The sequence below is a fragment of the Spirochaetota bacterium genome, from assembly GCA_035477215.1.
Taxonomy (GTDB): Bacteria; Spirochaetota; UBA4802; order UBA4802; family UBA5368; genus MVZN01.
Map to the genome: position 1 here is coordinate 57,672 of DATIKU010000034.1, position 57,671 is coordinate 115,342.

The 57,671-nt window shown below is 56.3% G+C and carries 54 protein-coding genes, 3 tRNA genes and 1 pseudogene (2 of these 58 cut by a window edge); 39 read left to right on the plus strand and 19 right to left on the minus strand.

Annotation, left to right across the window (positions count from 1 at the left end):
- Positions 1-1,223, plus strand: partial view of a hypothetical protein gene (locus VLM75_07835; protein HSV96830.1) — the 3' portion only. It extends 103 nt beyond the left edge of the window; only the last 1,223 of its 1,326 coding nucleotides appear in the window; its start codon lies off the left edge, out of view; the stop codon is at positions 1,221-1,223.
- On the opposite strand, the gene nth is transcribed toward VLM75_07835, so the two are convergent.
- Positions 1,186-1,869, minus strand: coding sequence for an endonuclease III (gene nth, locus VLM75_07840; protein HSV96831.1), 684 nt, complete (start codon positions 1,867-1,869; stop codon positions 1,186-1,188). The genes VLM75_07835 and nth overlap by 38 nt on opposite strands.
- A gap of 48 nt (positions 1,870-1,917) precedes the next feature.
- Positions 1,918-3,357 carry an ATP-binding protein gene (locus VLM75_07845; GenBank protein HSV96832.1) on the minus strand — a complete coding sequence of 480 codons (1,440 nt, stop codon included), beginning with the start codon at positions 3,355-3,357 and terminating at the stop codon, positions 1,918-1,920.
- Between the two features lie 102 nt (positions 3,358-3,459).
- On the opposite strand from VLM75_07845, the gene VLM75_07850 reads away from it, so the two are divergent.
- Together VLM75_07850 and VLM75_07855 are read left to right on the plus strand one after the other, a co-directional pair.
- On the plus strand, positions 3,460-3,924 hold the full coding sequence (locus VLM75_07850) for a hypothetical protein (protein ID HSV96833.1): 465 nt from the start codon (positions 3,460-3,462) through the stop codon (positions 3,922-3,924).
- Positions 3,925-3,988: 64 nt separating this feature from the next.
- Positions 3,989-4,061, plus strand: a tRNA-Arg gene (locus tag VLM75_07855).
- A gap of 29 nt (positions 4,062-4,090) precedes the next feature.
- Here VLM75_07855 and VLM75_07860 read toward each other — a convergent pair.
- The 4 genes from VLM75_07860 to VLM75_07875 form a co-directional block, all read right to left on the minus strand.
- Positions 4,091-4,801, minus strand: coding sequence for a hypothetical protein (locus VLM75_07860; protein HSV96834.1), 711 nt, complete (start codon positions 4,799-4,801; stop codon positions 4,091-4,093).
- A 92-nt stretch (positions 4,802-4,893) separates the two neighbouring features.
- Positions 4,894-5,454, minus strand: coding sequence for a manganese efflux pump MntP family protein (locus VLM75_07865; GenBank protein HSV96835.1), 561 nt, complete (start codon positions 5,452-5,454; stop codon positions 4,894-4,896).
- Between the two features lie 28 nt (positions 5,455-5,482).
- Entirely contained in the window at positions 5,483-6,343 is an 861-nt protein-coding gene (locus VLM75_07870; GenBank protein ID HSV96836.1) for a J domain-containing protein, read from the minus strand.
- Between the two features lie 136 nt (positions 6,344-6,479).
- The gene (locus tag VLM75_07875) at positions 6,480-7,316 is read right to left on the minus strand and encodes a polysaccharide deacetylase family protein (GenBank protein ID HSV96837.1); all 837 of its coding nucleotides are present in this window, start codon (positions 7,314-7,316) and stop codon (positions 6,480-6,482) included.
- A gap of 165 nt (positions 7,317-7,481) precedes the next feature.
- Between VLM75_07875 and dapF the strand changes: the two genes are divergently transcribed.
- The gene (gene dapF, locus VLM75_07880) at positions 7,482-8,321 is read left to right on the plus strand and encodes a diaminopimelate epimerase (GenBank protein HSV96838.1); all 840 of its coding nucleotides are present in this window, start codon (positions 7,482-7,484) and stop codon (positions 8,319-8,321) included.
- Between the two features lies 1 nt (position 8,322).
- Here dapF and VLM75_07885 read toward each other — a convergent pair whose 3' ends face one another.
- From VLM75_07885 to VLM75_07895, 3 genes are all read right to left on the minus strand, one after another.
- Entirely contained in the window at positions 8,323-8,952 is a 630-nt protein-coding gene (locus VLM75_07885) for a hypothetical protein (GenBank protein ID HSV96839.1), read from the minus strand.
- A 63-nt stretch (positions 8,953-9,015) separates the two neighbouring features.
- Positions 9,016-10,203 carry an N-acetylmuramoyl-L-alanine amidase gene (locus tag VLM75_07890; protein HSV96840.1) on the minus strand — a complete coding sequence of 396 codons (1,188 nt, stop codon included), beginning with the start codon at positions 10,201-10,203 and terminating at the stop codon, positions 9,016-9,018.
- A complete protein-coding gene (locus VLM75_07895) occupies positions 10,187-10,777 on the minus strand; it encodes a CDP-alcohol phosphatidyltransferase family protein (GenBank protein ID HSV96841.1) in 591 nt (196 codons plus the stop codon). Before VLM75_07895 ends, VLM75_07890 begins: the two co-directional genes overlap by 17 nt.
- A gap of 279 nt (positions 10,778-11,056) precedes the next feature.
- Here VLM75_07895 and VLM75_07900 point away from each other — a divergent pair, with 279 nt between their 5' ends.
- From VLM75_07900 to VLM75_07965, 14 genes are all read left to right on the plus strand, one after another.
- Complete coding sequence (locus VLM75_07900; GenBank protein HSV96842.1) at positions 11,057-12,094, plus strand: PASTA domain-containing protein; 1,038 nt, start codon at positions 11,057-11,059, stop codon at positions 12,092-12,094.
- Positions 12,078-12,770: a ribulose-phosphate 3-epimerase gene (rpe, locus tag VLM75_07905; GenBank protein ID HSV96843.1), complete on the plus strand. Its 693-nt coding sequence runs from the start codon at positions 12,078-12,080 to the stop codon at positions 12,768-12,770. The genes VLM75_07900 and rpe overlap by 17 nt, the downstream gene beginning before the upstream one ends.
- A 248-nt stretch (positions 12,771-13,018) precedes the next feature.
- Complete coding sequence (gene rpsP / locus VLM75_07910; protein HSV96844.1) at positions 13,019-13,282, plus strand: 30S ribosomal protein S16; 264 nt, start codon at positions 13,019-13,021, stop codon at positions 13,280-13,282.
- Between the two features lie 15 nt (positions 13,283-13,297).
- Complete coding sequence (locus VLM75_07915; GenBank protein ID HSV96845.1) at positions 13,298-13,534, plus strand: KH domain-containing protein; 237 nt, start codon at positions 13,298-13,300, stop codon at positions 13,532-13,534.
- Entirely contained in the window at positions 13,531-14,055 is a 525-nt protein-coding gene (gene rimM / locus VLM75_07920) for a ribosome maturation factor RimM (protein ID HSV96846.1), read from the plus strand. The genes VLM75_07915 and rimM overlap by 4 nt, the downstream gene beginning before the upstream one ends.
- Positions 14,056-14,105: 50 nt before the next feature.
- Entirely contained in the window at positions 14,106-14,813 is a 708-nt protein-coding gene (trmD, locus tag VLM75_07925) for a tRNA (guanosine(37)-N1)-methyltransferase TrmD (GenBank protein ID HSV96847.1), read from the plus strand.
- Between the two features lie 5 nt (positions 14,814-14,818).
- Positions 14,819-15,241 (plus strand): 50S ribosomal protein L19, encoded by a 423-nt coding sequence (rplS, locus tag VLM75_07930; GenBank protein ID HSV96848.1) that lies wholly within the window; start codon positions 14,819-14,821, stop codon positions 15,239-15,241.
- A gap of 31 nt (positions 15,242-15,272) precedes the next feature.
- On the plus strand, positions 15,273-15,932 hold the full coding sequence (locus VLM75_07935) for a ribonuclease HII (protein HSV96849.1): 660 nt from the start codon (positions 15,273-15,275) through the stop codon (positions 15,930-15,932).
- Positions 15,919-17,001 carry a hypothetical protein gene (locus VLM75_07940; GenBank protein ID HSV96850.1) on the plus strand — a complete coding sequence of 361 codons (1,083 nt, stop codon included), beginning with the start codon at positions 15,919-15,921 and terminating at the stop codon, positions 16,999-17,001. The genes VLM75_07935 and VLM75_07940 overlap by 14 nt, the downstream gene beginning before the upstream one ends.
- Complete coding sequence (locus VLM75_07945; protein ID HSV96851.1) at positions 16,988-17,275, plus strand: EscU/YscU/HrcU family type III secretion system export apparatus switch protein; 288 nt, start codon at positions 16,988-16,990, stop codon at positions 17,273-17,275. The genes VLM75_07940 and VLM75_07945 overlap by 14 nt, the downstream gene beginning before the upstream one ends.
- A 24-nt stretch (positions 17,276-17,299) precedes the next feature.
- Positions 17,300-18,478 (plus strand): HD-GYP domain-containing protein, encoded by a 1,179-nt coding sequence (locus VLM75_07950; protein ID HSV96852.1) that lies wholly within the window; start codon positions 17,300-17,302, stop codon positions 18,476-18,478.
- Between the two features lie 8 nt (positions 18,479-18,486).
- Entirely contained in the window at positions 18,487-18,849 is a 363-nt protein-coding gene (locus VLM75_07955; GenBank protein HSV96853.1) for a YraN family protein, read from the plus strand.
- A gap of 121 nt (positions 18,850-18,970) precedes the next feature.
- Positions 18,971-19,135 carry a hypothetical protein gene (locus VLM75_07960; protein ID HSV96854.1) on the plus strand — a complete coding sequence of 55 codons (165 nt, stop codon included), beginning with the start codon at positions 18,971-18,973 and terminating at the stop codon, positions 19,133-19,135.
- Between the two features lie 45 nt (positions 19,136-19,180).
- The gene (locus VLM75_07965) at positions 19,181-20,344 is read left to right on the plus strand and encodes an AI-2E family transporter (GenBank protein HSV96855.1); all 1,164 of its coding nucleotides are present in this window, start codon (positions 19,181-19,183) and stop codon (positions 20,342-20,344) included.
- Here the strand turns inward: VLM75_07965 and VLM75_07970 are convergent.
- Together VLM75_07970 and VLM75_07975 are read right to left on the minus strand one after the other, a co-directional pair.
- Entirely contained in the window at positions 20,304-21,245 is a 942-nt protein-coding gene (locus VLM75_07970; GenBank protein HSV96856.1) for a diguanylate cyclase, read from the minus strand. The two genes, VLM75_07965 and VLM75_07970, sit on opposite strands and share 41 nt — an antisense overlap.
- On the minus strand, positions 21,226-21,933 hold the full coding sequence (locus VLM75_07975) for a DNA methyltransferase (GenBank protein HSV96857.1): 708 nt from the start codon (positions 21,931-21,933) through the stop codon (positions 21,226-21,228). The genes VLM75_07970 and VLM75_07975 overlap by 20 nt, the downstream gene beginning before the upstream one ends.
- Positions 21,934-22,186: 253 nt before the next feature.
- Between VLM75_07975 and fdnG the strand changes: the two genes are divergently transcribed.
- The 5 genes from fdnG (at position 22,187) to VLM75_08000 (ending at position 30,323) form a co-directional block, all read left to right on the plus strand.
- Positions 22,187-25,159, plus strand: coding sequence for a formate dehydrogenase-N subunit alpha (fdnG, locus tag VLM75_07980; protein ID HSV96858.1), 2,973 nt, complete (start codon positions 22,187-22,189; stop codon positions 25,157-25,159).
- A 3-nt stretch (positions 25,160-25,162) separates the two neighbouring features.
- Entirely contained in the window at positions 25,163-25,948 is a 786-nt protein-coding gene (locus VLM75_07985; protein ID HSV96859.1) for a 4Fe-4S dicluster domain-containing protein, read from the plus strand.
- A 177-nt stretch (positions 25,949-26,125) separates the two neighbouring features.
- Entirely contained in the window at positions 26,126-26,569 is a 444-nt protein-coding gene (locus VLM75_07990; protein HSV96860.1) for a hypothetical protein, read from the plus strand.
- Between the two features lie 6 nt (positions 26,570-26,575).
- Positions 26,576-27,808 carry an LL-diaminopimelate aminotransferase gene (locus VLM75_07995; protein ID HSV96861.1) on the plus strand — a complete coding sequence of 411 codons (1,233 nt, stop codon included), beginning with the start codon at positions 26,576-26,578 and terminating at the stop codon, positions 27,806-27,808.
- 241 nt (positions 27,809-28,049) lie between these two features.
- Positions 28,050-30,323, plus strand: a complete 2,274-nt coding sequence (locus tag VLM75_08000; protein ID HSV96862.1) for a penicillin acylase family protein — start codon at positions 28,050-28,052, stop codon at positions 30,321-30,323.
- Between the two features lie 6 nt (positions 30,324-30,329).
- Here VLM75_08000 and VLM75_08005 read toward each other — a convergent pair.
- Positions 30,330-30,402: transfer RNA gene (locus tag VLM75_08005), tRNA-Ala, on the minus strand.
- A gap of 241 nt (positions 30,403-30,643) precedes the next feature.
- Between VLM75_08005 and VLM75_08010 the strand changes: the two genes are divergently transcribed.
- Positions 30,644-33,784 (plus strand): 7TM diverse intracellular signaling domain-containing protein, encoded by a 3,141-nt coding sequence (locus VLM75_08010; protein HSV96863.1) that lies wholly within the window; start codon positions 30,644-30,646, stop codon positions 33,782-33,784.
- 41 nt (positions 33,785-33,825) lie between these two features.
- On the opposite strand, the gene VLM75_08015 is transcribed toward VLM75_08010, so the two are convergent.
- Genes VLM75_08015 through VLM75_08030 form a run of 4 tightly spaced genes read right to left on the minus strand, consistent with a single transcriptional unit; the run spans position 33,826 to position 37,536 of the window.
- Positions 33,826-34,449, minus strand: coding sequence for an indolepyruvate oxidoreductase subunit beta (locus VLM75_08015; protein HSV96864.1), 624 nt, complete (start codon positions 34,447-34,449; stop codon positions 33,826-33,828).
- Entirely contained in the window at positions 34,446-36,365 is a 1,920-nt protein-coding gene (locus VLM75_08020) for an indolepyruvate ferredoxin oxidoreductase subunit alpha (GenBank protein HSV96865.1), read from the minus strand. Before VLM75_08020 ends, VLM75_08015 begins: the two co-directional genes overlap by 4 nt.
- 2 nt (positions 36,366-36,367) lie before the next feature.
- Complete coding sequence (locus VLM75_08025; GenBank protein ID HSV96866.1) at positions 36,368-36,907, minus strand: hypothetical protein; 540 nt, start codon at positions 36,905-36,907, stop codon at positions 36,368-36,370.
- A complete protein-coding gene (locus VLM75_08030; GenBank protein HSV96867.1) occupies positions 36,892-37,536 on the minus strand; it encodes a methylenetetrahydrofolate reductase C-terminal domain-containing protein in 645 nt (214 codons plus the stop codon). The genes VLM75_08025 and VLM75_08030 overlap by 16 nt, the downstream gene beginning before the upstream one ends.
- Positions 37,537-37,748: 212 nt before the next feature.
- On the opposite strand from VLM75_08030, the pseudogene VLM75_08035 reads away from it, so the two are divergent.
- The 6 genes and pseudogenes from VLM75_08035 (at position 37,749) to VLM75_08060 (ending at position 44,700) form a co-directional block, all read left to right on the plus strand.
- Positions 37,749-38,560: pseudogene (locus tag VLM75_08035) on the plus strand (exodeoxyribonuclease III).
- 261 nt (positions 38,561-38,821) lie between these two features.
- Positions 38,822-40,801 carry an OmpA family protein gene (locus VLM75_08040; GenBank protein HSV96868.1) on the plus strand — a complete coding sequence of 660 codons (1,980 nt, stop codon included), beginning with the start codon at positions 38,822-38,824 and terminating at the stop codon, positions 40,799-40,801.
- A 22-nt stretch (positions 40,802-40,823) separates the two neighbouring features.
- Positions 40,824-41,525 carry a hypothetical protein gene (locus tag VLM75_08045; protein HSV96869.1) on the plus strand — a complete coding sequence of 234 codons (702 nt, stop codon included), beginning with the start codon at positions 40,824-40,826 and terminating at the stop codon, positions 41,523-41,525.
- A gap of 36 nt (positions 41,526-41,561) precedes the next feature.
- Entirely contained in the window at positions 41,562-42,878 is a 1,317-nt protein-coding gene (locus VLM75_08050; GenBank protein HSV96870.1) for a GMC family oxidoreductase N-terminal domain-containing protein, read from the plus strand.
- A gap of 113 nt (positions 42,879-42,991) precedes the next feature.
- Positions 42,992-43,501: a thiol peroxidase gene (tpx, locus tag VLM75_08055; GenBank protein HSV96871.1), complete on the plus strand. Its 510-nt coding sequence runs from the start codon at positions 42,992-42,994 to the stop codon at positions 43,499-43,501.
- A 101-nt stretch (positions 43,502-43,602) separates the two neighbouring features.
- Positions 43,603-44,700 carry a hypothetical protein gene (locus VLM75_08060; protein HSV96872.1) on the plus strand — a complete coding sequence of 366 codons (1,098 nt, stop codon included), beginning with the start codon at positions 43,603-43,605 and terminating at the stop codon, positions 44,698-44,700.
- On the opposite strand, the gene VLM75_08065 is transcribed toward VLM75_08060, so the two are convergent.
- The gene (locus tag VLM75_08065) at positions 44,701-45,327 is read right to left on the minus strand and encodes a TetR/AcrR family transcriptional regulator (GenBank protein HSV96873.1); all 627 of its coding nucleotides are present in this window, start codon (positions 45,325-45,327) and stop codon (positions 44,701-44,703) included. It lies immediately after the preceding gene.
- A gap of 231 nt (positions 45,328-45,558) precedes the next feature.
- On the opposite strand from VLM75_08065, the gene VLM75_08070 reads away from it, so the two are divergent.
- The 8 genes from VLM75_08070 (at position 45,559) to VLM75_08105 (ending at position 55,247) form a co-directional block, all read left to right on the plus strand.
- Complete coding sequence (locus VLM75_08070) at positions 45,559-45,933, plus strand: thioredoxin family protein (protein ID HSV96874.1); 375 nt, start codon at positions 45,559-45,561, stop codon at positions 45,931-45,933.
- Positions 45,934-46,097: 164 nt separating this feature from the next.
- Positions 46,098-47,804, plus strand: coding sequence for an acyl-CoA dehydrogenase (locus VLM75_08075; protein ID HSV96875.1), 1,707 nt, complete (start codon positions 46,098-46,100; stop codon positions 47,802-47,804).
- A gap of 381 nt (positions 47,805-48,185) precedes the next feature.
- A complete protein-coding gene (locus VLM75_08080; protein HSV96876.1) occupies positions 48,186-48,929 on the plus strand; it encodes a flagellar filament outer layer protein FlaA in 744 nt (247 codons plus the stop codon).
- A 35-nt stretch (positions 48,930-48,964) separates the two neighbouring features.
- Complete coding sequence (locus VLM75_08085) at positions 48,965-49,822, plus strand: flagellar filament outer layer protein FlaA (protein HSV96877.1); 858 nt, start codon at positions 48,965-48,967, stop codon at positions 49,820-49,822.
- A 428-nt stretch (positions 49,823-50,250) separates the two neighbouring features.
- Entirely contained in the window at positions 50,251-52,965 is a 2,715-nt protein-coding gene (gene greA, locus VLM75_08090; protein HSV96878.1) for a transcription elongation factor GreA, read from the plus strand.
- On the plus strand, positions 52,962-54,221 hold the full coding sequence (lysA, locus tag VLM75_08095; protein HSV96879.1) for a diaminopimelate decarboxylase: 1,260 nt from the start codon (positions 52,962-52,964) through the stop codon (positions 54,219-54,221). Before greA ends, lysA begins: the two co-directional genes overlap by 4 nt.
- A gap of 46 nt (positions 54,222-54,267) precedes the next feature.
- Positions 54,268-54,351: transfer RNA gene (locus tag VLM75_08100), tRNA-Leu, on the plus strand.
- A gap of 92 nt (positions 54,352-54,443) precedes the next feature.
- On the plus strand, positions 54,444-55,247 hold the full coding sequence (locus tag VLM75_08105) for a 50S ribosomal protein L11 methyltransferase (GenBank protein ID HSV96880.1): 804 nt from the start codon (positions 54,444-54,446) through the stop codon (positions 55,245-55,247).
- A gap of 15 nt (positions 55,248-55,262) precedes the next feature.
- Here the strand turns inward: VLM75_08105 and VLM75_08110 are convergent, their stop codons facing one another.
- Entirely contained in the window at positions 55,263-55,904 is a 642-nt protein-coding gene (locus tag VLM75_08110; GenBank protein HSV96881.1) for a thioredoxin family protein, read from the minus strand.
- A 21-nt stretch (positions 55,905-55,925) separates the two neighbouring features.
- Complete coding sequence (locus tag VLM75_08115; protein HSV96882.1) at positions 55,926-56,906, minus strand: FAD-dependent oxidoreductase; 981 nt, start codon at positions 56,904-56,906, stop codon at positions 55,926-55,928.
- Positions 56,907-57,193: 287 nt separating this feature from the next.
- Between VLM75_08115 and VLM75_08120 the strand changes: the two genes are divergently transcribed.
- On the plus strand, positions 57,194-57,671 hold the beginning of the coding sequence (locus tag VLM75_08120) for a glutamine amidotransferase family protein (GenBank protein HSV96883.1). The gene runs 587 nt beyond the window's last position; the window shows 478 of its 1,065 coding nt (coding positions 1-478); its start codon is at positions 57,194-57,196; the stop codon falls past the right edge of the window.

The window sequence follows — 57,671 nt, forward strand, 5'->3', positions numbered from 1 at the left end:
AGGGGATAACCCTCATCGTACGGATATACATCTACATCTTTTCCTTCTATCTGGTGTTCACCTTTTCCTCAATCAATATCGACCTGTTCGAAACCATGTACAGGGAGCGTTTCGGCCCGCCCGGCGAGCAAATACTCTTCCTGGAGGCGCGTGTTGTTCCCCTGCTCGTTATATATCTCATTATAATTGTTTTCACCCTTATCGCGGGAGTTAACCGCCCCGAGTGGCCATGGGCGCCCGTTATCGAGGTGCTCAACGGGCGCTATTCCAACCTCGTGGTCTATTCGCTTTTTCTCCTTTTCGTCCTCAAGCTGCGCCGGGACCCTTTTACGACGATACCGCTGTTTCTCGGCATGTGCGTGCTCTACTTCTATCTCGATATGGCGGTCGACTCCTTCGCGACGGGCGGCGCGATCGTTCATATATTGATGATCGGCAAGTTCATTATTTTCTTTTTTTTCCTGTTCGTGGAGTTCTTCACGCGGCGCAATCCGCTGAAGCTTCTCGCCACGGCCGTGCTCATCAGCGTGGTCGCCTACCTTCTTTCCCTGGCGTCCTACCGGCTCATTTTTGCCACATCGCAGGATCTCTCGTATCAGAAGCGGGAGTCGGGCCTGCAGCTACTCAGGCTGGGATTCACGTCCCCGCTTCCCGATCTCAAGAAGCAGGTCATGCAGAATCCCGATCAGGAGTTTTTTCGGACGCTCCTCCTCTTCGCCAGGGAATACCGGGTCGACATGGATTTCAGCAAGGAAGAATGGGAGAGCCTGCTCTTTTCGGGGTCCGCCGGGATGGCCGATCTTATCTCCGAACATGTAATGAATAAAAACCTGCAGCTTTCATACGAACGGCTGCTCGCTTTCGCACTCGAAAAATCCGGCCGGAGCGAATCGGGGCTGCAAAACGCCACGAGTTTTACCAGGTTGGCCGCGCGCTATATTCCCGGAAACGAAAACGATTTTAAATTGAAAATACTGAACTCCGGCAAAGAGTTCGCGCGATGGGGGCTTTCCGCGCTCGGTGAGATCGCCGACGTGGAAAACGTTCCTTTCCTCGTGGAATACCTCGCCAGCACCGATTCCGCACTCGCCGAGACCGCGTATACATCCCTCTATAAAATTACGCGCCTGGACCCGCGGAGCAGCCTCAACAGGCGGATAAATGATCCCGAGGTGATGGCCGCGTTCAGGGATTACCACAGGCAAAATCGCAAAGCGCGCTGACCGGACACCGGGTGCACAGCGGCCCACGGGCCTTGCAGGTCACGCGCCCGTGGGTAATAAACAGCAGGTGTCCGCCGATCCAGTCTTCGGGCGGTATCACCGCCGTCAGGCACGATTCCGCGACGTCCGGGCTGTCAGTCCGCGCATAGCCGATCCGGTTGGATACCCGCAGTATGTGCGTGTCTACCGCGAAGGCCGGAACTCCAAATCCCATGGCGAGGATCACGTTGGCCGACTTGCGGCCGACACCGGGAAGCTCCATGAGGGCTTCGCGACCGGACGGGATGACCCCGTTGTGCAGATTCACCACGCGCCGGGCAAGTTCGCGGATGTTCTTCGCCTTGGTCCGGAAAAATCCCACGCTTTTAATGATTTTTTCAAGCTCCGAGATTCGCGCCGCGGCGAGGCTCGCGAAACCGGGGTACCGCTCGAATAACCGCGGCGTTACCGAGTTCACCTGTTTGTCGGTCGTCTGCGCCGAAAGCACGACGGCTATGGCGAGCTGATAGGGGCTTCCGTACTCGAGCGCCGGTTCCGGTCGACCGTAGTGCGCGGCAAGGGCGGCCACAATCCGCCCGGAACGCTCCGGAGTCATCGTTTCGGGACAGACGGGGTTTCCCGGGAGCCGTGTTCGCTCGCCCTTCATTGTCCGCTCGTTTCGCGCCGGCGCGTCATATCAGGGCTCCACGGAAGGTCACTGCACGGCCGCGGCAACGCGCTCGTGCTGGGCCGGGAAGGTCATGATGAACCGTGTTCCGAGCCCGGGGGTCGATTCGACGCTGATTGCCGCGTTGTGTTCGCGCAGTATCCTGCTGCTTATCGAAAGGCCGATACCCGTACCGCTTGCCCTGCGTTTGGTCGTAAAAAACGGCGACCAGATTTTTTTAATAATGTCCTCGGGGATGCCCGTACCGTTGTCTTCTATGAACAGACGGACATCGTCTCCGGCCTGCTCGGTGGCGAGGGTGATCCTTCCGGTGAATCCCTCGCCGGCGGTCTTCTGCCTGTCCACTATCGCGTCCCGCGCGTTAAGGAGGAGGTTGATTACCAGCTGCTCGATGCTGATCCTGTCGCCGTGGACTTTGTTGATGTTCTCGTTGAGCACCAGGATAAGGTCCACATGGTATTTCTTGAATTGCAGATTCACCAGGTCTATGGCGTCGAGCACGACGCGGTTGAGGTCGGTCATCTGCATATTCATTCCGCTGCGCCGCGAAAAATTCCTGATGTGGTCGATGATCGACGCCGATTTGTCCACGAGCGTGCAAATCTTCATGAGCGCGGACGCCGCCTCCAGGCCGTCGAATTCGTCGTAGTTTATATCGTCCAGCATGTTTTGCGCGATCGCCTTTATGCCGGTCAGGGGCTGGCTGAGCTCATGGGCGATACCGGTGGTGACCTCGGCCAGGCTTGCGTGCCGCGACATCTGCAATAGCTCGTCATCCCTCTCCTGCATCAGGGCCTTGAGCTGCTCGACCTTCTGTCTGAGGCGGGTGTTATTGTGGATGAGCCGCCGGCTAAGTTCGCGCGATTCCCTGAAGTGCACCGCTATCCGGATAATCCTGGCGTGATAGCTGTACAGAAAGAGAAGCGAGGTCATGGCCTGGACCAGCCCCACTCCCGCGGCGAAATAGTAGGGCGAGAGCGTGTATGCCGAGAGGGCGGAGGCGATCATGGCCGCGACAAGCGTAGCCTGCAGCACGAGGTAAATTTTTGCGGAGGCGAAGGTGCTGTTAAAGAAAAAGTACATGACCCAGGCGAAGAATACAATCAGCAGAAGCGGGGCAAGAACAAATGCATGATCGGAAAAGATGACGAAAAGCGCCATGAAGAGCGGAGAAAGCGCGGCAATCGTGCGAATCGGTGCGCGCGTCCTGGTTTTAACGTAATTCTGAATCATCAGGGTGTAGGTAAGAGGAAAAAGAGAAACGCCGGCAAACGACGCGAAAACCAGGGCGGCGGGCGGATCGACGCCTTCGAGGAGCAGGCAGCCCGGCAGAAGTACGGCGAGCGCCGAGAGGGAGGCGGCCAGAAATTCCATCGTAGTCCTGCGCCTCACAAAAAAAAGCATCGCGATGAATTCGAAAAGAATCGCGAAGAAGAGGAAACTGACGATGATTTTGACCGGGCTCATGACAGGGCGTTTGTCCGGCAACTTGTTATTTGACATTTGCCTTAACGGGTTTCAATATGTCAATAGCTTTTACCCCGGGGACGAGTATCCGGCGGATAACGCATGAATGACCTGGACGACAGAAAACGACGCTACCTGCTGCTCTTCGGACTTGCCGGGCCGTACGGCCCGGACGAACTCCAGGCGGCATATCGCACGCTGGCCAAGCTCAACCATCCCGACGTGGCGACTGACGCGGGCGCGGGCATGCGCATGGTGATCATCAACGAAGGGTACCGCTTTTTACGGGAGCTCCTGGACGGTGCGCAGGATCCCTTTCCGGCGGAAACCCCGGCGGACCCCTGCTACGACCGGTATCGGGTGGCGTTCAAGACCATGTCCTCGGCCTTCGATGACTACTTCGGCGAAGGAGGGCGAAAGGGGCTTGTCGGCGATCTGGAGGCGCTGCGCAGGCGGCTCTGCGAGGCCAAGGCGCAGTTCGCCGTGCTCGTCGACGACATGAAGTATAATCCCTATGTAGACGACGCGATCGACCGGATTGCGAGTATAAATAAATGGCTTGAGTGACAGAAAGTAGTTGAAAAAAATTGTCGCGCCGCCCCATGGTAGCATCAGATTATGACGCGATTATGCGCCTGTAGCTCAGTGGATAGAGCAATGGCCTCCGGAGCCATGTGTCGCACGTTCAACTCGTGTCAGGCGCACAGCAAGAGGGACGCGGCATGCCGCGTCCCTACCTGTTTCCCGGCCCCGCGCGCTCCAGATCCCGTTTCCTCTCGCGGACCCTGGCCAGGTGGCCGTTAATAATCCTGGCGTAATCCAGCTCGCCGCGTACGATCGAATAGCGCTCCGATTCGATGAATCCCAGGTCCGTTGTAAGCCTGTATTCGCTCGCCCGTCCGGCGTAACGGTGCGCCTCTTCCCAGTACGGCAACGCCTGGAGGTAGAACTGTTCGGCGATATCCAGGCTTTCGGCGATTTCCTTCGCGAAATCGAGGTTATAGAAATATATCTTTCGCTTGTCATAGCGCGCGGCGATCTTCATGTGGTCGCGCATTATAAGCATGTTGATGTGCATGAACATGAGGTTGCGGTACTTTGAATATTCGTCCTCGCTCTCTATTTTTATCAGCGCCTCGGATGGGTGGCGAAATTTACTCTCCAGGGCCGCCTTCATCCGCTCGATATTTTTTCGCAGGGAGTTCTCGTTGTAATACTGCTTCATGCCGTAGAGCAGGTAGTAGTCTTCGAGGTGATGCGGGACTGTTTTAAAATGGAGCCGCGATTTGGGAATATAGTCGGAGAAGGGCACGTACCGGTCCTTTTCCTCCTTAAAGTACTGGTACTGATAATCCTCAGGGCGCGCGCGGTCCGTCACCAGAAGCAAAACGAGCGAAAGGGCGGCATAAAGCGCTATTTTTCTCGTGATGTGTATCGTGTGCATGACGCCTGTAACCGGAGAACGGCCCCTTCTGTCCGGCCGGGGCGGATTCCCTTCATAATATCGACACATCAGGGCTGGAAATAAAGGACCGTTCAGGCCATGTGCTCGATGACGATCCTCACGCCGATAGCGATGAGGATGATACCACCGAAGCGCAGCACGCGCCTTCCCAGGAACTCGCCCGCCTTTTTCCCCAGCGCGATCCCCGTAACCGAAAAGAGCGCGCAGACCATGCCGATGATGATACTGGGAAGCATGATCGGCTTGCCCAGCACGCCGATGCTGAGGCCGACCGCCAGCGCGTCGATGCTGGTGGCGATTGAGAGGAGCACCAGGGTCCATCCGCGCGAGGGGTCGGCGGATGGAGCGCCCGTATTCTCCGGGGCGTATGAATCCCGTATCATCTTTATTCCTATGAAAGCCAGAACCGCCATCGCGATCCAGTGATCGAAATCGCGGATCAGGCCTTCGATGGAGACGCCCGCGAGGTAACCGATTACAGGCATGAGAAACTGGAATAGCCCGAAATGAAATGCCAGCCTGAAATAATGCCGGGGCGTCGGATGCTCTATCATCATGCCGGCCGCGATCGAAACCGAAAAGGCGTCCATGGCGAGGGCAACGGCTATGCCAGTGATGCTTATCAGATCCATACTCGACTCCGGTAATGCCCGTGCGCGCTCAGGCGTCTTCTTCGGTGAAGAAAAGCTCGATGTAGCGCTTGAGCGACAGCGCGTATTCGAGTTTGATGGTGGTCTCAACCACCCAGGTGGACTGGGAATAGCGCTCGAGCGCCTCCCTGAAATGATAGACGGCCTTCAGTACCATCGCCCCGCAGATATCGCGCTTGAGGAAGCCGCGGTTGTGCCGGTCGTAAAACAGTTCGCGGTGCGCGAGGTGGAGCGCATCGTCGCCCTTCTTGTAGATTCTGAACGCCTCGACATCGACGAGATTGGCGTACGAGTCGGGAATATTGAGGCATTCCGACGCCCGGTAGAAATTGAAAACCATTTCGGAGAAAACGGCGAAATGGTCGAGCAGTTCGCGGTCGGCCGTGAGCACGAAGAGTTTTCGTATGGCGTGGTAATTCCTGCGCAGAATGCCCGTCACTTCCTTGAAAATGCCGCGGTTTATAGGGTTCTCCCTGCGGATCAGATTGTACAGGTTGTACTGAAAATAGCGATAGAACGCGTCCTTGACCGCCTCGCGGTGTCGCACGAACTGCCTTACAAGCAGGTCGTCTTTAAGCTCTTCGCGGGGGTCCGGGCCGACGGGCCGGGGGCGGGCGGCCCGTGCCGTTTGACGCCGGTCTTCCGGCGGCGCGGCGTCGGGCTCGTCCTGGCGGGCGTTACGGAAACGATGTCCCTTCAGACTTGTGTACGCGTCGTTGAGCGAGGCCATCGCCTGCGTGGCCCATTCCACCCTGTGCGGATTTCTGTCCGGGTGAAACTTGAGAGCCAGACGTTTGTACGATTTCGTGAGGTCTTCGTCGCTCGCCGTTTCAGGAATTTCAAGCAGCCTGTAGCACGCCTGTATGTCCATCTCTCGCCCTGGTGTGGCCCGATAAATTCACACGGACTGTCGGCCCCCGGCCGGCGCGGTAAAACGAAGGCCGCAGGGCGCACGTCGATTTCCGGAGGCTATTAAATTGCGCGCGGACCTACAAGAGATTTTTACGTCAGCGCACTATTTTTTCGATAAGGTCGAACGTGTAGTCCCGTTTGATATGCCGGCGCCGCAGGCAGTAGTTGTTGCGGGTTATGACATTGGAGCCGTAGTCCGTCGAAAAGACGCGCTCGTACCCGGCATGCCTGCACATCTGGATGAGCGGGAGGTTGTAGCGCCCGTAAGGGAAGGCGAAATACCGTATCTTCTTTCCCAGGTAGAGTTCGATAATCCTTTTCGATAGATAGATTTCATCGAAGATCTTTTTCCTCGATTCCGGGGTGTTCTTGGCGTAAAGACTGACCAGGTCGGTATGGCTGATGGTGTGGCTCTCAATGGAAACGCCGCCGCCGTCCATCTCGCGAAGCCGCCGCCAGGTAATGCTTTTCTCCGCGCGCGTATAAACGTTGTCGGTGTAAATGAAAAGCGTGACAGGATAATTAAATTCGCGGCATAGCGGCAGTAACTTTGTGTACATGGACAGGAAACCGTCATCGAAGCTTATGGCAACGGTTCTGCCGCCGAGGGACTCGGACGTTCCCAGTCTGTCGACGAAATCAGAAAGACTTATTACCCGAATGCCCGCTCCTTTTATCAGGGAGAAATGACTTCTCAGGATCTCCAGATCGAGGGAAAAGGGGCCCCTGCCGTCGATGTTATGGTACAATAGAATGGGGACCGAGTTGAGACGGTCTGTTTCCTCTTCCGGCATGAGCTCCCATCCGGTGTCGCCCTGTGCGGGCGGTTTGAACGCCGCGCCGCGCCAGAAAAGAAGCAGATAGACGGCCGCCCCGGTTATCAGGAAAATTGCGGCAATCACGGGGATGTTGTTTTTGTAAACCTGTCTCACTGGTGTCCCGGGGCGATGACGTTTGCACGTTCCTGTATTACTATCGTACGAAGTCGATGAAATCAACCCTAAATTACGTTTCGTTTTCAATAAAGAATTCTTGACAGGGGCCGATCGGTAACGTACGCCAATATAAAGGAAAGAGATCGGGGAGATTTTATTAAAATGGTTAAATTCACAAAGATGCAAGGGATCGGAAACGATTATATATTCATCGACGCAAGAAGTACCGCGGTGCGTCACCCCGAAAAGCTCGCCGCGACCATGAGCGACCGGCATTTCGGCGTGGGATCGGACGGGCTCATCCTCATCCTTAAATCGGATTCGGCCGATTTTCGGATGAGGATGTTCAACGCGGACGGCAGCGAGGCGGAAATGTGCGGCAACGGTATACGCTGTTTTGCGAAATATGTTTATGATCACGGATTGACAAAAAACAAGCGGATATCGGTCGAAACGCTCGCCGGCGCCAAGCAACTGGATATGCAGGTGAAAAACAAAAAGGTCGAAACGGTCCGTGTCGACATGGGCGAGCCGATCCTTCAGCGCGAGCGCATCCCGATGGCCGGGAACCCCGGTATGGTCATCGGCGAGGCTCTTTCGCTCGAGGACGGTGTGCGGTTCGAGATAACCGCGGTGTCGATGGGGAACCCCCATGCCGTGATATACGTCGAAGACATTAAAAATTTCCCCGTCGAGAAATACGGGAAGATGATCGAAAACCACGATCTCTTCCCCAACCGCACCAATGTGGAGTTTGTTCAGATTCTCAACGAGGGAGAAGTAATCCAGCGGACATGGGAGCGCGGTTCGGGAGAAACGCTTGCCTGCGGCACGGGGGCCTCGGCGGTGACGGTCGCCGGGGTGCTGACGCGGCGTACGGCGCGGTCGATACTCGTTCACCTTAATGGAGGAGACCTGCAAACCGAATGGAGGGAGGACGATAACCACGTTTTCCTGACCGGGCCCGCGGTTGAAGTTTTTCGGGGAACCTGGCCCGAGTAGCCTAATTTGGGGACCCGGCAACCTCCCACAGCCGTTTGAGGGGCACGCCCTTTTCGAGCAGTACAACCCGTTTAATGGACGGAATGTTCTCGACGATGCTTTTTTCAAGCGCCGTGCGGAAATTATCCTCTGAACCGGAAATTACGTGGGCGTTGTCCCTGAGCACCGCAAGTCCGGCGTCGATGTAACAGGTATCCCCCCTCACCCAGACCGTTCTGACAAAGGTGTCCACGGGCACCGCTCCGGAAGTGTTCTCGTAAATCGACCCTTTCGCCACCATCCTGAAAAGAAGTTCAGCAAAACGGTCCTTTTCCTCGGGCGATTCGATTCTTCGCGTCTCTTTCAGAAGGCTCTTGCCGTCATTCGCCGGAATATAAATCGAGCGCCGCTCCCGTAAATCGAGTTTCGGCAGCGCGGGAAAGATATCGAACACGTTTTTGTCGGCGTGATAACAGAACATCATGTAATCGAAGATGAGCAATAGCGAAATGGAGAGTACCAGGAAGCGGTTCTTCCTCAACGGATCACCGTCCAGGGTGCGCCTGTACTCCATTGCCCGGTCCATCGAGACGGCGGCGAAGGCCCTGGTTTTCGATACGCCCGTTTTTATACGATTTAATAGTTTATTCATGCCGTAAAGCCCAGACGCGTTCAATGGTGGGGGCAGGGTAGATGCCCGGCCCCGGCAATGCCACTAATTTTTTATCATCTGGTTGTATTTTTTTATGAAGGATATGAGGCCCCGGCCGATTCCCCTCGCCACCTTATCCTGATGCGCGGCCTTCGTCAACTTTTGCGCCTCGCGCGAATTTGTGATATAACCGATCTCCGCCAGCGCGGCCGGCATGAGCGCGCCGCGAAGAACGAAAAAATCGGCCTTCCGCACCCCTCGCGACTTGAATTCGCTTATCGAGTGGTCCATCCCCGACTGAATGCACTCGGCGAGCAGGGCGCTCTCGCGCTGTATCTGGGCGGTGAGCATGAACGCCTCCATGTGCTCGATGTCGTCATAGCTTTTTCGATGCGACTTATCTTCCAGCACCACCACATTGTTTTCGAGCGCGGCGGTGGCGCGTGCCTCGTCGTTGGTTGGGTTTTGAGACAGGTAATAGGTCTCAAAACCGGATATGCGCGGCGAAATGGAGGCATTGACATGGATGCTGATAAACACGCCGTTCTCATTTTCACGGAGGTGGCCGTTGGCGATTTTGGTGCGCGTGACCAGTTCGATGAATATGTCCGAGCGTCGTGTGAGCATTATACGGACACCCTTCAGGTTTGACTTCAGATAGCTCTCGAGCCGGCCGGCGACGCTCAAAGTTATTGTCTTTTCTTGCAGGCCTCCCCGCCCGATGGCCCCGGGGTCTATGCCTCCATGGCCGGCGTCTATGATGATGAAGCCGATCCTGTCCCGGACCGGAGGAACCTCGGCCTTTTCCCCGGGAACGTTTTTTTGTGTTTGAGGCGTTTCGCGCGGAATCGGTTCCGCCGCTGAAAAGATGATAAGCCGGTCCTTCCGCGATACGGTCCAGTGAGGGTAGAAGCCGTGCAGGAGGTCTTCGGCGAAGGCTGCGGGGAAAAGAACGTCGCCCGACTTTCGCAGCACCGGGCGGGGATATTTCTTCAGGGCCCCGTTGAAAAGTGCCGCCGAAAGGCCCACCTGGTAGACCGCCGTGCTGGTCCCCCGGTAGAACCTGCCGCGCTGGGTGATGATATCGAACGAGCTGTCGAGACCGTACACGCGGCTCAGGTTCGACAGTGCGACATAGTCGGCCCCATCGATATCGACTACGGATATCGACCCCGTATCCGCTGCGGCGTGGGAAAAGATAAACAGGAAAAACAGCGCAAGCGCGAGCCTGGTTTTACCGTTCTTTTCCAAAATAGATCCTTGAGTAAATCTTCCAGTAGACGAACGAAGAGATGAAAAGGAACACGAGCACTGCGGCGAGCGAAATCTCCTGCAGGGTGAGTCCGCATACGGTGAGTGCGGGCTCGAGAATGAAGACGAGCCCCGAGAGGCACATGAATCCCACCAGGATCTTCCCGTAGATATTGGGGCGCACCTGGATGTCCCTGCGCGAGAAGAGGAGAGTGCCGCCGATGACCGCGTAGATGTCGCGCGCAAGTATGACGGCGAGCATCCACAGGGGAAAGCCCTTGTATACGCACAGGGCGATGCCGAGCGTAAGCGCGGCGATCTTGTCGGCGAGCGGATCGATAAACTGGCCGAGGCGCGACACCTGGTTGAGTGTTCGGGCGAGGAAGCCGTCGAAGAAGTCCGTGGCCGCAAGGAAGACGAGCAGCACGATGCCGTAGTAGCGGTATTCCGGTATGCCGTTGACTTTTTCGAGATGGAAGGCGACGGCGATAAAGGGGACGAGTAAAATCCGCGTCAGCGAGAGGAAATTGGAGATCGTAAAAATTCTGCCGTAAAAAAGCTCTCGTATCTTCATCGTTCCTTTATTCGGTCTTTGCGGCGGCGCAGGGAAACAGCCTCTGTCGATGACGAAGCCGCCGTTTCCGCCGCGCCCGGTGTCATGGATCCAATGGGCGATGTGCAACTATCTATACGGCAAAGGCATTCAGTCAAGAGAATTTCCCGGCCCGAATAATTATGCTTGACGAATACCGGCCGCCTATTTCTGATACTCCAGTATCTCGCTGCCGCGCGGCTTCTCGCGACGACCCCGGCTGTTTACGCGGCATGCACTCATTGATTTTGCAGGACAACGATGCAGAACCAACCTCAATCAGACAGCGACAGGGAAAAGGGCCGTTTCGATTTTACCTATTTCAGGCCGGTGGGCAGGATCGCGCTCATATTTTTTGTGGGGCTTTCCTTTTATTTATTTGCGTCCACGGTTACGCTGCTTCTCCTCACCAAGCCGGACCGCGAGGTGAAAGTACCGGACGTTGTCGGCAAGCAGTTTGTCGATGTGTGCAACGGGCTGGTTCGAAAGGGATTGAAGCCGGAGGTCAGGTTTTACGATGTCTACGACATCACAAGCGGCATCGTCCTGACCCAGTACCCCGAAGGGGGCGAGATCGTTTACGAGGGCGGAGCGCTTAAACTCCTGGTCAGCAGGAGCGTGCTCTATGTGGACGTGCCCAATCTCACCGGCATAGAGCTTCCGTTCGCGGTCAACAAACTCAAGAGCCTTCACAGCCATAACCGCTCGGTGTCGCTGGCCACCGGAGCGATAACATACATACCCTCCGATAAGACAGCCGAGAATATCGTCCTGGACCAGAGCCCGAAGGCGGGCGACAGGGTTACGCCCGATCGCCGCGTGAACATTCTCGTGTCCGCCGGCAAAATCGAGGGGGACATGCTGATGCCCGGCGTTGCCGGGCAGTCCATTGACCTCTGTCTCGATCTGCTTCTTTCAAAGGGTCTGTCGGTCGAGAAAGAGGTTGTCGATACAGGCCTGCCCGAGCGCAGCGGTCTGGTCGAATCCCAGAAACCGGAGAAGGGCGCCGCGGTCAAGCGCGGCGACGCGGTCAAACTCAGGGTGTCGTACTACAAGCCGGTGGAGCAGATGTACCGCGCTTACGAGCGCGTGCAATACGAAGTCTCGAAGGGCGACGATCCGGGCCTGTACGAGGCCTACGTCGAGGACGACAGCCCGCGGCGCATTGCGTACTCGCGAATGATGCAGCCCGGGCAAAAAATGGATTTCGTGTTCCACCGAAACGGGAACGCGCGCGTCGCGATCGTATACAATAAAAAGAACATTAAAACCCTGCGGTTCAATGCCGAAGAGTTCTGACAACGGCATTCTCCTCTCGCCTTCCATAATCGCATCGGACCTCTCCACGATGGGGCGGGATGTTTCGGCCTTCGATCCTTCGGCCTTCGATCTTCTGCACCTCGACGTGATGGACGGGAATTTTGTTCCCAACCTTACCTTCGGCCCCGGTTATATTAAAAGCCTCAAGGCGCACACCGCCATACCGCTCGATGTTCACCTGATGATCGAAAGCCCGGAGCTTTCGATTGAAAGCTATCTCGGGCTTGCGCCCTGGTGTGTGACGATCCACTACGAGTCGACGAAATTTCCATCACGGCTGTTGCAGCTCATCCGCCGATCGGGCGTGCGCGCCGGCCTTTCGATCAATCCGGCCACCCCGATCGAAGCGATCTTTGACCTCTGCTCCGAGTGCGACCTGGTTCTTATCATGTCTGTGGATCCGGGTTTTTACGGTCAACCATTTATGCCGGCCGCCCTCGACCGGATCAGGCGCCTGCGCGAATTCCTCGACGGGCGCCCCGGTGGAGTCTCCACGCTCATCCAGGTGGACGGCGGCATATCAATGAACAACATCGCCCCGGTTGCGGCCGCGGGCGCGGGCATAATCGTGGCCGGGAACGCCGTATTCGGCGCTGGCGATCCGAACCGAGCGGCGCTGGAGCTAAAAAGGGCGGCACAAAACAATAATTTGTAGGACCGCGAGCGCCGGGAAAATCTTTCTCCGGGGGTCGGGACGTACCATCGATACAATTGCTTCAGCGCGTGATACCGCTCTTTTGGACCCGTTGAATGCGGGCGAAGAGCGGCCTTGCCTGTAAAGTGGCGGATTATTCCCGGTACGGTGTCAATTATTCATGCCGTGCGGGCGGTCCGGTCATTTTGTATTGACAAAAATCGGGCGGGGGAAATAATCATCCCCTAATCTTCTGAGGAGGTAGCGGCGTGTCGGTAAAGATTCGGTTGCAGAGAGTTGGGACCAAGAAAAAGCCCTTTTACCGGGTGGTTGTGGTTGATGAGCGCAAGCGCAGGGATGGCGTGGCGATAGAAAATCTCGGGCAGTACCAGCCCATATCCGCCGGGAATCAGTTCGCGGTCGACGAGACTCGGATTATCGACTGGCTCAGGAAAGGCGCCCAGCCGACCGCGACTATTGCGAGGCTCTTGAAGAAAACCGGAGTGTGGCGGAAATTCAAGAGCGTGGAGTAAACCCTGGAGGCCGGAATGAACTATAAGGACCTGGTGGAATACATGGTGAAGTCCCTGGTGGACCACCCCGACGAGGTACAGATCCGGGAAGTAGAAGGGGAGAAATCCACCATCCTTGAGCTCAAGGTCACCAAAGAGGATATCGGAAAGGTCATCGGAAAACACGGCCGCATTGCGAGGGCCATACGGACAATCATCAACGCTTCGGCCACCAAATCAGGGAAGAGGGTAGTGCTGGAAATACTTGATTGAGCGATTCCCATATCAGAATAGCGAAGATCGCGGGCGCTCACGGGCTTAAGGGGCGTCTTAAAGTTGTTCTTATATCCGACATCGCCGAGCGTTTTTCCCCGGGAAACCAGGTATATATTCAAAAGGAATCGCTTTACGCGGCGTACATCATAAGGGAATTCCAGTCTGTTGGCGGCAAAACGGCGCTGCTTTTCCTGGAGGGCATTGAAGACAGGGACGCGGCGCTCGCCATGCGGGGATCGGAGGTGTTCATCACCCGCGAAGAGGCGGAACGAACGAGGAATTTGCTGGACGGCGATTCCTTCTATTATTATGATATTATCGGGTGCGAGGTGTACAGAGACGGGCGGCCTTTCGGCCGGGTGACGAACATCATCCCCGGCGGCGCGGGAGAGCTGCTCGTTATTCTTGATTCCGACGGTCTCGAGCATCTTGTTCCGTTTGTCAGCGCGATGGTCGATACGAAGGAAATCAAATCGGGAAGAATTGATATCGATCCCGCAAAGGGGCTTCTTGATTGAAGCGATGGCGGGAGGCCTCGAAACAATATGAGGATGATGGCCGGTCGTCATTGGCAGCGGTAAAAATCATAACCCTTTTCCCGGAGTTTTTCAACAGCCCTCTTTCGACGGGGCTTCTGGGCAGGGCGATACAGGCGGGGCTTTTACGTGTGAACGTGGTAGACCTGCGTGATTTCGCCGAAAACCGTTATCGCCAGTGCGATGATTACCCCTACGGTGGAGGAAGCGGGATGGTGTTGATGCCGGGTCCGCTCTTCCGGGCCATCTCTTCCGTCAGGGAAGAGGGCACCAGGGTGCTTCTCACCAGCGCCTCGGGGACGCTGCTCACGCAGGAACTGGTAAAGCGGCTCGCCGGCGAAAGGGATCTCTGCATCGTCTGCGGGCACTACGAGGGGGTCGACCAGAGAGTGGTCGAACGGTTCGTGGATTACGAGCTCTCGGTCGGCGATTATGTGCTATCGGGCGGAGAGTTCGCGGCCCTTGCGATCGTGGGCGCGGTCGCGCGTTACGTACCGGGCTTCATGTCGAACAGCGAGTCGCTCGTGGAGGAAAGCTTCGAAGGTGGTCTGCTTGAGTATCCGCAGTACACGCGGCCGGTGGAGATTGATGGACTCGCGGCACCGGAGGTGCTGTTGAGCGGTGACCACGCCAGGATCAGGCGCTGGCGTCATGAACAGCGTATTGAGAAAACCAGAAGGGTGCGCCCCGATCTGTATCAACGATATTGTGAAAGCAAGGATAAAGGAGAAGAGCGATGAATATACTGGAAACCATCCAAAAGGAAATCATGCCGCCTGAGCGTCCCCTGAATTTTGAGGTCGGGGACACCGTCAAAGTACATTACAAGATCGTGGAAGGCAACCGCGAGCGTATACAGGTGTTCGAAGGGGTCGTAATCGCCATTAATAACAAGGGCGTCGGCAAGAGCTTTACCGTGCGCCGCATCTCCTACGACGTCGGCGTCGAGAGGGTCTTTCCGCTCTATTCGGCCCGTATCGCCAAAATCGAATCCATCCGCAAGGGCAAGACCCGGCGCGCCAAGCTGTATTTCCTGCGTGAGCGGACCGGGAAATCGGCCAAACTCAAGGAAAAGCGCGTCGCCCGCGGCAAGGCCAGAGCGCCCTTCGTGGAAGTGCCGGCCACTACCGAGGTGGCGCCTGAAGCCCGGGAACCCGAAAACGACTGATCCGTCCAGCGGGTCATTCCCGACTCTCGGAATGCCGTCTTTCGGCATCGAGCGGGAATTGTTCGAGCAGGGTTATCGGCGCATAGCCGGTGTCGATGAGGTCGGCCGGGGCGCTCTTGCGGGGCCCCTCTGTGTGGGTCTGGTGATGTACTCTCCAGAGGTGCTCGCGGGCCCGCCGGCCGCACTCCTTTCGTCCGTCAACGACTCCAAGAAACTGACGCATCCTGCCCGCCTGCGCGCCTGTGGACACATCAGCCGAAGCGCCATGTGCGTCCGCACCGCGATGGCCTCCCATAGGACAATCGACCGGCTTAACGTTAACGGCGCCACCGAGTACCTCCTGAGTAAAATCATAACCGAACTGGCCGAGCCGCCGGACGTTGTCATCATGGACGGCCGTTTCTCCTTTTCTCCCGGCGTGCGCTTTGTCGCGGTAAAGGGGGGGGATTCGCGTTCCATCAGCATCGCCTCCGCGTCGATCGCGGCCAAAATACACAGGGATGGCATACTCGAAAAATTTGATTTGCTATTTCCCGGCTACGGTTTTAAAAAAAATAAAGGCTATGGGACGCTCGAGCACAGGGAATCCATCGGGCGTATCGGTCCATCGCCGGTGCACCGCCGAAGTTTCGCTCCTCTGCGCGACATGGCGTGCCGGGAGGATCTTTTCGCATGCCATGAAGATCGATAACGCCGCCACCATTACCGTAACGGGGAAGGGGAGCCTGGTGGAGGCTTTCCGGGGCCTTAGAAAGGGCGGAGAAATCGGCGCCAGGATAGTTGATCGTATCGACACTCATCGGGCGGTCATCGAAGTGGCGGGCCGGCGCATTACCGCCGGCTTTGTGCAGGGGCTTCCTCCGGGTAATCTTCTGACGCTGGTGCTTGAAAAGAGGAGTGGGACGACGCTGGTGTTCAGGCTCGCGACGGCCGATCCGCAGGCCGCCGGCCGGGAACGCCTGCTTGGCTATACCGCTTTTGGCCGGGCCGATAATGCAGGAATTCCCTTCGCGCGCGCATCGTCGGACGGGATTTCGGGCGTATATGCGTATAACAGCCTGCTTTTCAGGCTGGCCGGTGGAGTCGAGAAAAAGGGAACGTTGGTGAACGTGTTGAACGCGCTTGCCGCCAGGGGCATAAAAAAAGAGCAATTGCTGTTTTTTTCTTTCCTTTTTTCTGATTTTGAAGGTATTAATCTAAACTGCCTTGTTTCTGTCCTGGCAATTTCTGACAGGGAGGGGCGGCGGCGGCACAACCAATCTTTGAAAAGCTTTGCCGAATACACGCGTTCCGGGGAGGGGTTGGACGGCATTCTCAACACGCTGGATGAGCTCGCCGGGGAGGATTCCGGCGGGGGTGAGTTGTTGCGGCAACTGCTCCTGGCCCTTCGCGATGGGGGGGAGGCGGCGGATATTCGGGCCAAAAACGGCGTATTTTACTATTTCGACGACGGTTTTAAAGAGGCCCATTACATAGGTAGCACGGACGCCATTGTGGCCCTGGTGGATTTTTCGAAGATAGGACGCGTGGAGGTGCTTGCGAAAGACCGTGACGGCCGAATAAACATCGACGTTTACTGCGAAAATGAGGCCCTTCGCGCCGAATTGGGCGCCGAAGCGGAGCGCCTCACCGGCACGATAGGTGAAGCACTCGGTCGTGGCTGTTCGCTTTCCGTCAGCGTAAGCGCCCAGGCCGTTTTAAACATTCGTTCGCTCGGAGCGCTCCTTTCCCAGGGTGGCGAGTTCGATGCGCGGGCGTAAAGGGGCCGAAAAACTGAGTATCGCCCTTGCATACTCTCCGGCGGACGAGGCCCCGCGCGTTCTGGCGAGCGCGAGGGGATACCTGGCCGAGCGGCTGGAGAGAATGGCGCGGGATCACGGCGTCGAAGTATACGCCGACGCGGATCTCGCCGGTACGCTTTCGGCTTTGGACACGGGCAGCCTCGTGCCGCCTGATCTCTACAGGGCTGTTGCGGAAGTGCTGGCGTATTGTTACAGGATTAATGAGCGCTTGAAAGAGAAACTTGCGGAATAAGGGAATTAGGGAATGGCGGGAACCATGAAGAAAATCCCGGTTGAGGAACTCAAGCCGGGCATGCGGTTTGACAAACCGGTCTATATCGACAGCAATAACATGCTCGTAGGCGCGAACGTCACCATCAAGGAGGGCGATATCAAACGGCTGATGAAGTGGGGCATCAGCGAGATTGAAACGCTCGGCAACATCTCCTCAAGCGAAGACGACATGCGTTTTGCCCAGAAAATTGACGCGTCGATTTCCGCCGACGCCAAAAAAATAGTCGACCAGTACAGCCTTCTGCTGCTCAAACGGAAGGAATTTATGGATGTCCATCGCGAGGCCTGCCGGGTGGTGGGTGACGTCTACACCGCGATCAAGAACGACGAAATGTTTACCACCGATTCCATCGAGGGCGCGGCAAGGAACATTTTAAGGCTCATGGAAGATGACAATAATATCGTCCTGTTCCTCTATGGGCTGGAGGAGGGCAAAAACTACCTGGTGGCGCACTCGGTCAACGTCACCTTCTACGCACTTCTCGTCGGTACGGCGCTCAAGTACACTCAGGAAAAGATTCGGGAGCTCGCCCTGGGCACGCTCCTTATCGACGCGGGCATGGTGAAGATGCCGGCCTATATCGCGTACAAGCAGTCGAACCTCAGCGACCACGAGTTCAACCTCATCAAGACGCACCCGCTGCATGGATACCGGCTCATCAAACAGCTCGGCAAAGTTCGTGAAAAGAGCGCGCTTGTGTGCCTGCAGCATCACGAGTACTTCGACGGCAAGGGATATCCCCGCGGCCTCAAGGGAAACCAGATTGACGAATACGCGCGGATAGCCGCAATCGCCGATTCGTACGAGGCGCAGATCTCGAGCCGGAGCTACAGGGAGAAACAGTCGTTTTATCACGCCATGAAAAACCTCCTTTCGAGCGGGGTTAACAGGTTCGACCCGGTGATACTCCGTGTCTTCCTTTCCAAAATGTCGGTTTACCCGATCGGCTCGCTGGTTGAGCTCAGTGACGGCGGCGTGGGTCTGGTAATCGGCTCGGTGCCGAGGAAGCCGTTGCGCCCCATCATCAAGCTGATATTCGACAGTGAGAAAAACAGGCTTTCCGATCTCATCATCATCAATCTGCTCGATGAAACGGCGCTTTTCGTAAACCGCGTGCTCGACGAAAAGGAAGCCGGCGTAAGTCTCCTCGACGTTCTTTGATCCGGCTGGTGGAAGACCGAAACTTACGACAGATAGGGTCCGGAGGCGAAGACCTTGCGGCCTCTTTCCTCGAAGCACGCGGTTTTGATATCCTCGAGCGCAATTATCGCTTCGGTAAAGCGGGCGAAGTCGACCTCATCGCCCGAAGAGGCGACCTGGTGGTCTTCGTGGAGGTTAAAAGCCGAAACACCTCAGTCTACGGAGGGCCTCTCTACGCCATAAACGAGCGGAAAAAACGTACGCTCAGGCTCGTCGCCTCGCACTATCTTGCCGCACGATCCGCCCTGGACGCCAGAACCATCACTTTCAGATTCGACATGATCGCCGTTTGCGGGGGCGCAATCGAATGGATCGAGGATATTCTGCGCTGATCACCCCCCTCCCGCACTAAAAAACGCTCATGATTTACCTTCCGCGTTCCGATACGTATAGATGAGGTCCAGAGACCAGCTCATGGAGGAGCGGGCGACCTTAACGCAAGGAGTGCACCATATGAAGACTCTCATGAACAAGGATGATCGTGAGAAAAAGCCGGGATCCCTCCGCGGCGATCCAAAAAAGATAGAAGAATATCGAAAACGTATTTCCGATGAGACGTATCTGGAACACGCCATAAACAGGATAGCGACCGATCTGTCTCATTATCTCACGAAATGATTAAAGTCCGTATCTGCGCGAAGAAACCGGGGACGGCGCGTTGTCATGATTGAAAAGACCGATTCCTACATGAACCTGCAGCAGAACAAGAAGCTTAAGTACCTCTTTCTGGCTTTGTTCTCGCTGCTGCTCTTTTCCATGGCATACATCTTCCAGTATTATTTCTGGCCGCTTCTTTTTGCACTGGTCATTTACATCGTCCTGTCGCCGATGCACGATTTCATTGGCAGGTTTGTAAAGAGGAAGTCGCTGTCGGCGTCGATCATGATGCTGCTTCTCATCCTCGGCTTTCTCGTGCCGCTTTTTTTCCTGCTCCTGAGTCTGGCCGATCAGAGCTACGATTTGTACCAGTTCGTCGAGAAAAAATTCAAGCCAGCGATGATGGATGAGTTCTTTTACCGCAGCAATTTTATCGTGGAGCTTGCGAACAGCCTGCGGATTTCCCGCGGAGATCTGATCAAGAAAACGACTGAGGTGATGCAGGGTGCGGCGTTTTCGTTGTTCCGGAACCTCACGGACCTTCTAACCTTTTCGATCAAGTTTTCGATCAACTTATTCTTCATGCTGCTCATTCTCTTCTTCCTTTTCATAGAGGGCGGCAAGTTCAAGGAGACGATCTACCGGGCGAGTCCTTTTCCCAAGGACATCGAGAACGATATAGCCAACCGGCTCAAGGAAGTCATAAAGGTCCTCATCGCCGGAAATTTATTGATCATGCTGCTTCAGGGGGGCATGGTGGGGCTGGGCTTCTTTATCGCCGGACTCGACGGGCCGCTTCTTTGGGGAAGCGTTGCCGCCGTTTTCTCGCTCGTCCCGGTAATCGGGACGTCGATTACATGGATACCGGCGGCGTTTTATCTGTTTGCGGTCGACCGCGTCGGCTGGGCGATCTTTTTGCTCGCCTGGGCAATTTTCTGGAACCTTCTTCTTGAAGACCTTTTAAAGCCGAAGGTCTTCGGCGAGCGGCTGAATTTTCATCCCCTTATTTTCTTCTTGCTGCTCCTGGGCAGCCTTCAGGCTTTCGGCCTGTCGGGGGTCATTGTGGGGCCCATACTCCTGACGCTTTTCTACTCGTTCCTGGAGATTTACCGGGTGCTCGATGAGTACGATACAAGGCAGGCGGCCCGGGACCGTGACGGTCAGGCTGCGGACGTTTCGAGTAAAGGCCCTAGTGCCGGTCGCCGGGATCGAGGGAGCCGTCGTAAATAGTGAAGCGGTTTTTTCCATTCCCCTTGCTGCAATAGAGCGCGCGGTCCGCCTTCTTGATAAGGTCTATTCTGTCCATGGCATGGTCGGGGAACGAGGCGATTCCGATCGAAAGGGTGATGTTCTGTGCGACCGGGGGGTAGTTGTTGGATGAGACGGCGTCCAGTATGCGCTCGGCGACGCGCGTGGATTTTTCTACACCGGTCTCCGGAAGGATGATTCCGAATTCCTCGCCCCCGTAACGGGAGACGGTATCATGACTGCGGCAGGCCTTTATGATGTTCGATGATATCTTCTTGAGGACCATATCCCCCGTCTGGTGCCCGTAATTGTCGTTGACCGCCTTGAAGCCGTCTATGTCCGCCATCATAATCGTAAGGCTTTCCTTCTTGCGCTGGGAATACAGCATCCCTCGCTCGAGACTGTCCTGGAAATACTTGTGATTGAACATGCCGGTGAGCGCGTCGGTGAGGGACATGCGGAAGTAGATGTCCCGCTCGCGGGCGGCCTTGATGAGCTCTTTGCGCTCGAGCGTTTTTTGTATGATTATGTCAAGATGCTCGAAGTTGATAGGTTTACTGATGTAATCGATGGCGCCCGCCCTCATGAACGACACCGCCGACTCGATGGAACCGAAGCCGGTAATCACGATGATGTCGATGTCGGCGTTGATGGATTTGATCTTCTCGAGCACCGCCATCCCGTCCATGCCCGGCAGGTGAATGTCCGTTATGACGATGTCGTACTCGCGGCTTCCGATCAGGAGGATGCCATCCTCTCCGCTGTCGGCCGTATCGACGGTGTGGCCGGAACGGTCCAGGAATTTCTTTACGACCCTGGTTACGCCGCTGTCGTCGTCGATAAGGATGATGCGTCCCTTGCCGCTACCTTCCGGCCTGAACATTGGCTTGTTCCTTTTTCATTATGAACAGGTAATTAAAACCCCGAAGGAAGAAGTTGCCTTCCTCGGCCGCCCCGTGATAATTCCCCATCTTGAGGGTCTTGTTGTGCCGCGTTACGGCGATTATATCGACCGGGGTGAAGCGTTGCGAGAGAATGCCAAACAGGTCGAAGCCGATGGGGATAAAGCCCTTTTTCCGGTGATAGTAGTCACAGACGTAGAGGGCCATGTAGCGGTCGCTTTTCAGTACGCGGTCGATCTCGCCGATCACGCCGCCCATCGCGGTTAAGTAACCCGGGTCGGCCGCGTTGATCCTGCCTATGCAGTCCTTCGCGTCGGAGTATTCAATGTTGTCGCCGTACGGCGGATCGACGAAGACGAAATCGGCCTTTTGGTTCTCAAGGGGGAGCTTCCTGGCGTCGGCCCGGTATACATCGCTTCTGACAGGGTGTATGTCGTAACCGAGGACGCGGCGGCCCGTGTCCCTGCACACGTCGATCGTCGTTCCGCTGCCGCACATGGGGTCCACCACGAGCTGCCCTTCTTTTGTATAGCGCGCGAGAACATTCCAGATGATGTAGGATGGGGTGGCGCCCGGGTAGTTCTGGTCACCCTGCTTTCCCCTGCCGTAATTCTGGGAGGGGTAATTCCAGAGTGTGGTTGTTTGAATGCGCAGCGAAGGTTTGTTCATCTCGTTTTCTGGCACGTTAAGGAGTCGTTTCAAGGGAGGAGGCATTTCCCAGTTCCTCCGGAGGAGCGTATCGCCCGTCACCATGATTTGTAAAGGAGTTTTTTTGATTTAATATAATCATTGACATATATGGTCGTGGGAATAAAGAAAACTGTTTCGAGTTTTCGCTCCTGCGGCTGTTTCCATGGAACAAGACCACCAGAATTTATACAAGTTATCACCGGTCGATAAAAATAAAGGCGGGAGGATGGTAATGTCCATAACCAGAAGGGATTTCCTCGGGCTGTCCGGCGTAACGGCGGCGGGGGCTTTCTTCGGCGGGGTATCGTTCCTCAGCGGATGCAAGTCCGCGCCGGACAAGCTGCAGGGGACTCGTGAAAGCACGACGATTTGCCCCTATTGCGGAGTCGGGTGCGGCCTTATTGTTTCCGCCAGGAATGGGAAAGTCGTCAATATCGAGGGTGATCCGGATCATCCTATAAACCAGGGTTCCCTCTGTTCGAAGGGCAGCGCGCTCTTCCAGATCTCCGACAATCCAAGAAGACTGTCGAAGGTCCAGTACAGAAAGCCGTACGGCACGGAATGGGAGGAGATCTCCTGGGACCAGGCCGTCAAGATGATCGCGCGAAGGGTCAAAGACACCCGCGACGCGACCTTCATCGAAAAGGAAGGCGACGTTACGGTTAATCGCTGCGCGGGAATCGCGAGCCTGGGCGGTGCCGCGCTTGACAACGAGGAGTGTTACACCCTCTCGAAATTCGCGAGGATGCTTGGAATAACCTACCTGGAGCATCAGGCTCGTATTTGACACAGCGCGACAGTCGCCGGTCTGGCGGCTTCCATCGGTCGTGGCGCGATGACCAATCACTGGAACGATATCAAGAATTCGGACGTCATCCTTATAATGGGGTCGAACGCCGCGGAAAACCACCCCATCTCATTCCGCTGGGTTCAGAAGGCCCAAGAGGAGCGCGGGGCGAAGCTCATCGTCGTCGATCCCCGTTTCACCAAATCGGCCTCGCTGGCGGATCTTTACGCACCGCTGCGTCCGGGCTCGGACCTGGCCTTCCTGGGCGGAGTTGTCAACTACGCCCTCGGGAATGAGCGGATTCAGAAGGAGTACGTTGTTGAATATACCAACGCGGCGTACCTGATAAATCCCGAATTCAGGTTCAACGATGGCCTCTTCAGCGGTTATGACGGAAGCAAGAAGAGTTACGACAGCAAGACCTGGGCGTACCAGCTTGACGACAAGGGCATTCCGAAGCAGGACAGAACCCTCAAGGACCCCAATTGCGTCTACCAGCTCATGAAGAAGCATTATGCCCGCTATACGCCGGAGAAGGTGGAGCAGTCGACCGGATGCCCGAAAGAGTCTTTCCTCAAGGTGGCCGAGCTCTTCACCTCCACGCACAAGCCCGACAGGGTGGCGACCATCCTTTACGCCATGGGGACCACGCAGCACACCGTCGGGACGCAGAACGTGCGTATCTTCGCGATCCTGCAGCTCCTCCTGGGGAACATGGGCCTTGCGGGCGGCGGCATCAACGCGCTTCGGGGCGAGTCCAACGTGCAGGGTTCCACCGACGCCGGACTGCTCTGGCACATCCTGCCCGGCTATATTCCCGCGCCGGTCGCCAAAAAGCACCCCAATCTCGAAGCCTATATCAAGGCGACCACGCCCAAGACCAACGATCCGCGAAGCATCAACTGGTGGTCGAACAGGCCCAAGTATCTCATCAGCATGCTCAAGGCCTGGTACGGCGACGCCGCGACGAAAGAGAATGACTTCTGCTACGACTGGCTGCCCAAGGCGCACAAACCGGTCCCGTATATCACGCTGTTCGAGGACCTGTACGCCGGCCGGCTTAAGGGGGCCATCTACATGGGGACCAACCCGATCGTCGGCGGGCCAAATTCCAACCGCACGGCGAAGGGTATGGAAAAGCTCGACTGGCTGGTGGCCGTGGACCTGTGGGAAACCGACTCCTCGATATTCTGGAAGCGTCCCGGCGCCAATGCCGCTCAGATAAAGACCGAGGTCTTTCTCCTTCCGGCGGCGGCGTCATTCGAGAAAGAGGGAAGCGTATCCAACTCGGGACGCTGGGCGCAATGGCGTTACAAGGCGCAGAATCCTCCCGGCGTGGCCAAGAGCGACCTCGACATGATAGACCTGATTTACCGCGAGCTTAAGGGTCTCTACCAGAAGGAGGGCGGCAAGTTCGCCGATCCCATCCTCAAGCTCGTATGGAACTACACCGAGCCCGGCGAACACGAGGCCAGCCCGCATCTGGTTGCGAAGGAGATCAACGGATTCGATTACAAGACAAAAAAGCAGATGTCGACCTTCATGGACCTCAAGGATGACGGTTCGACCGCCTGCGGCAACTGGATTTACAACGCCAGCTACACCGAGAAGGGCAATATGATGGCCCGCCGCGGAGCCAGGGACGCCTCCAATAAGATTGGGATGTATCCGGAGTGGTCGTGGTGCTGGCCGCTTAACCGGCGCATCCTCTACAACCGTGCCGCCGTCAATCGCGAGGGAGAGCCCTGGGACAAGAACCGCTGGGTCGTCAAATGGACCGGCAGCGCATGGAAAGGAGACGTGGTGGACGGCGGGCCGAAGTTCGGTCCTGACGCCAAAAATCCATTTATAATGAACGCCGAAGGCGTGGGCAGGCTGTTCTCGAAGGACCTTGCCGACGGCCCGTTCCCCGAGCATTACGAGCCGATGGAAACGCTGACGGCGAACCTGTTTAACTCGCAGAAGCTCAACCCCGCCGTGCAAATACATGACACGCTGAAGGGCGATTTCAACGATGCGGCCCGCTATCCGTATATCGCCACCTCGTACCGCGTCGTGGAACACTGGCAGGCCGGCGCAATGACCCGCAACCTCCCGTGGCTCGCCGAGTTGGTTCCGGACATGTTCTGCGAAATCAGTCCATCGCTCGCGAAAGCTAAGGGTTTCAAACACGGCGACAAGGTTCGGATTTTCAACTCGCGCGGCGCCATCACGGCTTACGCGCTGGTGACCGAGAGAGTACAGCCGCTTAAAGTGCAGGGAAGGATGGTGGAGATGGTCGGTATGATCTGGCACTTCGGACACGGATGCGGTGTGTCCGGCGACAGCTGTAATCAACTCACGCCGAGCATCGGGGACCCCAACACTGACATCCCCGAGTATAAGGCATTTCTGGTGGACATCAGGAAGGAGGCGTAAGTCATGTCAGAAAAAGCGTTTTTGGTTGACACAACTAAATGTTCCGGATGCAGATCCTGCCAGGTTGCCTGTAAACAGTGGAACAGTCTTCCGGCCGAGAAGACAGTATTCTTCGCCGGTCCGGAGATGACGAATCCGAAAGAGCTTTCGGCGATCACCTGGAACCACGTTAAATTTTTCAATGTCGACCGGTCCAACCCGGACCGCCCTATCTGGACGATCATGCACAAGAAGTGCTATCACTGCGAAGTGGCCAACTGCCTGCGCGTGTGTCCCGAGAAGGCGATCTACAAGAAGGACGGATGGACGGTGATCGATCAGGAGAAGTGCATCGGCTGCGGCGCCTGCGTGAACGAGTGCGTATACCTTGTGCCACAGGTGAGCGATGCGGACCACAAGTCGCACAAGTGCCATGCCTGCGCGATGAATCCTCGAGAGATTCCCGCGTGTGCATTCGCCTGTCCCACCGGCGCGCTTACCTATGACCACCGGTTGAGCATCGTCAAGAAGGCCGAAAAGCGCCTGGAGGAGGTAAAGAGGGGCTTCCCAAACGCGAGCATTTACGGCAGGGAACAGTTTGAGGGCCTGAAGGTCATCACCATCAGCAGGGACCGTCCGGAGAAATACGGCCTCCCGCTCGATCCCAGGCCCATCGATCTGGTCAAGGCGGAGTCGATTCGCGAGACCTATAAAATGCTCGCCTTCTTCAGCCTGGGCCTCCCCTCGCTCAAGAGGGTGGCTTATCGCATGGCGAAATCCGCGGTCGAGAAGGACCGGCGGCGGGCCTGAGTTTTTCATACGATCGTATTGCAAGCAGAAGGCGATGATATAATTCATCGCCTTCTTCATTTATTGCGGCACTAAAAAGATTATTTGACAAAAAGCCGTCCGCGCCGATTAATAGTGGCTCGTCGCGCGGGCCCATATACGCGGGCCAGGCGTGGATTTCAGGTACAGGAGATCGCAATGAAAAGGCTGGTGGTCGTTCTCGTGCTTCTGGCGCCCTTTACGCTGTCGTGCAGCTACTTCTTCAAGGAAACGCTGAACGTGAAGGAGGTGGTCGCGAAAAAGGAGGAGATGGACAGGTTTGACAATCCGGCCTATAAATTCCTCGCCACCAAAGACCTTGCGGAGAAACGCGTGCAGGTCAAGAACGTGGTGGTCAAGGACGTTATCGTTTCGGGCAATATCGATTACGAATTCTGCGTGCTGGTCAGTGTCCCTTATGAAAAAGGAACCATTGACTGTTATATCTACTCCCGCGAACTGGAAACGGTTTCACGCCTCGTTAAGGGCAAAACGAAAATAGACGTCGTCGGCGATTTCGGCCGGTTTTTTACGCTGCTCGACGATGCGTACACCAAGATCGAAATCATCAATGCCGATATAACCATACTGAAGGAGAAATAGATCGCCATGGAGTCGTTTGTTCAGGGGCTCTTCGCGGACAGGATCGGCGGAGCGCAGTTCGGTAAAGAAGACAAAATATACAAGTTCGAAAAGATAAAGCGCGCCAAGCGAGAGGCGGCAAGTAAAAATCCCGGGGTGAGTCTTATCGACCTGGGCGTCGGAGAGCCTGACGAGAAGGCTTTCGGCCTGGTTATCGAGGCGCTCCGCGGGGAAGCCGATAAACACGAGAACCGCGGCTATTCGGACAACGGCATCGATGAATTCAAGGCCGCCGCCGCGGGCTATCTGAAAAAGGTTTTCGGCGTTGACGGCATATCGCCCGAGCGTGAGATAAATCACTCAATCGGATCGAAGCCCGCCCTGGCGATGATGCCGGCGGCGTTCATCAATCCAGGAGACGTCACCCTCATGACGGTCCCCGGGTATCCCGTGGCGGGTACGCACACCCGGTGGTACGGAGGGCGGGTCTACGACATCCCGCTTAAAAAGGAAAACGGGTTCCTTCCCGACCTCGAGTCCGTTCCGGCCGAAATCAGGAAGCGCGCCAAGGTATTGGTAATCAACTATCCGAACAATCCCACCGGCGCCCGGGCGGGCGAATCGTTCTATAAAGAGGTGATAGAGTTCGCACTGAGGAACGGCGTTGTGGTGGTTCAGGATGCGGCCTACGCAGCGCTGACGTATAACGGCGACCCGCTGTCATTTCTGAGCGTTCCGGGGGCGAAAGAAGTCGGCGTCGAGATACATTCCCTGTCGAAGTCATACAACATGACCGGATGGAGGATGGCGTTTGTCGCGGGGAACGAAAAAATCGTGAAGGCCTTCGCCACTGTAAAGGACAATTACGATTCGGGCCAGTTCAAGGCAATTCAATGGGCGGCCATACGGGCGCTCGAGCACCCGGAGCTGACCGACCGCATCAAAACGAAATACGAGCGCCGCCTTGGGGGGCTGGTGCGCGTTCTTTCGGGTATAGGATTCAACGCCGAGATGCCCGGGGGGACCTTTTATCTGTATGTGCAGAGCCCGAGAGGCCTTAAAAACGGGATGGATTTCCCGACCGCGGAGGACTTTTCGCAGTATCTTATCAGGGAAAAACTGATATCCACCGTGCCGTGGGACGATGTGGGTCATTTTCTGCGCTTTTCGGCCACGTTCGAGGCACCCTCGGTCGAGAGTGAAGCGCTTATCTTACAAGAGATTGAAAAAAGATTTAGTGATTTACAACTGGTGTTCTGACGCTCCGTATGGTAGGATTGTTATGTATCGGGATAAAAGGGACGCCATCCGCCCGGGGCGTGGGCGGGTCCGACGTTCCCGGCTATTGCGTAAATATCATGTATCAATAAACGGCCCTGCGACATGATGCAGGTATTCCGGAAATCCCGGTCGCACGGACGGGAAGGAGCCGGAATATCGAGCGTGTGAGCGGGTCGGGAGAGTCCGGTTGCTCGGCGGATTGACTGTTTCCAGAAAGACAATGATTATCGCGGGCCTCGCGATGGCGGCGCTTGCAGTTGCCGTGCTCGGCGTCCGCCTCCTGCTTAAAAGCGTCGGTTCGCTTGACGGTTCCTTCTCCGGGGCGGTCGGCGACAGGGTCGAAATTCTGCGGGATGGAAGAGGCACGCCGATGATAAAGGCCGAAAACTGGGGCGATGCCTGTTTCGCGCTCGGCTATATCCACGCGCAGGACCGCCTGGTCATGATAGAGTATTACAGGGCGCTGGCGAGAGGGCGCATACAGGAGCTTTTCGAAAACGACGCCGGTCTCATGGACAGGCTTGCCGCGGTTATGGGATTTCACCGCCGCGCGGGCGAAATCCTGGCCAGGCTTAAATCGCCGCACCGTGAATACCTCGATGCCTATGCCGCCGGCGTCAATTTAATGAAAGACAGAAAGTACCGGGAGGTCGTCCGTTTCTCGCGGTTGCCGGACGATCCCTGGACGGCCCGGGACGTTATCGCCATACTGCTCCTGGTGGACTGGTCACAGGCCTTTCTCGCCAATCGGGAGCTCCGCTTCGCGCTTCCCGACAGACTGAGGACCTATCCCATACGCGATATCATACCCGAGGATATGCTGTACTGGTATTCCGACGCCGAACAGAAAAATGTTTTCGCGCTCAGGGAGCTTAAAAACGCGGTGAGCGATTTCGTGGGCTCGTTCTCTTCGGGTTTCGCCTGCCTGGTCCCGACCTCGCTGACGCACGACGGCAGTGCGCGAATCATCTTCAATCTCGATGTTCCCCTGCGCCTTTATCCTTCGTGGTACCCCGTGTGTTTTCGCGTGGCCGACGGCGAGCTTGATGGAGTCAGTTTTTCGGGGATGCCTTTCGTTTTTACCGGCAGGAACCCATCCATGGCCTTTTCGTCGTTTACGATGAAAGCCGATACCCAGGACTTCCACATCGAAACGACACGAAAGCAGAAGGATTCGGAGCAGTACCTCGGGGCGTTCGGCTGGCGCGATTTCGAAGTGACGGAGGGGGCGACCGTTCCGGGCGTGGCCGCCCCCGTGCGCTCCACCGAGCGAGGGCCCGTTGTCAGCGATATCTTCGCGGGGATGTATCGGACCGATTGCATTACCGTTCGCTCGCTGTTTCCCGGTGAGGATTATATAGCAGCCCTTTTCGACGTGCCGCTCGCCGTTTCGCCCGCCGCGGCGCGTATGCGCCTTGCCAATGTTACGTCCCCTCCAAGGGCCTATCTCTTTTCGTCCGGGGAGTACGCCCTGCGCGGCTTCTCGGGAAAAATTCCCTTGCGTCTTCAGAAAGCGGGTTTATCCAAAAACCAGGTGTTCAATCCGATCTGGACGGGCGTTGCCGACATTTCGAATTACTTCGAGGCCGCGGGGCGTGATGTTTCTCTGATCGGCGGTTCGATCGCCGAGGGAGTTCCCCCTGCTATGCGGGACAGCCTGCAGTATGACGAGGAAGAAAGGACGGCAAGAATCCGAGATCTGTCCGGGGCGGGTGGAGTGCTCGACATCGCGGCCCTGCAGCGGGCGCTTCGCGACACCTATTCCATCTCCGCGGCGAAATTCGTACCGCTTTTTATACGGCTGCTCGAGAAGATACCGGTGACATCCGCCCGTCTTACGAGGATATACTTCATGGACTGGGACTACCGTATGCGTAAGGATTCGGTCGCCGCAACCATTTACCAGACGCTCGTGATAAAGCTCGTTCAAGAGACGATGGGGGATGAGTGCAAAAACGAGATTTCCGGAATCCTCGAACACCATCACCATTTTTCCGATAGCTTTCTGAAGGCGATTGAGGAAGAAAAGTCGATTCTCTTCGACGACATAACGACGAGCACCCGCGAGGAGCGTCGGGACGATATTTTCGACAGGGCATTTCTCAGGTCCATGCGCTACCTCAATGACAGGCTCGGTCCGATAATGGAAAACTGGACGTGGGGAAGCCTTCACACCGGTCATTTTTCGGTTCCCCTCATCGACGAAAGCGCGTTCTGGTCGCGCCTTTTCCATGGCAGGATGGATGAGCCCTTCGAGGGCGGGTTCGCCACGGTTTATCGCGGGACGTCGCTACCCCTGGAGAATTTTAAGGCGGATGTGACAAGCTGTCTTTCCGGCATATACGACACTACGGCGGGGACTTACTCCGCATCGTACAGCTATTCGCTCAATCCCTTTTCGGATTACTTCGACTACAGGATGGAATACGGTAACTTCGCGGCCTTCAGACCGGACGACACCCGCCATCGCATTGAGATACGTCCGATGAAGTGAGTTATGTGGAGCTGATCGGGATCGAACCGACGGCCTCTAGAGTGCGATTCTAGCGCTCTCCCAGCTGAGCTACAGCCCCACGGTGGGTCCACGGTATGCGGTGCCATGGACTGCGTCAATGAAAATTTATGCTTGGTTGATGATAAATGATGCATCCCCGGCGCTTATTTGCACGAAAAAGATCCAAAAGTAGTTTTCAACCGGAGGCAGCCGGCCCGAATGCAGAAGGTCCGGCGGCCGGAAAATTTTATCGCGTCTTTCCGCTTGCGGCCGTTTTCCTGCTGTGTGCGGGCGCGGTTTTCGCCGCCGATCCGCTGATTATGAACGGTAATTTTTCCGGGAGTCATTTAAACGGGCACCTTGAGTATTTTCTGGACGAAGATGGAGGGCTCGATATCTCGGCCATCGCCGCGCCCGGCTTCCCCTTCCGCGCGGCGCCGACATTGACTGGCAGCCCGAGTTTCGGCTACAGCCGCGGCGCGCTGTGGCTGCGGTTCCTTGTTAATAATCCCTCGCCCTCTCCGGTGGAATGGTATCTCGAATACAATTACCCCATCACCGACCAGGTCGAGCTTTTCATTCCCGAGGGATTTGGATTTCGGCGAACCGAGGCCGGCGATCGAAAACCCTTCGCACAGCGCCCTGTCGAATATCGCTCGCCGGTGTTTCCGATTATACAGAAAAGCGGCACGTCCGCTTATTATCTGCGCGTACGAAGCCAGGGTTCCCTTACCGTGCCGCTCGTCGCATGGCTCCCCAAAGCGTTCGAAAAAATGAAGGCCGCTGAAATGCTGCTCCTTGGCATCTATTACGGTATAATGCTCGGGCTGACGCTGTATCATGTGTTCCTTTTCATTTCAGTCCGGGAGCGGAGCTATCTGTACCTGCTCCTTTTCATTATCGGGGTGGCCGTTTTTACCATGGTGCACAATGGGCTGGGTTTTCAGTATCTCTGGCCCGAGAGCGTGCGATGGCAGAACCGGGCTCATCCATTTTTGATGTTTTTCCTGAACGCTGTCGTTCTTCAGTTCGCGCGGCTTTTTCTTTCAACACGGGAAAGGATGCCGCGTCTTGATGTGCCGGTGCGTGTACTGGCCGCTGCGAACCTGTCCGTGCTTGCCGTCCCTTTTATACTTGAGTATTATTACGCGACACAGATTTCGGTAATCATGTCGGGTCTTTCGGGTTCGATGCTCATAATAACCGGGGCCGTGGGGTTCTTTCTTCGCCTGCGCGAGGCGCGCTTTTTCCTGACGGCCTGCCTGTGTTTTCTGGTCGGTGTATTGCTCATGGTGTTGCGCGCGTATGGCGTGCTGCCGGAGAATCCGATAACGGCGTGGACCTACCAGATCGGTTCGTCGGTGATGATTCTATTATTTTCACTGGGCGTTGCCGACAAAATCAACATCATGCGCGGCGAACGCGAACGGGCGCTGAACAGCCTCGCCGAGTCGGAAGAAAAGTACCGCACGCTGGTGGAAAACGCGCGCGACGGGATCGTTTTGCTGGCAGACGAAAAACCGTTATATGCCAATCCTTCGCTTATCTCCATGCTCGGTTATACGGAGCGCGAATTTTATGAAAAGACCATTGTCGATTTCCTTCCGGACGACCCTCAGGGCAGGGACCTCGTGCTGCCCCGGCATCACGAGAGGATGCGCGGAATCGATCTGCCATCAAATTATGAGGCCCGGCTTCTGGCCGGGGATGGGAGGCTGCTGGACGTGATCATCTCGGCCTCGCGCATCCGGATGGGCGGCGATAATGTGATCATCGCGATCATCAGCGATGTCTCGCACCTGAAAAAGGCCGAAAACACAATTCACCGGCAATACCGGGAGATCCATGCACAGTACGAGGAGGTGGAATCCCTCAACCGGGAACTCATGCGCACGCATAACGAGCTTGTGGACCTCAACGAGCGGCTTGCCAGGGAAAAGGAGCAGCTTGCGGCGACGCTGGTGTCCATCGGTGACGGTGTGATCGCAACCGATACGGAAGGCCGGATCGTGATGCTCAACCACGCGGCGGAACGCCTCACGGGCTGGCCGCAGGCGGAGGCCGAGGGCCGCCCGGTCGGCGAGCTGTTTAATCTCGCGGGGGGGCAGGTAAATAATCAAAGAATAAGCGGGACTGTTTCCGAGGTTACCCGTAGAGGCGGCCTGGAAATAAGCGACGTTCCGCTGGAGCTTGTCAACAGGAAAGGCGACGAACGGATAGTGGAGATGTCCGGCTCGCCGGTCCGGACCGCGGACGGGAAAACGCTCGGGGCGGTGCTCGCCGTACGGGACATCACCGAAAAGCACAAGCTGGAAAAAGAGCTCGCCAAGATCGGAAAGATCGAATCGCTCGGGCTGCTCGCAGGTGGGATCGCGCACGATTTCAATAATCTGCTTACCTCTATAATCGGCAACCTTTCGCTGGCGAAAATAGAGGCGGCCGGAAACAGCGCATGTTCCGAGATCCTTGACAGGATCGAAAGCGTTTCGCAGCGGGCGGTGAATCTGACAAGGCAGCTCCTCACCTTTTCCAGGGGTGGTGATCCCATTAAAAAGACCGCCTCGATAGTGAAACTTTTGGAAGAGACTGTGTCTTTTCTCCTGGCCGGATCGAACGTCAGGAGCCATTTTTTCGTGGAGGGTGACATACCATCGGTCGACATCGATCCTGACCAGATCAGCCGGGTGCTGCACAACCTTATAATAAACACCGTGCAGGCCATGCCCGGCGGTGGCAATATTTCAATACGGGTGCAGAACGTCCCGGATGTACGCTGGCTGCCGCTTTCGGCCGGCCGTTATGTTAAAATATCAATTTCGGACGAGGGCGTGGGCATACCCCGGAAGCATCTCGGCAGGATTTTCGATCCATATTTCACGACCAAGGAATATGGCAGCGGGCTCGGCCTCGCCATCACTTTTTCCATCATCAAAAAGCATGGCGGGCACATCGACGTCGAGTCGAATGAAGGAGTCGGATCGACATTCAATGTGTATCTGCGCGCCTCGGAAATCGACGGCATTCCGGCGGAGGCGACGCCTGCATCGATGGCGCCCCGTCGGCGCGCGGGAAGGATCATGGTGATGGACGATGAGGAATGCATTCTCGACCTCGCGGTGAACATGCTGGGAAATTTCGGTTATGAGGTAACGGTCGTTCGCAACGGAGGCGAGGCCCTCCAGTCCTATCGTCGCGCGATGGAGGAGGGGAAAAGGTTCGATGCCGTGATTATGGACCTCACCATCCCCGGAGGAATGGGAGGGCGCGAGGCACTGGTGAAACTTAAAAGCGTTGATCCGGACGTGGTTGCGATCGTTTCGAGCGGATATTCAAACGACCCGGTCATGGCCAATTTCCGGGCGCACGGGTTCCGCGGTGTACTCGCGAAACCCTATACAATCGAGGACATGATACAGGCTATCGACGAGGTCACATCACCGGAAGGCGGCACGGCCGCCTGAAGAGAGCGGTCGCGCCGGGTTGGGCCGCGTTCCCGAACGGTTTATTGACGCGCCGTATCTTTCCCAAGCGCGAATGCGCGCCTGTTCGTTTCGAAATCGGAAAATTGTTCGCGGACCACCGCCAGGATCGATTCGTCCGATACCGGCAGGTCGCCGAGCGCGCTTGCCATGCCGAGCGCGATTGTGTTGACCTGTCGCAGTGCATTGAAATGGCTTCTGGACAGCTCGTCGATCGGGAATAGATGGACATTCGGGGTGAATTCCCGAAGGCGCGCCTGGATCGTTTCGAGCGGTGGGTACGCGCACTCTCCCATGCGCACGGATACCGGCGTGAGCGGGAAATCGTTGACGATGACGACAGACCGCTCGTTCAGGTAGCGCGCATGCCTGAGCGCTTCCATGGGCTCCATGGAAATCATCATATCGGCCCCTCCGGTCGGGATGAGCCCCGAGGCGGCCATACGGCGCTCGTCGGGCGTTTCGCCGCTTTCGGGCTTCCTGTATCGGACGTTGCTCGTCACGATACCCTCCCGCTGCGCGCCGCCGCGGCGCTCCGCCCCGACAACATCGAGCCCTTCGTGGATGGCGGCGAGTTTCAGCACGGTGCCGAGCGAAATGGCGCCCTGCCCCCCGATTCCGCAGATGAGGATGTCGTAAGCGATCATACGGCCTCCACCCCGGCCGTCAGCCGCCGTATCTCCGTGCGTAAAATCGCCGAGTTGAGGCAGAGATCGTGGCACGCCCCGCAGCGCAGACAGTTCGCTTCCTCGATATAGTACCGCCACTTGCCGGTCGTTTCCTCTTTTCTGATGGCGGGACAGCCGAATTCGACGTAGCATTCGTTGCACTTCTGGCACCGCTCATCGTCTATCTGATAATAGATCTCGTACTCTCCCGAATCGCGCGCGATCCGGCGGCCGTATTGGAGGGCGCATTCCTCCTCAGCGATTATGACGCGCACCCCTTTTCCCGCGCGGATCGCTTCCTTAACGGCGGCCAGGGAGGCCTTGATATTGAAGGGTTTGATGGTGCGCACATATGATACTCCGATCGATTTAAGCATGCCCTTCATGTCCACCGGACGCATCTTCGTGCCGTCGAGCGCCGTGTCGGTGGTGGGGCTGGGCTGGTGCCCGGTCATGGCCACCCATTTATTGTCGAGGATGATGAGCACGAGGCTCGCGTTTTGCTGCACGGCGTTGATGAGTCCGGGAATGCCCGAATGGAAAAACGTGGAGTCGCCAACGTAGGCGATCACGTTCTCGCCTTCGATTTTCTGGAGCATGCCCTGGGCGATGCCGACGCCGCAGTTCATGCAGGTAACCCAGTCGAACGCGCGGAAAGGCGGCAGACAGGACAGGGTGTAACAGCCGATGTCGCCCGCGAAAACGGTCTTGCGGTCCGTGGCCTTGACGATTGAATAGAGCGTGGCGCGGTGCGGACAGCCGGTACAGAAGGCCCCCTGTCTGGGAGGCAGGTCGCCGGTGAGTTTTTTCGAAAGTTCGATCGCACGCGTCGTACGCTTCGGCAGCGGCGCGCGAAGCTCTTGCGAAAGGCTTTCGGCGATGAGATCGACGTCGAGCTCTCCATGTGCCGGGAAAACGTCTTTGCCGATTATGGGCACGCGGACGCCCGCGTCGTACAGCAGGCGCTTTGCCTGGAACTCGATAAAGCCCTCCAGATCCTCGACCACATATATGCGGTCGAGATGCTTCGTGAAGGATGCTATCTCTTCCGGATTGAGTGGATAGCTCATGGCTATCTTGAGTATGGGCGCGTCGGTGATGCCGAGGAGGGAAAGCGCTTCCAGAAGGTAGAGATAATTGACGCTCGACGAAATGAAACCGGTTCGGCCGTAACCCGAAAGCGCCCTGTTGAGCCCGAGCGACGGGATCTCACCCTGAAGCCGTTTGACGGCCTCCATGGCGCGGCGGTGGTTTGCGACCGAGCCGGCGAACAGGTTAATATAACGCTCCGGGTTTCTATCGAAACGGCCTTTTGTGGGAAAGGCGTCTGGCAGTTTTCCGAGACGGAGCGAGCCGATATTATGGCAGAGTTTCGACGGCGCGTTGACGATGACCGGAAGGTTGTAGGTTTCGCTCAATTCAAAGGCGCGCGCGGTGTAGTCTTTGGCCTCCTGGATCGACGCGGGCTCGAGAATCGGGAGATGCGTGTGGAGCGAATACCACCGGTCGTCCTGTTCGCTTGTGGAGCTTGTGGCGCCGGGATCGGAGCCGATGACCACGACGAAACCAGCGCCGACGCCGGTGTAGCCGGCGAAGTGCAGCACCTCGGCCGCCACGTTCATGCCCACGTGCTTCATGGTGACCATTGAGCGAATGCCGGCCCAGCTTGCCCCCTGAGCGCCGTGCGCGGCGACATGCTCGTTGACGCTGAACTCGGCATGGATGCCGGGAAACTCCTTCTCAAGCGACCGGTATCCTTCCCCGATCTCCGAGGCGGGGGTCCCCGGATAGGTGCTGAAATAGCCGAGCGCCGCTTCGAGTCCACCGCGGACTATCGCGTCGTTTCCCATGGCGAGGATGGTTCTGCCGGGTTCGTTAAGCGCGAGCGGATTCATGATTACGCAATCGGTTCTATCAACAGGGATTTTTGCTCAAGGGCCGGCATGATGGCGCTATCCAGCGCGATAAAATCGGCGCCCTCGTCAAGATAGTGGCGGGCGCGGCGTTCGGCGGCACCGTCGCCCGCGGCCGAGCGGACGATGATGATAAACGACGAGGGAATCGTCCCTTCACTCTTCAGTTTCAGGGCGAGTTTAAGCATCTGCGCGGGGTCGAGATCGTAGACGGGCTTCGCCATGCCCGCACCGGCGTCGAAAAGCCCGGAGGCGAGGACTGCGCCGTCAAAGCCGCAGATGGACGATGAGACGAGTCCCGAGTGTACGAGGTCGCGGTTCTTATTTTTTGAGACAATTTCGATGAACATCGGTCCCGTGAACGCTTTGCCGATGTGTCCGGCGATTGCCAGCGGGCTGATCCGGCCGTATTCGCCCAGCAGTATTCCCGAACCCGCCGGCACCTTCGCGCACGAAGCGGCGGCCGATTCGATCGATTCAATCGACGCGATGTACGCCAGCCTGGTGATTACGGGCGCTCCCATATAACCTCCCGCGGGGAATGGCATTTTGACCAGTCGACCGGCCCGTGATAGGCGGTAAAACGGTCGAGTTCGCCGCTCTCCTCGAGGCGCCGGTAAATGGTGTGCCAGACGCAGTCCCGGTCTTCGTATACTTCGCAGCGCGTACCCTTTATGCCCTCGCACGGGCCGTTGCGCACTCCCTTGGGGCACAGGGTGACGGGGCAGAGCATGGAGGTCTCGTTGAGAATGCATTCGCCGCAGTGTGAGCAGCGCTCGTAAAAACGCCCCAATCGTTCGACCATCCCCGCGAAATCCGTGTCGAGGGCGGCGACCACCCGCTTGCCGGTCACTTCGGCGATGGCCTGCACGCCACCTCCGCAGGCAAGCGCAATGAGCGCGTCGGCGCCGGAGAGTTCCTCTTCGATACGCCTGAAATCGCGCGCCGAGATGCGTTTGTCGCAGGGAGACTCTATGGAGATGGTCGCGAGCACCTCGCGGTCGGCGAACATCTCCATCATCTCCTTGACCTGTTCCGAGCCCCCGGTGCGGCAGACCGCGGCGCACTCGGAGCAACCGACGATGATTATTTTCCGTGCGTCGGAGGCGTACTTCTTTACGATTCCGGGGTCCTTTTTATGGGTGACAATCATAACGCACTCTCCGGGATTGCTGGAAGGCGCGGATTTTTTCCGCGTCCTCCACTATTTACGGGTGCCGGATTAAAATCAATAGTTTTTCAGATCGGGCGGCCTTTCAGGCCGGACGGATGCGGCCGCCCGGTCCGAAAGGCGCGGCATTCGGCTTGACTTCGGTGTTCGAATCATTTAGGAAAACCGATGATTGGGCGGGAGGAAAGCGACAAATGAAAATCACCACGCTTAACTGCAACGGCCTGCGCTCCGCCGTGGAGAAGGGCTTTTTCGACTGGCTGCACACGGAAGGGCCGGACGTGTTGTGCCTGCAGGAGACGCGGCTTTCCAACGAATTTCGGAAAACAGGGCGTTTCACCCCGAGGGCTACCACTGTTATTTCAACAATGCCGACAAAAAGGGCTACAGCGGGGTCGCTATTTTCTCCAAAACCGAGCCGGATGGCCTGATCGTCGGAGATGGCTGGGCAACGATGGCCGATGAGGCCCGCTATATCGAGGCGCGTTTCGGTAAACTCAGCGTGGTTTCGCTCTACCTTCCATCGGGCTCGAGCGGGCCAAAGCGGCAGGAGGTAAAATTCGATTTCTTAAACCGCTTCATGGATCAACTGCGCTCGATGCGCCGCTCGCGGCGCGAGTACGTGCTGTGCGGCGACTGGAACATCGCCCATAAAAACATCGATATAAAAAACTGGCGGTCGAACCAGAAGAACTCGGGCTTTCTTCCCGAGGAGCGCGCCTGGATGGACGAGCTTTTCGGGCCCGCCGGCTTTGTCGACGCTTTTCGCGTTGTCAACCAGGAGGCCGACGAGTATACTTGGTGGTCGCACCGCGGCCGTGCCCGCGAAAAGAACGTCGGATGGCGGATCGATTACCAGGTGGTTACCCACGGCCTCAGGGAGAAGGTGGTTTCGGCCTCGATTTACAGGAACAAGCGCTTCTCGGACCATGCGCCGCTTACCATGGTGTACGACATGGAACTTCCGCGCTCTTCCCCCTCTCAAGCCGCTTGTCGAGCTCACTGACGGCTTTCCGGAATTCGTGGCGAGTATGTTGTTTTCGGGACCCCTCCGATATCCTTCCGATAAAAACGGGCGTTTCAGATGAAGGCCTGGACACCCCGCCGACAGGGACCGGATGGTTTCAGATAAAAAAATACTGGATTATTCCATAAGCCACGGCGTATAATTCGAGGCGGCCGATTGCGGCGCGCATTTCCTCCGGTCCGCTTCGCGGATCGGTCTGCGCCGCCGAAATACGGCATTCCGTAAGAGGGGGGCCTTATCGTGCTGAAACGATCAGACATGAAGGTTCGTATTCGGCGTTTGGCGCTTGGAGTTATGCTGTGCTGTGCGCTCGCGCAGGCGCCGGCGGACCTTCGGGCCGCCGACTGGCCCATCTACAAGGGAAACATCTATTTTACCGGTAATAACGATGAGATCGTCGTTAATAACAATAATCTCAAGTGGCTATTCGAATCTCCGGGCACGGTGTTTAACCCGGTCGTTTCCGACGGGAAAGTATATTTCCTCGACATTAAGAAAAACGTCTACTGTCTCGACGAAGAGGAGGGGAAACTCCTGTGGAGACTGGACCTGCTCCAGACGTCCGCCCAGTTCAACCCGACCCGCCGCCCCGCGGGCAAGGTAAAGTATCCCCTGGTGAAGGGAGATACCCTGTTCGTTTCGGACTCCTATGCGATCTACGCGATAGATAAGAACAGCGGCGCGGTGCGCTGGGCCCGTACAGGCATGCCCGAGGAGCACTATGGCAAAACCTCCGGGGCCATGGTCGACGGTATTTACTCCGACCCATTCGTATCCGACGACGCAATTTTGTACGGAACCAGGAACGTATTCATGTCGCGCGAGTTGAAGAATGGCAGATCCGTCTGGAGCAACAGCGCGATCGGAAGCTACAGCGGCTTTCCCACGTTTTACGACCGCTACGTGCTGACCCAGTCCATGGATTTCAGCAAGGACCGCTATTCGGTCTTCTGCCTGTTTGCCGACAGCGGAAAAATAAAATGGGAAACCGTAATTGAAAAGCCGCCGGTCATTTACCCGCCGGTGGTATACAAGGGGAATGTGTATATCGCCTCCGGCGCAAAAATCTATTGCCTGTCCCTCGAGGGCGGTCGGGTGCTGTGGTCCAGGGAATACGGCGACCTTATAACGTCCAACCCCGGCTTTACCGAGCGCGAAATCCTCTTCTCGGTCGGTAACAGGAGGATCGTATCGGTCGATCCGGCCGATGGCGGGGTGCTCAACGATATCGATTTCGGTGAGCGGACCGGTCCGTATTTTGTGACGATACGCGACCAGATATACATAGCGCATTCCATCCAGCGGAACGTGGGCGGGCGCGATCTGCCCTTCACCTCCCTCAAGGCCATTCGGTTTTCGAACAACGAGAAGCTGTGGGAGTTCGTCTCGCCGTTTCCGGGCGCGCCGTCTCAGCCCGTAGCCTCCAGGGGTATCATGCTTCTTCCCGCGGGCAACTATCTCTATGCCGTCGGCACCGAGTACTACCCGCGCACCGTAAAGGGAGGGAGCGGTTATTACAAACCGGGGAGTGAAAAGCCGGTGACCGATACCGCGCTGCGCCCCGAAGTGAAGGAGGAACCTCTCGAGCCGGTAAAGCGAGAGCCCGAGAAAACGCTCCCCCTTCGAACCATGAAACTCTCCGTGTCCGATGAGGGAGACAAACCGACCGGCGCCAGGGTGAGCGTGAAAAAGCGGGAAAAGGACCGGCTGGTGTATTCAAAAGAAGTTACGGTGAGTAAGCCCGGCGAGATAATCGAGGTTCCCGACACCGACGGCGTAGAGGTGATGGCGAATTCGGACGGATTTATCCCCAAAAAAATCGTCGTAAACCGCGGCGACGACGAACGCTCGATCAAACTGGAGAGGATAGAGCAGGGCAAAACCATCGTGATGGACAGCATCTACTTCGAGATCGACCGGGCCTATCTGAAAAAAGAATCGCTCGACGTGCTCGACAGGGTCGCCGCCATTTTAAAGAAAAATCCCTCGATGAAGATCGAGGTGAGGGGGCATACCGATTCCACCGGGGAGAGAGCCCACAACCAGCGGCTTTCGGAGCGGCGCGCCGACGCGGTCGCCGAGTATATGATCAAGAACGGCATAAGCCCGGAGCGCCTTTCCGCGGTGGGTTTCGGGGCCGATAAGCCGATTGCGAGCAACGCGAACGAAGATGGGCGGAAGAAGAACAGGCGCACGGAGTTGTTCATCATCCGAAAATAAAACGAAGGGGAAGGTGGTAGCGATGAAAAAAACGGTAAAAACCGGAAAGACGGCGGAAACGGCTGCCGGAAAGAAGGCGGCTAAAAAGCCCGCTGTAAAGGCGAAATCCGCGCCGAAAATTAGATCCGCGCCGAAAACCAAATCGGCGGCAGTGGCGAAAAAGCCTGCGGTGAGGATCAAGCCGACGAAGAGGAAACCTTCTGTCTCCCTTAAAAACCGGGCGAAAAGCGCGCCCTCCCGGAAATCAAAAGGAGCCACCGGCGCGGGAAATGCGCTCCTCGCCGAACTGCGCGCCGCGGTCTCGGATCTGGACGCTGAAGGCATCCGCCACCTCATCCGACAGGCGGCGGTACTGAAGCACAACATGCGGGTGATGAAGGATCATACCGAGCGAAAAAAGATGGCGACGGGGGACGCCGTGCGCAAAGGAGGCGGCGTTTCGAACAAGACCGCCATCGACGTGAAAGAGGCCGACGACAACAGTTCGTTTATCATCATCATCAACAACGCGCGGAACTTTTTCGCGCTCGACGAGATGCGCAAGCTTGTGGCGATCTGTCATGCGGCCGAAAGCGAAACGGACGCGGCGCGCCGGTTGTATAACTGGTTCGCTCAATACAGAAAGGACGTTCTTCTCGATACCGATATCGGCGGATTCGCCGATCCGGCTCTGGGTACGATATATCGATTCATAAAGGGAAAGTATGCGCTGAAGCAGGGGTAGGCGCGGGGCGTTCCCGTAAAAACGGAGGGTGGTCATATGGCACAGGCGCTTTCATTTACGGCAGATGTAGTTGTGGTGGGATCGGGCCCGGGCGGAGCGACGGTCGCGCGGGCTCTGGCGAAGGCGGGCAAAAAAGTGGTGCTTCTGGAGCGCGGGATCGATCATCGTGGGAAATCGTATTACGGCACCTATATCGGCGCGCTCATGTATTCGGACAGAATGAGCCTGCTTTTTACGAAGGAAGGGCTGCAGATCGTCAGTCCCATCATGCTTGGCGGCGCGACCGGCATGTACTGCGGGTGCTCGGCCAGACCGCCGGGGTGGCTGAAGAGGAAATACAAGATCGACATCGACAAAGAGGTCATCGAGACCGAGAAGGAGCTTTTCATAGCGCCGCTACCGGCCGAGCTTCGCGGGAAAGCGTCCACGCGGATCGCCGAGGCGGCGGGCAACCTGGGGTACAAGTGGTTCGCGCAGCCAAAGTTCATGCAGCCTTCCCGGAGCGAGCATTTCGACTGCACGGCCTCGTGCATGCTGGGCTGTCGCTGCGGTGCGAAGTGGAACGCGGCGGAGTATGTCGATGAAGCCGGGGGATACGGGCTCGAAGTCCTGACCGGGGCGCGGGTGGATCGTGTTCTCGTTGAGGGCGGCCATGCCGCGGGAGTGGAGGGGCGCATCGGGATGAAACCCTTTACGGTGCGCGCGGGAACGGTTGTGCTCGCCGCGGGAGGCATCGGCAGTCCCCGCATTCTCCTGGCTTCCGGCTTTAAGGACGCCGGCGTGGGGATGACGATGGATACCACGGTGATGGTGTATGGTTTCATTAAAGACAAGGGGATCGGCAAGGAACCTCCGATGACCTGGTCGTGGGAAAACGACGAGGATGGTTACATGCTCTCAACGCTCATCGACCCGTGGCTGCTCTATCCGCTGGGGGCCGTTCGCGTTGGACTGCGGCACGCGCTCAAATGGCCGCGCTGGGGCAACATCCTGGGAGTGATGATTAAACTCAAGGACGATATTTCGGGCGGGGTGTACCCGAAGTATATCAGCAAACAACTGACGGCGGGTGACCGCCTGCGGCTCTCGAAGGCGGAGGCGGTGTGTAAAAAGATCCTCCTTAAAGCGCGGGCGGATTCGTCGGGCATCTTTACCAGGCCGCTCATGGGCACGCACCCGAGCGGTACCGTGCGGATCGATACCATGCTCGACAAGAATCTGATGACGAGCGTAAAGGGCCTGTACGTCTGCGACGCAAGCGTCTTTCCCGAGTCACTCGACAGGCCGACGGTTCTGACGATTATCGGGCTGGGGAAGCGCCTGGCGGGGCATATACTCAGGCAAAAAAAATGAGGAAACCCGCCCGATCTTTTCGTATTTTACATAACTGGATTCCGCGGTAACGGGGAATCGTGCGCCGCGGGGGCCCGGCGGGTTTTCATTAACTCAATCAGAGGAGGTTGCTCATGGAACGAAGAGGAGTGGTTACTTTCAAGGGGATGCCCGTAACGCTTCAGGGGCGCGATATTCCCGTGGGCGATATGGCCCCGAATTTCACGGCGATCGACAAGGACATGCGGCCGGTGAAGCTTGACTCCCTGAAGGGCGAAATCGTGATCATAAGCGTTGTCCCTTCTCTGGATACCCGCGTCTGCGAACTGCAGACCAAACGCTTCAACGAGGAGGCGGCGAAGCTCAATGTGAAACTGGTGACGATATCGATGGACCTCCCGTTCGCCCAGCGAAGGTTCTGCGATTCGTTCAAAATAGAAAATATCACCATGCTCTCGGATTACAAGGACAGGGAGTTCGGCATGCGTTACGGCATGTATGTCGAGGAGCTGGGGCTTCTGGCCCGCGCGGTGTTCATCGTGGACAGGGACGGCAAACTGGCTTATAAACAAATAGTAAAGGAGTCGGGAGATCAGCCGGATTACGACGCGGTGCTTTCCGAGGCAAGGAACCTTGGCGCCTGAGGGGGCCGTGGTATGGGAATGAGGCGATGAAATAAAGATTTGACACTCGTTGTTACGGACTGTAGCCTATTCCATTATAACGATCAATCTGAATGGGCCGAATGAAACCGAACAACGCATCCGCTCCGTACGGCATTCTCGTCGCGGCGATATTGATTGTCGTAAACACGGCGGTGTATGCGAGAACGAATATAACCCTCACTCCGGCCGGAGGCATTACCATGCCTGCCGGGTATTCGGATGACAGCCTTGAAGTTGAGGTGCAGCAAAAAGCCGATCTGAACGGGCCGATTATCGCCGATTCTCTTGCCATGGGGAATATCACCGGATATCCGGTCGGCAAGGCGCACGTGGGCAGCCTGCCTCATTTCTCTGTCGGGGTTGCCCTGGGCACGGGTATGACCAATATGCGGTATTTCGACGATAGCAGGCCCGAGAGTGACAACGGCAGCCTCCCCGGAATAACGCCCAATCCCGTTCTCCATTTTGCGCTGGGACTGACGAAGGATTTCGATGTTCTCGGTAAGTACTTTTCGCTGTCGGATACAGTGGTAGACCCCGGACTGGATACCGATATCGCCAAGCTAACCGATTATAAACTGCTGTCGCTCGGCGGGAAGCTGCGCTACAACATCGTAAAACGGAAGAAGCTCCTTCCTTTCATTTTCAACTTCGGGGGACTTACCGTATCCGCGGGGGCCGACTTTCAGTATGGCGATATAAGGGTTCAGGGCGATTACGATGCCGATCTGCCCGAAGTCGATGTCAGCATCACCGCTCCCGCGGCTTTCACCGGAACCATCACCACACAGTTCGACGGGCAGTACGCCGCGCGGGCACTGTACAGCATTTTTTCACTCTCCGCTCAGGCGGTGGCCTACTTCGATGTTTTCTACCTTTTTTCTTTTTATACGGGATTCGGGCTTACCGGAAACGTGGGATATTTTAAAATGGATTTTGACGGTGACGGCGTACTGACAACGGATGATCCCGGCTACAACGCGGCGGCGGGGACCGATCAGATCGGCACACTCCTTTTTGAATCATCAAACAAATACCACCCATACTACGCCTTTCCCACCTATCTCATCGGCCTCGAGATCAACCTGTGGGTGTTGAAAGTAACCGGCGAAACCATGGTGAACCTCTACAACCGCCGCGACGTTAACGCAACAGTCGGCGTTCGCGTGCAGATTTAGCTATCGTTCGGGCCGCAGCGCCTTCCATAACAGATCGAATATCTCCTCGATGCGCTCTGTGAGTTTCCATTTCATGCCGTGGTAATACCAGGTATGGATATGGCGATAACAGAGCATGTAGTACATCATTTCGATGATCCTCGGCGTTACCGACGCGTCGATGTCGCCGCGTTCTTTGCCGCGCTCCACAAGCTCGCGAAGTATTGTTTTTACGTCCTCCCGGCGATATGAATGCTCCTGCATCCAGGTGCGGGTGGGAACGGTGATAAACGCCGTGATGGCCACCGCCGGATTGCGCTCGTAAAAGTCCATGGAGACCCGGACGATCTTCCTGAAAATCTCCACGGTATTGTCGAGTCCCTGTAAGCGGGCTGCGAAAAGCCCGGGGAGCTCGCTCATCTTCTCGTCGAGTATGGTGAAGAGGAGGTCCTCCTTCGATGAGAAGTATTTGTAGATGGTACCGGTGCTGATTCCCGTCTGATGGGAGATGTCGCGCAGGTTGACCTGGTGGAAGTCCCTGCGCGAGAAGAGGTCAAGCACCACGGGATAGAGGCGCCGTTTGATTTTGTCCGGGAGCGGATGAAGCGTTCTCCGGCTTCCCGTATCATTTCGAAGGTGCTCTTTCATCTGGATCGGCGTGGTTCTCCGCCCGGCTCAATATTTCAAGCGCTGCGTGTGGGAAAGCGCGGCGCCGGTAACCGGGGGCGTCGAGGGCGGGTGTAGCTCATGGCGGACATTTCGGCAAGGACATTTCGGAACGATACTGTCGCCCGTATTAATAATTTGACGGCGTGCTCCGGATGGATCATACAATGATAAAATGAATTTTATTCCTGATTTTCGGTTGGCGAGGTTGGCATGAAACGTACGGCGGCGCTGTTCGCGTCACTGGTCCCCTTATTCTGTACATCCGGCGCGATTACGACGCTTTCCGTTGAGGCGCAGGAAAAAAAAGTCGTACTTCACTTTTTCTACGGGCGCGAGTGTCCGCACTGTAAAAGGATTGAGCCTGAAATAGAGTCGCTCGTGAAGAGCAATCCCCGGCTGGAACTGAAGAAGTACGAGGTGTGGTATAACACGGATAACCGGGCGCTCCTGATGCGGATGACGGAAGAGCGCGGCAAAAGCGCACAGGGTGTCCCAATCGTCATCATCGGCGCCGACGTCTACCTGGGGTCCGATATGGCGAAAATAAGAGATATTGCAGCCAAAAACACGCGAAAGCATAACTGATCCGGCAGGGGACGGTGACCGGCGCCGGTTCAATTGCGCAATTAAAACTAAATATATTTAAGTATTTATTATCTATTTTATAAACAAAAATATTGACACGGGGGGCGCGCCCGCTACAGTGATTTGAGATAGTTCCCCCTTAAGTTAAAAATTGCGAGGTAGCCATGATTCTATTTAACCCAAAGAAATATGACGGTGCCGACGTCGACCCTGAAACCAGGGACATTTTATTAAAGACGATCGATTTTTTCGAGAAAAAGGGCCTGAAGAAAATCAAGGAGGACGACCAGTCGAGCGTCTGGTACGATGATTTCCTCGAGTTCGTAAAAAAGGAAAAGGTCTTCGCCACCCTGCTCACTCCCTCGGGCTATGGAGAGAGCGACTCGCGCTGGGACATGTGGCGTATCGCCAAAATGAACGAAATTCTCGGCTTCTACGGCCTCTGTTACTGGTATACTTGGCAGGTTTCCATCCTCGGCCTCGGCCCGATCTGGATGGGCGCCAACGAGGAGATGAAGCACAGGGCGGCGAAGCTCCTTAAAGACGGCGGAATTTTCGCTTTCGGACTTTCGGAGAAGGAGCACGGTGCGGACATCTACGGCACGGACATGATGCTCTATCCCAAAGGCGACGGAACGTATGTGGCCCGTGGGGACAAGTACTATATCGGCAACGGCAACGAGGCGGCACTGGTCTCGGTCTTCGCCAAGATGGCGGATACCGGAGAATATGTCTTTTTCGCGGTCGATTCAAAACATCCCAATTACGAATGCGTCAAAAAGATCAGCACCTCGGGCGTGCGGCAGGCCTATGTGGCCGAGTTCGCCCTGCACGATTACCCCATAACCGAGGCCGACATCCTCGCGCGCGGCCAGCTTGGCTGGGACTCCTCGCTCAATACGGTAAACGTGGGCAAATACCAGCTTGGCTGGGCGTCGATCGGCATCTGCACCCACGCCTTTTACGAGGCGATGGACCACGCGGCCAACCGGAACCTTTACGGCAAGTTTGTGACCGACTTCCCGCACGTCAAAAAGATATTTACCGAGGCCTATGCGCGCCTTTCGGCGATGAGACTTTTCGGCCTGAGGGCTTGCGACTACATGCGCACCGCCGGCGAGAAGGACCGCCGGTATCTATTGTACAATCCCATCCAGAAGATGAAGGTCACAATGGAGGGCGAGAGGGTGGTGGGTCTGCTGCACGAGGTCACGGCCGCCAGGGGCTTCGAGCAGGACACCTATTTCGAAATGGCGATACGCGATATCGGCATGCTCCCGAAGCTTGAGGGAACCACTCACGTCAACATCGCGCTGGTCGCCAAGTTTATGAAGAATTTTCTCTTTGCGCCGGCCGAATACCCAGAGGTGGCCAAAAGAAACGACCAGACGAATGACGCCTATCTGTTCAACCAGGGAGCGACCGCGGGCCTGTCGAAGATCACATTCCACGATTACCAGGCATCCTTCGACGGTATCAAGAGCGCGAACCTCGGCATCTTCAGAGAGCAGATCGACGCTTTTAAGGGCTTCCTGGCCAAGGGCACTCCCGATGAAAAGCAGAGCAAAAACATGGATTATATGCTCCAGGTCGGGGAGCTTTTCACGCTTATTCCCTATGCACAGCTCATATGCGAAAACAAGAAGATCTACGGGGTGGATGACGTCATAATCGACGAGATTTTCAATTTTATCGTTCGCGATTTCTCGGCCTATGCGCTGAGGCTCTATACGGGCCAGGATAACAGCGATATCCAGAGCGAGCTGATTCTCAAGATGCTCCGCAAGCCCTCCCAGGACCAGACAAGTTTCAATGCCGTCTGGGAGAAATATGTCTATGCCATGAAGGGACAGTACCAGATGAATCAGTAGCGAAAAGCCGGGGTGCCGCGGCGGTTACGCGACATAAGTCGTCCCGCTGCGGCATCCGGCCTCCCATTCTCAGGGCCGGGCCGCGGATGGGAGAGGGGATGGGGGCCGGGTGCGGTTTCATTAATCTCTTGACAGGCCGGCATATTTTTGTACAATAATTCCCTGATGACGGCCTTTGAAGTGTTTTTAATTAAATTTCTTTACTTTTTTTTCCGATTATATTACAAGTACTACGTATAAGGTGCCTCTCGGCAAGAAAATGAAAGTGATGCTAAGCAGCGAAGCCTCCGTCGGAGGGGGTGGACTCGTTTTCTGGCGGACAGCGGGCCTTGCTCGAAGACATTATGTTAGCGCAAAAATCATTTTTAAAAGGAGTTAAAAATGAAGAGGGAGGTCAAGTCGATTATATTGGCGTTTCTGATGGGGTGTTTGATTCTCCTTGTTGGGAGCGGCAATATAACCCTGCAGGCGCAGGAGGAGGCCAAGAGCACGGCGCCGGAGAAAAAACAGCAGACCGGTCTTATCGAGGACTGGCTGAATGATTTCGAGGCGGCGGAAGACTGGAGGGCGACGGCCACCTCCCCGCTGGGCGACACGAAGATACGTAAAATACCGGGAAAGCCCCGTCCGGTGGACGATAACGGCAATCCCATTGAGTTTCCCAACGAGATCACCGACGATAATGGAATAACCCATAAAAATGAATTCGTACTGGGTGTAAAAACCTATTTTATGGATCGGGGTTTCGATCGCGTCGAGGTGCTTCCCCCCAATGAATACATAATCCGCGGCAAGGCCAAGGAGATCAAGGTATGGGCGCTGGGGAGAAAGTTCCGCCATACCTTGTTTGTAAAGCTTCGCGATTTCAGGGGAAGGCTGTACAAGATCAAGATCGGCAGGCTGGATTTCTGGGGATGGAAAGAGCTTTCGGTCGTCATTCCAGGCTGGTTGCCGCAGTCTGCAAGCTATGCCATGCTTGATAAAAACCTGCACTTCGTTTCGTTCTTCGTAGAGAGCGATAATTTCGAGGTTCCGGGGACGTTTTATTTCTACCTGGACAACTTCAGGGTGATTACCGACCTCTCCGAATTTACCGGCGATACCTTCATAAGGGATACGTGGTAAACGAGAGCAGGGTATACTATCAACGGAGGCATGCAATGAAAATTGAATATAATAAACTGATTCCCGCCCTTGTGTGCGGCATCGCGGTCGTGGTCGCCGGGGTCCTCGCTCCCGACCGGGCCAGTTCCAGACTGAATACCAATGTCCCCGCCGACCTCAGCGAGAGGGAGCTTCGGGCCCTCGTCGTAGAGGACTTCGAGCAGCAGACCGACTGGATCATTGATTCGGTGCCGAAAAAGAACGCCGATGAGAAAAAGAATCCGGTACCGGTGCTCGAGCTTAGATATATAGAGGGCGGCCCCTCCGACCTGATCGAGGAGAAATGGTCCCAGGATAAGAAGGGAATGGAGAAGAAACAGGCCCTGGGCGTCCATTTCAGGTTCAAGTATCCCGGTTTCAACTCGGTGCACCTGCTGCCGCCGCCCGAGGTACAGTGGGACGAGCCCACGAAAAAGGTTATGACCTATGATCCGCGCACGGGGGCGGAGGTCCAGGAAAGGGCTGTCCAGCTTCCCGGAAGGGCAAAGGGTGTTTCGATATGGTTTCACGGACGCGGCAACGACTATACCCTCGAGGCGTGGGTGAAGGACTTCAAGGGAGATGTCCATATTTTAAGGATGGGCTCGCTCAACTTTGTGGGTTGGAGGCCGCTTAGGGCTTTTATACCCGAAAATGTCCCGCAGGAGATACAGTCCTATCCGCAGACCAGGGTGACGAAACTCGTGCGCCTTGTCATCCGCGCGACCCCCTATGCGGGGACGGAAAATGTGTACATGTTCTTCGACCAGCTTAAGGTTCTCACCGATGTATTCGAAGTGAACTTTGACGGGCAGAATCTTCACAAGGCCTTTCAGGGTGGGGCCAAGGGGAGCGCCGATACGACGAAAAAGTAACGAAACACCGGCTTTTACGTAGCCAGCCGCGAACAAAGAGGGTGCCGATCCGGAAAGGGGGCATCCTCTTTGCTCAATAAAGTGCTTGCCAAAATAGTCGCCGGGATATACGCTGTGACCGAGATTTCAGGGTTAGCCGGGCCGAGGCAGTCTCCCTTCCTAAATTATACAGGGGTAGCGGGAGAGGTTGTCTGCCGGATTCAGATCAATCCCTCCCTATAATTCAGTAGCTCGAAACATGGAATTACCCGGGTTGTGTGAACTAAGTCAGGGGGATTTGCTGTTCGTAACGCTAAAAAAAGCGTCGCAATTCGAGAGTTATCGTATAACCGGAATATGCAACGGCCTTCACCGGTCCGCGGCGGAAAGAGGCATGCCGTCTCCGGGTGACACGGTGACCTTATTACATCATGGCAGAGGGTAAGGCTATGGAAAAAGAAAAACTTCTGGATAAAGTGAATTCCCTTTTTAAAGAAGAGTTGTGGGGCCGCATCGAGCCCAAAGATATTGGAATATCAAAATTCAAGATTCTCGACGATCTGTTCAACAGCCTGGTCGGGGACAATCTTTTCCAGGAAATACTTGAACTTTGCAAAAGCCACCTCGTCGAGCACCCGGATTCCATCACCGCGTCGTATCTGGTGGGCCTTATCGGCTACCACCTGGACCGGATGGAGGACAAGTTCCAGCTTCGCAAGCTCATCGATCTCTTTCTCGATCACCACAAGTGGGCGGTGGTCGAACGCATTTCAGAGAAGATCCTGGAATACGGTGAAAACAGGGTGGCGCTCAAGGCGCTCGCGACGGCTCTCGAACGCCTGGGCCGCAATCGGGAGGCCATTCCCGTATGGGAGAACCTGCTGAAAATAGATCGATTCGACGCGGACGTTTCCAAAAAGATCGCGTTCGCGATCATCGAGGACGACCCGGCGAAGAGTATTCAATACATGAAGCTCTCGATCGAGGGCTATATTAAAAACGGTGAATACGACAATATTGTGGACCTCTGGAACAAGCTGGTTTCGGTTTCCTGGGAGGATATACAGTTCTTTGAAAGGATCGAGCGGATGCTGGTTGAGGCAAAGCAGCGCGAGCTGGCGGCGAGCCTTTTAAAAACGCTCCTGCACAAGTATCGCGACGAGGAAAATCCCGACCAGTCCATCGAAATTTTAAAAAAGATACTCGAATACACGCCCGAGGACAACGCGGCGCGACGCGATATCGTAAAGTTTTACGAGAAGAAGTACGGCAACCATTCGCAGTATCAGCAATTCCTCAAGCTGTCCAAGTTCAACAATTTCAAGCATCCCGTACGGCATGCCATCGAGGACTTCGAGAAGAACATCGTTTTCGACAAGGGGAACTACGCCTTCCATCGCTCGTGGGGGGTCGGCAAGATCGTCGACATAAACAGCGAGTATCTGGTCATCGATTTCAGGGGAAAGAACGAGCACCGGATGTCGATCCAGATGGCCCTGCAGTCCATGAAGCCACTGAAGCACGACCATATTTATGTTATGGATTATGAAGACCCCGATGTGCTCGCGGCCCTTTTCAAAGCGGACTTTATACAGTTTTTCGAGGCCCTCATCAAGTCGTATGACGGAGAGATGACGGTGGCCGACATTAAAAAGGAGATGTGCCCGCGATTCATCGACCCGAAGAACTGGTCGAAGTGGTGGAGCCGCACCCGCACGGAGATACGCAAGGATCCGCGCTTCGGGGTTTCCGAGAAAAAGAAGGATATCATCTTTATGCGCGACAAGCCGGTTACTTTCGCCGAAGAGCTGCTCGACTCGTTTATAAACGGGCTTTCGTTCAGCGAGAAGATGAATGTCGCCATAGAGTTCGTCAATAACGTCGAGCCCGACGAGGGGGCGGCGATGGCTCAGTTTTTTATCGATTATTACACCAGGGAGGCCCGCGAGTCGACGCCGACCAAACAGATCCTTTCATACTTCATACTGCGGGGGCTTTCGAAATTCGTCGACGCCAAGAAACTGAAGCTCGATCCGATCAGGACCAAAATCATCGACTTCATGCGTGAGAGCGGCGAGCTCCCCTTCATCTCGATGAAGATCAGCTCCTATGACAATAAGAAGGACCTGGTTAATCTGATCGAAGAGGCCCGCGAGGACTGGCCGAACGTTGTCGCCGAAATATTATTCGAGACTCCCGTGCGCATACACCGCTACATCTTCAACAACCTCATCCGCGCGCATGCGTACAATCCCATCAACGGATTTATCGACAGGGTGATCACCGGGGCCAAGCAGTATCCCGAAATCTTTCTGTGGGTTGCCCGCAATCTTGCCACGCGCGCCTGGGATTACGAGTGGCTTGACTACTCGCGCGAGAGTCTGCTGCTTACCTTCTTCCGGTTGATGAACGAGCTCAAGCGCATCGAGACGAAGGGCAACCGCCTGAAGAACATGGCGCTTGATATCCTGTTCGACAACGAAGGCGCCGTGCTCAAAGACGTCGTCGGCCAGAGCAGGGAGCCTTTCCTCGGCAAGGTGTACGATATGCTGGTGGGAGTTCCTTATGTGGAGGACTCGCATAAAAACAGATTTCTCGCCATCATCAAGGCAAGGTACCCGGAATTCAAGGCATATACCGCGGCGCAGCCGAAGGAGGGCGCGGATGAATGGGTGCTCGACGTGGAGAAGATCTATGCTTCTCCCGAGGGTTACCAGAAAATGACCGACGCGCTCAACCGCATGGTGAAATCGGAGATGACATCGCTTTCGCGGGAGCTCGCCAGGGCGGCCGACATTTCCGGCGACATTCGGGAAAACGTTGAGTACAACGCCCTAATGGAGAAGCAGGCGATATTGAAGATGGCGATAAACAAGCTCGAGGATGAGATAAAGAAGGCCGAGGTTGTGAATCCGGCTTCGATCTCGATCGAGACGGTCAATGTCGGCGCAAACGTCCTGGTGGAGGAAATTGACTCGGGCGAGCGGAACCTGTACACGCTTCTTGGCCCCTGGGACGCGGACTACGAGAAAAAGATCCTCTCGTACCGCTCGCCGATCGGAATGGCGCTTCTGGGCAAGAAGTCGGGGGATGTCATTGACCTGAGGATCGGCGACGAGGCGCGTAAACTGAAAATTCTATCGATAGAGAAATACAGGCAATGAACAGTTACGACGATTATTTCCCCTGCAACGGAAACGAGCTGATGTGCGAGGGCCTGCCCCTCCGGGAAATAGGCGAGCAATACGGAACACCGCTGTATATCTATAGCGAGAGGGGATTTCGCGAACGATATCGCGAAATAGATGGGGCGCTTGCGGGCGTTTGGCACCTCATCTGTTATTCGATAAAGTCCAATTCGAACGTCAACATCCTTCGAACGATGGCGGAGATGGGGTCGGGTATGGACGTGGTCTCGGGCGGGGAGATACGGCGTGCGCGGGCCGCAGGGGTCGACCCGGGAAAGATCGTGTTCGCGGGCGTGGGCAAGACCGACGAGGAGATTTCCGAGGCGATCGACTGGAAGATCCTCATGTTCAACTGCGAATCGTTCGAGGAGATGGAGAAGATTGACGGCATTGCGCGCGCAAAGAAGGTTGTGGCCGATATCTCGGTCCGGGTGAATCCCGACGTAGACGCGAACACGCACCATTACATCACGACTGGCAAAAAGGAGAACAAGTTCGGGATAGCGATCGATCAGCTTCTCGAGCGGCGCGCCTTTGTAAAGGGGCTTGCGGGCCTACGCCTGATCGGAATACACTGCCATATCGGCTCGCAGATCGTCGACATGCGGCCGTTCATCGCGTCGCTTGAGCGGCTGATCGCGCTTATCGACGAGTTGAAAAGGGGCGGCTTTAAGGATATCGCTTACATCAATCTCGGCGGCGGAATGGGGATCCGCTACAGGGACGAGGAATTTTTCCCGATCGCCGAGTGGGCCGGCGAGGTGAAGAAGCGGGTTTCGGCCGCCAAACTAAGGCTCATCATCGAACCGGGGCGTTATATAAGCGGCAACAACGGGGTGCTTCTGGTCAGGCTTCTGTACAGGAAGCAAAGCGCCAATAAGGTGTTTCTTGTCACCGACGGCGGCATGAATGATCTTATTCGGCCATCGCTCTATTCCGCGTACCAGAACGTGCAGAACTGCGTCCGCCGGGATGCGAACGAAGTCGTCGATGTCGTGGGGCCTGTCTGTGAATCCGGCGATTTCTTCGCGAAGGACCGCGAGATAACGCGCTCGGAGCAGGGGGACTATCTCGCCGTAATGTCCGCAGGCGCGTACGGCATGTCGATGGCCTCCCGGTACAACACGCGCCGTCTGCCCGCAGAGGTGATGGTCGGGACCGACGGAAGTGCGCGTCTTATCAGGAGACGCGAAACGTACGACGACATGCTGGCGCACGAACTCCCTCTGTAAAATTAAATTGACAAATACCGTGCGTCATTTATAGGGATGTATCCTTGCCGCGATGGCGGAATTGGTAGACGCGCCAGGTTCAGGGTCTGGTGGGCGTACGCCTGTGAGGGTTCAAATCCCTCTCGCGGCAAAGGTTTTTTTCCTCTTTCAGGCGACATCAGAAAACCCGTAAAAATCAGGTTGTGATCCTCCCCCATGTTCCAGATACAGGTTGTGAGACATATGGACGAACCGGCCGAACGTGGAGAATCCCGCTTCGTCATTGATGATTACGAATCCCCGTGCGAAATGGATGGTGGCGGGCTTTTGCACTGCACCGATGCGTTTAAAAACCTGGAGCATTTTGAAGAAAGCGTTGGTGCGGCGGGCGATCCGTTCGGCGAAATCGGCGGCAGTATATGGCGCTGCCATGCGGAAAGCATGGAGGTCATCGAGCTTGAATCCGGCTTTTACATCCAACCGCTCGCCTCCGCGTCCATGGCGCCACCGTCTTTTCCATCCGTCATCTATATAGATCCGTTCAGCGCGTTCGGCGACGGCAGGCACCCCAGCACGTCGCTGTGCCTGCGTTTTCTCGCGGAGCATGCGGACTCTTTCACCGCTGACGAGCGCGCCATGCTTTCCGTTCTCGACGCCGGGGCGGGTACCGGTATCCTCTCCATCGCCGCGGAAAAACTGGGCGCGGGATTGATCGACGCGGTGGAGCTGCACGGTGCGGCCGCGGAAAACGCCCGGAGAAATGTCCGCCTCAACGACTGCGTCCGCGTCACTGTGCGGCAGGGAGATCTTCTGGCGGTGAGATTCGGTGGGGAGTACGATATCGTGCTCGCCAATCTCATCTCGGACGTTATGATCGCCTGCCTTGGCGTGCTCACTCCGCTCGTGCGCCCCGGCGGTGTCATGATCGCCAGCGGCATTGTAAAAGCGCGCGCCGCGGAGGTCGAGGAGCGCATTATCGACAGCGGTCTGAGGTTCAGGGATATCGCGCTCCTCGATGGCTGGATGGGATATCTTCTGACGCGCTGAGCCGGCGCATTATTATCAGGCCTTTACCACGACCTCGATGAGCTTTTCGACCGGCTCGGCCCCGATGATCTCGATGGTCTCGTTGATTACGGTCTTCGGGACGGAACTGACGTTGTACTTTACCGCGAGCTGGGGGAAGGTTCCCGCGTCCACCATGTCCGCGCGTATCCTGGGGCTTTCGAGCGCGATGCGATGCGCCACGCTGACCGCGGCGGGGCAATACGGGCAGGTGAGCGAGATAAAGACCTGGATGTGAACGTCCCTGGCTATTTTCTTTATCGCTTCGGCCTCCTTCGCGGGGAGTGCTTCTTTTTGACCGGAAACCTCGAAGATGCTCTGGATGAACGAATTGATTTCGTAACCGCCGGGTAGGCCGAAAAAGCGCACGCCGGTGTCGTTGTCGTTTTTATCCAGCAGAACGATCGCGGGTATCTTGTCAATCCTATAGTAGGCGGCCTTGTCGCGGTCCTTTACGAAATCAAACACGACCAGTCCGATCTTGTCGCTGAGCGATGTGAACTCGTTTAAGAATTCGTGGGTCTCCTTGCAGATGCCGCACTCCATTTCCTGCGTGAAATAAAGCAGGTTGACCCGGTCGGCAAGCTTCGCCAGGATATCGCCTATCTGCTTCCTTACTTTGTCATCGAAGATTGCCATACTTCATCCTCCATTCTGTCGTTATGATTCTCTTAGCACGTATTCGCAGGCGGAAAGCGCCGCCTTGGCGCCCTCCCCCGCCGCGATGATAATCTGCTTGAAGGGAACCGAGCTTACGTCTCCGGCGGCGAATATCCCCGGGCGGCTGGTACGGCAGGCGCAATCCACGTTGATTTCACCGAATTCGTTCAGCTCGAGCAGGTCTTTGACCAGTGCGTTATTGGGGATAAGGCCGATCTCAATAAATATGCCCTGCGCGTTCAGTTCGCTGACGGCGCCTGTCGCCCGGCTTTTAACCACGACGTTCTCCACCCGGAGCTCCCCCTTTATTTCAACGACCTCGTGTTCGTACATGACCGTTGTGTTGGCAAAGGCTGAAAACGCATCCACAAGGATTTTGTCGGCGGTGAGTTCGGAGAGGAGCTGGATGACGGTGACGTGTTCGGAGATCTTGGCGAGATCTATCGCGGACTCTATTCCCGAGTTGCCACCGCCCACTACGACGACCCGCTTGCCGGCGAAGAGCGGGGCGTCGCAGATGGCGCAGTATGCCACGCCCTTGCCGGTGAGTTCGGCTTCGCCGGGAACGCCAAGCCGCCTCCAGCTCTTGCCGGTGGTGATGATGAGCGTGCGGGCCCTGAAGGCGCTTCCGTCCTCGATCCGTATCGTTTTTACCCTGCCGTCCTCGATCGAATCGGCTTTTTTGCCCTCGACAACGGCGATTTCGAACTGTCGCACCTGCTCTCTGAATTTCGAGGCGAGGTCGACGCCGGTGATGTAGTTGTAGCCCATGTAGTTCTCGACGGTGGAGGTGTCGGAGAGCTGGCCCCCGAAGTCCATGGTGATCAGCCCCGTGGAGACCCCCTTGCGCATGCAGTAAACGGCGGCCGTCAGCGCCGCGGGCCCGCCGCCTATTATTATAACGTCGTATAACACGTCCTCCTTCATCGGGACCACCCTGTCGTCGGTCCCGGATGTGCCGATACTCAGCTTGAATTCCATGACAACGGACACTCCTTCCGGGTGATGGCGGCGGGCAGGGCCTCCGGAGGGGGTCCGGCCGCACCGCAGAATTATGTTACAGGATTACGCGGGTGCTGTCAAGAAGCGATTGCCGCGGGTAATGACGGCTTTAGTGCGGCTATACATTCGAAAGCGACCGGACCAAAATTTACCTACCCGTAACAATTAGCGGCAATTTTGAATTGAACCGCGCCAGAGCGAGGGTATCTTTACTTACACTAACATATCACCGTGATAGTTAAGCGCGGCTATACAAGGAGCGCCATATGTGCGGCATAGTGGGAATAATCAACACCGATAAAAGAAAGATTGACGGAAGCCATATCCGCGAGGCGATACGAATACAGCGGGAGCGGGGCAACGGGCTGGGCGGGGGTTTTTCGGCCTACGGCATTTACCCGGAGAACCGGGATAAATATGCCTTCCATATGATGTACGAGGGTAACCGGCACAATCCGGTGATCGGCCAGGTCGAAAGCTACCTGGAGAGGAAGACCAGGGTCTACCAGTCGGAGGAAATACCCGTGTACCCGAACGAGCGGATCCCGCGCGGTCCTCATTTCAAGCGATATTTCGTGAAAATCCTCGAGGAACAGATCAACGCGGACCAGACCGAAGAGGACTGCGTGGTCGAAATAGTCATGAACATAAACCGCATGGGCGGGGCCTTCGTCGTTTCGTCCGGCAAGAACATGGGGGTGTTCAAAGGGGTCGGGTACCCGGAGGACATCGCCGATTATTTCA

Bases quoted from the DNA above. Each gene is read 5' to 3' on its own strand.
- nth (HSV96831.1), bottom strand. From the start codon at position 1,869: ATGAAGGGCGAGCGAACACGGCTCCCGGGAAACCCCGTCTGTCCCGAA.
- VLM75_07845 (HSV96832.1), bottom strand. From the start codon at position 3,357: ATGAGCCCGGTCAAAATCATCGTCAGTTTCCTCTTCTTCGCGATTCTT.
- VLM75_07850 (HSV96833.1), top strand. From the start codon at position 3,460: ATGAATGACCTGGACGACAGAAAACGACGCTACCTGCTGCTCTTCGGA.
- VLM75_07860 (HSV96834.1), bottom strand. From the start codon at position 4,801: ATGCACACGATACACATCACGAGAAAAATAGCGCTTTATGCCGCCCTT.
- VLM75_07865 (HSV96835.1), bottom strand. From the start codon at position 5,454: ATGGATCTGATAAGCATCACTGGCATAGCCGTTGCCCTCGCCATGGAC.
- VLM75_07870 (HSV96836.1), bottom strand. From the start codon at position 6,343: ATGGACATACAGGCGTGCTACAGGCTGCTTGAAATTCCTGAAACGGCG.
- dapF (HSV96838.1), top strand. From the start codon at position 7,482: ATGGTTAAATTCACAAAGATGCAAGGGATCGGAAACGATTATATATTC.
- VLM75_07885 (HSV96839.1), bottom strand. From the start codon at position 8,952: ATGAATAAACTATTAAATCGTATAAAAACGGGCGTATCGAAAACCAGG.
- VLM75_07895 (HSV96841.1), bottom strand. From the start codon at position 10,777: ATGAAGATACGAGAGCTTTTTTACGGCAGAATTTTTACGATCTCCAAT.
- VLM75_07900 (HSV96842.1), top strand. From the start codon at position 11,057: ATGCAGAACCAACCTCAATCAGACAGCGACAGGGAAAAGGGCCGTTTC.
- rpe (HSV96843.1), top strand. From the start codon at position 12,078: ATGCCGAAGAGTTCTGACAACGGCATTCTCCTCTCGCCTTCCATAATC.
- VLM75_07915 (HSV96845.1), top strand. From the start codon at position 13,298: ATGAACTATAAGGACCTGGTGGAATACATGGTGAAGTCCCTGGTGGAC.
- VLM75_07935 (HSV96849.1), top strand. From the start codon at position 15,273: ATGCCGTCTTTCGGCATCGAGCGGGAATTGTTCGAGCAGGGTTATCGG.
- VLM75_07940 (HSV96850.1), top strand. From the start codon at position 15,919: ATGAAGATCGATAACGCCGCCACCATTACCGTAACGGGGAAGGGGAGC.
- VLM75_07945 (HSV96851.1), top strand. From the start codon at position 16,988: ATGCGCGGGCGTAAAGGGGCCGAAAAACTGAGTATCGCCCTTGCATAC.
- VLM75_07950 (HSV96852.1), top strand. From the start codon at position 17,300: ATGAAGAAAATCCCGGTTGAGGAACTCAAGCCGGGCATGCGGTTTGAC.
- VLM75_07960 (HSV96854.1), top strand. From the start codon at position 18,971: ATGAAGACTCTCATGAACAAGGATGATCGTGAGAAAAAGCCGGGATCC.
- VLM75_07965 (HSV96855.1), top strand. From the start codon at position 19,181: ATGATTGAAAAGACCGATTCCTACATGAACCTGCAGCAGAACAAGAAG.
- VLM75_07970 (HSV96856.1), bottom strand. From the start codon at position 21,245: ATGTTCAGGCCGGAAGGTAGCGGCAAGGGACGCATCATCCTTATCGAC.
- VLM75_07975 (HSV96857.1), bottom strand. From the start codon at position 21,933: ATGAACAAACCTTCGCTGCGCATTCAAACAACCACACTCTGGAATTAC.
- VLM75_07985 (HSV96859.1), top strand. From the start codon at position 25,163: ATGTCAGAAAAAGCGTTTTTGGTTGACACAACTAAATGTTCCGGATGC.
- VLM75_07990 (HSV96860.1), top strand. From the start codon at position 26,126: ATGAAAAGGCTGGTGGTCGTTCTCGTGCTTCTGGCGCCCTTTACGCTG.
- VLM75_07995 (HSV96861.1), top strand. From the start codon at position 26,576: ATGGAGTCGTTTGTTCAGGGGCTCTTCGCGGACAGGATCGGCGGAGCG.
- VLM75_08000 (HSV96862.1), top strand. From the start codon at position 28,050: ATGATTATCGCGGGCCTCGCGATGGCGGCGCTTGCAGTTGCCGTGCTC.
- VLM75_08010 (HSV96863.1), top strand. From the start codon at position 30,644: ATGAACGGTAATTTTTCCGGGAGTCATTTAAACGGGCACCTTGAGTAT.
- VLM75_08015 (HSV96864.1), bottom strand. From the start codon at position 34,449: ATGATCGCTTACGACATCCTCATCTGCGGAATCGGGGGGCAGGGCGCC.
- VLM75_08020 (HSV96865.1), bottom strand. From the start codon at position 36,365: ATGAATCCGCTCGCGCTTAACGAACCCGGCAGAACCATCCTCGCCATG.
- VLM75_08025 (HSV96866.1), bottom strand. From the start codon at position 36,907: ATGGGAGCGCCCGTAATCACCAGGCTGGCGTACATCGCGTCGATTGAA.
- VLM75_08030 (HSV96867.1), bottom strand. From the start codon at position 37,536: ATGATTGTCACCCATAAAAAGGACCCCGGAATCGTAAAGAAGTACGCC.
- VLM75_08045 (HSV96869.1), top strand. From the start codon at position 40,824: ATGAAAAAAACGGTAAAAACCGGAAAGACGGCGGAAACGGCTGCCGGA.
- VLM75_08050 (HSV96870.1), top strand. From the start codon at position 41,562: ATGGCACAGGCGCTTTCATTTACGGCAGATGTAGTTGTGGTGGGATCG.
- tpx (HSV96871.1), top strand. From the start codon at position 42,992: ATGGAACGAAGAGGAGTGGTTACTTTCAAGGGGATGCCCGTAACGCTT.
- VLM75_08060 (HSV96872.1), top strand. From the start codon at position 43,603: ATGAAACCGAACAACGCATCCGCTCCGTACGGCATTCTCGTCGCGGCG.
- VLM75_08065 (HSV96873.1), bottom strand. From the start codon at position 45,327: ATGAAAGAGCACCTTCGAAATGATACGGGAAGCCGGAGAACGCTTCAT.
- VLM75_08070 (HSV96874.1), top strand. From the start codon at position 45,559: ATGAAACGTACGGCGGCGCTGTTCGCGTCACTGGTCCCCTTATTCTGT.
- VLM75_08075 (HSV96875.1), top strand. From the start codon at position 46,098: ATGATTCTATTTAACCCAAAGAAATATGACGGTGCCGACGTCGACCCT.
- VLM75_08080 (HSV96876.1), top strand. From the start codon at position 48,186: ATGAAGAGGGAGGTCAAGTCGATTATATTGGCGTTTCTGATGGGGTGT.
- VLM75_08085 (HSV96877.1), top strand. From the start codon at position 48,965: ATGAAAATTGAATATAATAAACTGATTCCCGCCCTTGTGTGCGGCATC.
- greA (HSV96878.1), top strand. From the start codon at position 50,251: ATGGAAAAAGAAAAACTTCTGGATAAAGTGAATTCCCTTTTTAAAGAA.
- lysA (HSV96879.1), top strand. From the start codon at position 52,962: ATGAACAGTTACGACGATTATTTCCCCTGCAACGGAAACGAGCTGATG.
- VLM75_08105 (HSV96880.1), top strand. From the start codon at position 54,444: ATGGACGAACCGGCCGAACGTGGAGAATCCCGCTTCGTCATTGATGAT.
- VLM75_08110 (HSV96881.1), bottom strand. From the start codon at position 55,904: ATGGCAATCTTCGATGACAAAGTAAGGAAGCAGATAGGCGATATCCTG.
- VLM75_08115 (HSV96882.1), bottom strand. From the start codon at position 56,906: ATGGAATTCAAGCTGAGTATCGGCACATCCGGGACCGACGACAGGGTG.